The following is a 57,671-nucleotide window of genomic DNA, read 5'->3' on the forward strand; positions in this document are numbered from 1 at the left end:
GTCATGCTGTCATTGATCCCCAACCTGTCCCATGCGGCTGTTTTCAGCCCGCAGACAGCAACCCTGGATAACGGCATGCAGGTCGTGCTGGTGGAAAACCACCGGGCACCGGTCGTGTCACATATGGTCTGGTACAAGGTGGGCTCGGCCGATGAAGCACAGGGTGTTTCGGGCATTGCCCATTTTCTTGAACATCTGATGTTCAAGGGGACGAACGATGTTGCACCGGGCGAGTTTTCCAAGATCGTTGCGCGCAATGGCGGCAATGATAACGCGTTTACCAGCTGGGACTATACCGGTTACTTCCAGAACATCGCAGCTGATCGGCTTGATCTTGTGATGAAGATGGAAGCCGACAGGATGACCAATCTTGAACTGTCCGACGAAGTTGTTCTGCCCGAACGTGACGTGATCATTGAAGAACGTCGATCCCGGATCGACAATAATCCGGGTGCGCTTTTGGGCGAACAGATGCGGGCATCGCTTTATATGGCCCATCCTTATGGTCGTTCGATCATTGGCTGGCTGAACGAAATGGAACAGCTTTCGACCGAAGACGCGCTCGATTTCTATCGCAAATGGTATGCGCCCAATAACGCCATTCTGGTTGTTGCCGGTGATATCACGATGGATGAATTGATGCCCTTGGCCGAAAAATATTACGGCGTCATTCCGCGCGGTGATGTTCTTACCCGCAATCGGGTCAAAGAACCGGTTCAGCACGCCCCGCGTAAGGTCACCATGCATGATCCGCGTGTTGGACAGGCATCGATGTCGCGCTATTATCTTGCCCCGTCCTATCACAGCGAAAATGCCGCGGACGCCGTCCCGCTTGACGTGCTGAGCGAGATCATTGGATCAGGCACCACCAGCCGGTTGTTTAAATCCTTGGTCGTTGATCAGTCGATCGCATCAAGTGTCGGAACGTTCTACGATCCCGTCACGGTCGATCTGGCAAGCTTCGGCGTCTATGCGGTGCCGCGCGATGATGTCGAACTGGCCGATCTTGAAAAGGCGGTCGATGCCCAGATTGACGATATCATTGCCAATGGCGTGACCGAGGATGAATTGGCCCGCGCCAAGCAAAAGCTGCTTGATAGTGCGGTCTTTGCCCGTGATTCCCTATCGGCTGGCGCACGCGTTTTGGGTAAATCCCTTGCGGTTGGCTTAACGGTCGAACAGGTCGAAAGCTGGCCAGACCGGGTAACTGCTGTCACGGTCGATCAGGTCAACGAAGCCGCCAAGCGCGTCTTTAATGACAAGCAATCGGTCACCGGTTGGCTGATGCCGCCCAAAGACGGGCCTGTCTCGGGAAGCGGTCCGGCTTTGCCAATTGATACCGGCGCAGGAGTACATTGATATGAACCATCTTGTAAAACATATCGCCGGGATTGCCGTTGCTTCCTTTGCCACCGTGGGTTTGATCAATTCAGCCCAAGCCGTCGAAGTACAGGAAGTCATCTCGGATGGTGGTATTCGGGCATGGTTGATCGAAGATCATATGAACCCGCTTATGACCATGGACATTGCCTTTACCGGTGCCGGTGCGGCAACCGATCCTGATGGCAAGCTTGGTCTTGCCAATATGGTATCGGGCCTGATCGACGAAGGTGCTGGCGAAATGGACAGCCAGGCCTTCCGTAGTGAAATGGAAAACAGATCAATCAGCCTGTCCTTTGATGCCGGACGCGATGACTTTTCCGGATCGCTGACGACCCTTACCCGTGAACGCGATACCGCGATTGATCTTTTGCGCTTGGCATTGTCAGAACCGCGTTTTGATGACGAGGCAATTGAACGCATCAGATCACAGATCGTCTCGGGCCTTAAACGGGCGGAAAACGATCCGGGCGATATCGCCAGCCGGACCTTCTTTAAGTCGATCTTTGGTGATCATCCTTATGCCCGACCGGTTTCAGGCACCTTTGAAACGGTCGCTGGCTTAAATGCCAATGATTTTCGAAGCTTCACCCGCAACGCCTTTGCCAAAGACAATCTGATTGTCGGTGTTGCAGGCGATATTTCGGCCAAAGAACTCGGTCCCTTGTTGGATGAAGCATTTGGAAGCCTGCCAGACAAAAGCGAGCTTCCAGCGATTGCCGACATCACACCGACATTCGGTGCCATTGATGTGGTCGAACAAGACATTCCACAAAGTCAGGCGATCTGGGGCCAGAAAGGTATTAAACGCACGGATCCTGATTTCTATGCCGCCTATGTGATGAATTACATCTTGGGCGGCGGCGGATTCTCATCACGCCTGACCGAAGAAGTCCGTGAAAAGCGTGGTCTTGCTTATGGCGTCTATAGCTACCTTGCCGATCTTGATCATGCCGAAATGATGATGGGTGGCGTTGCGACCCGCAATGACGCGATTGGTCAAAGCCTGTCACTGATCAGTACTGAATGGACAAAGATGAAGGAGACGGGCGTATCAAAGGATGAACTCGATAACGCCAAATCCTATCTGACCGGGGCGTTTCCGTTGCGCTTTACCAGTCTAGGCAATTTGTCTGGCATGCTGGTCGGGATGCAAAAAGAAGACCTTGGTATGGACTTCCTTGATCGTCGCAACAGTCTGGTTGACGCGGTCACGCTTGAGGATGTCAATCGGGTGGCGTCTGATCTGATGGACCCGGCCAATGTCACGGTGACAGTGGTTGGCAAGCCTGAAGGTGATCTGGCCTTTTAAGCGGGCTTTTGATCCAATCGGATTTAAATCTTCCAAAGCGCGGTGAAAGACATTTCGCCGCGCTTTGTGCTTTGATAGGTTCATGCCAATCAAGATCAACATCTAGAATATCGCGAGCATTGCCTTCATGACCCTGCGCGTCCTGCCCCAGAACCTGATCAATCAGATTGCCGCCGGTGAGGTGGTTGAACGGCCTGCGGCTGCGCTTAAGGAACTGGTGGAAAACGCCCTTGATGCCAGGGCCACCAGGGTCGATGTCAATCTGCGAGACGGTGGGCGGACATTGCTATCGATTACCGATGACGGTAAGGGCATGACACCCGAAGAACTCTCGCTGGCGGTTGAACGTCATGCGACCTCCAAACTGCCTGATGGCGATCTGTTTAACATCGGTTTCATGGGCTTTCGCGGGGAAGCATTGCCATCCATCGGGTCGGTTTCACGCATGCGCCTGACCAGTCGGGTACGCGGTGCGGAAAATGCCTGGACCCTGCTGATCGAAGGCGGGACCAAGGGTGAGCCCGAACCGGCAGCACACCCCCATGGCACCCGGGTTGAAGTGCGCGATCTTTTCTATGCGACACCGGCCCGGTTGAAGTTTTTAAAAACCGCACGGACCGAGCAGATGTATGCCCGTGAAATCATGGACCGTCTGGCGATGGCGCGGCCTGATGTCGGTTTTACCCTGACGGGCGATAACAACAAATCAATCCTGAACTATCCGGCCTGCGAAGGGGATTTCTTTGACGCGCGGCTGAAACGCCTTGGTGCTGTTATGGGCCGGGAATTTCAGGAAAACGCCCTGCAGATCGAAGCCGAACGCGAAGGCATTCGCCTGACCGGCTATGCCGGGGTTCCGACACTTAACCGTGGCAATGCGCAGATGCAGTTCCTGTTCGTCAATGGCCGTCCGGTCAAAGACCGGTTGTTGCAAGGGGCGGTGCGTGGGGCCTATCAGGATTTCCTTGCCCGGGACCGTCATCCGTTACTCGCCCTGTTCTTTGAACTCTCCCCGCGCGATGTCGATGTCAACGTCCATCCCGGCAAAACCGAAGTCCGCTTCCGCGATCCGGGCATGGTCCGGGGCCTGATTGTCGGCGCGCTAAAGCATGCCTTGGCTGGTGCGGGGCACCGGGCATCAACCACGGTTGCCGATATGGCGCTGGGTGCTGTGCGCCGCGAAGGCGAAGGACCGTCTTTGCCTTATGGCGGAGGGTCGCGGTCGGGCGGCGGCAGCGGTTTTAACATCGGCCAGTATCAGCCAAATACGCCAAGCCACGCGGCAATCGAACGCAATTACGCAGCACAGGCCCCCGGTGGGTCGCAGGCGGGATATGGCGGGTTGTTTGATCGCGGGCGTGAGTTTGGCGGAACTCCATCTGGCACTGCTGGCGATGGCGGGTTTGCTGCCGCCGCGGCTGCGGCCCTGTCGGGCGGCTATGATGCCGCTGCCCCGTCGGCGCGCATTGACATGACCGATGATGCCAAATTTGTTGATCATCCGCTCGGTGCTGCGCGTGGTCAGGTGCATGCCAATTACATCATTGCCCAGACCCGTGATGGTCTGGTGATTGTTGATCAGCATGCCGCCCATGAACGCATTGTCTATGAACGCATGAAGGCCGATCTTGCGCAAAGTGGTGTCAAACGCCAAGGTTTGCTGTTGCCCGAAGTGGTCGAACTTGACGAAGCATCGGCGGATCGCATTGGCGATCGCGCCGATGAATTCGCTGAATTGGGCTTGGTGATTGAACCGTTTGGTCCGGGGGCGATTGTTGTCCGCGAAGTGCCGGCCATGCTGGGGAAGGTCGATGTCGCATCGCTTATTCGTGACATGGCCGATGAAATTGCCGAATTGGGGCAGGGCATGGCGCTAAAAGATCGGCTGATGTATGTCTGCGCAACCATGGCCTGCCATGGATCGGTTCGATCCGGGCGGAAACTGAATGCCGATGAGATGAATGCATTGCTGCGCCAGATGGAAGCAACCCCGCATTCCGGCCAGTGCAATCATGGCCGCCCGACCTATGTCGAGCTTAAACTCCATGACATCGAAAAGATGTTTGGCCGCCGATAGGAACAGCGATGGACGACATCACCCTGCATATTGCGACACTTGATGATGCAGATGCGGTCAGCGCATTGTTTGAACGTTCTTATTCAAGGCTGCTGGTTGATGACTATGCCCCCGAAATCCTGAACCGCGCCATGCCGTTTCTATCCCACGCCAACCCGGATCTTTTGGCATCGGGCACATATTATCTGGCAAAGAACATTACGGGGGATGTCATTGGTGCAGGCGGCTGGACGGCCACGCGGCCGGGCAGCGTTGATAAGGATGTCCAAACAGGCCTGGCCCATGTAAGGCATTTTGCCGTTGATCCCGATCATGCCCGCAAGGGGATCGGGGCCATGCTGTTTAACCGCTGTCTTGTGGATGCCAGAAAGCGTGAAAATGTCAGGCGCTTTGAATGCTACTCAACGCTTTCGGCCCGACGGTTTTACGAAACATGTGGATTTCGCGTGATCGGGAATTTCGACGCCCCATTTGCCCCGGACTTCACCTTTCCCAGCTTGCATATGCTGCGCGATCAGATTGCTGATTAATCGCGGAGTTTCAGACCGTGCGGCAGGCGGGTATTGGCGTTCACACGGGCACGCTGGATTTGTTCGGCAAACAGGCCGCGTGTTCCTGAAAGATCGGCATCGCGAAAATCCGTCCCGGCAAGATTGGTCCCGCTGAGATCACAATTCACCAGCTGCTGTCCCCGAAAACTTGCGTTGGACAGGTCAGAACCAAGAAAAACAGTATTGCGCAGCATCGCATCGTTGAACCGCGCCCCGGCAAGGCGACTGGCGGCAAGATTGGTATTTGCCAGATTGCTTTCGACAAAATCAGCTGCAATCAGATTACATCGGCGGAGCACCGCATCCTTGCAATTGGCTCGTTTGAAACTGGCAAACGGTAATCCACAGCGGCTAAGGTCAATACCTTCAAGTTCGGCTTCGCGAAGATCGGCATGTTCAATCGACATGACCGCACCTTCCTTGCCACCGGTATCCACCCAAAGCTTGTGACTGATCAGGGCTTCTTGCAGATCAATCTCGACCAGCGCGTCGGTATCAACATCTGCGTCGGTATCAAGTTCTTCTTGTGGTTTGGCGGCGGGCTCTTCGGGGGCAGGGACCGGCGTTGGTGCAATAATCTCGCGCGCGGACTTGACGGCTTCGATATTTTGCGCCCGGCTGTCTTTTGCGCGCGCTGTCGGAACACCGACCAATTCACCATCGTCAAATGTTTGGCCCGCACCGTTCAAACGCGGCTTGATGGCAGCCAGATCAAGATTCTCAGCAACACCCTTGATCGGTGATTTCTGAGCGACTTTTGGCGCAGCAGACGCCGCCGGGGTTGGCTTTCGCGTACTTGCAGCAGTGGGGGCAGGGCGTGCCGGTGACGCTGCCCGCGCGGTTGGGGCAGAGGGTGCCGCCGATGCAGACGATGCAGACGGTGCCGCGGTCATATGATCACGTCGGCGGCGGCCCGGGTTTTCCGTCGCGGCCTCGTGATCCTTAGAAGACGTATTTTCCGATGCGTCGGTGGCGTCAGTTTGATCCAACTCAGGCGAAGACATCCCCATTTTGGCAAGGTCTTCCGGGCGGGCCGGACCGAAATAGTTTTCTTCAAGGACAAAGCGCCGTGGTTTCGCCAGAACGGTTTCAATGATCTTGCGCAGCCTTTTGGGATCAATTGGCTGACGAAAAACGCCCTCGATCCCGGCATCAACTGCATCGCGCATGGCGCGGCGGTCAAGTTTTGGCGCACCCAGCAGGACCGGTACATCACGGGCATGGCTGTCATGGTTTGATGCACTATCTCGAATGGCGCGAATGGTCGATATGCCGCGCATGCCATCAAGATACAATCCGACCAAAATCAGGTCGGGCTTAATCTCGTGAACAAGTTCAACTGTTCGCTCACGGTCATCGGAATGGACGAGTTGCGCAAAGCCCATCGGTTCAATTGCGGAATTGGCGGCAAGCATGTTTCGCTCGCTGTAATCGGCATACAGGATCGTCTTTTTATTGTTTTCGTTCATCGCCATGATGCGCGACTTTCCTCGGTTCGCAGTCAATTTGGGTCGATATACCGCGTGGACAGTCTGTTATTGCGCGCTCGGGATGCTGAATGTCCGCCGTCTGTCCGGTACAGCGCCCTCATTTTGGCTGTTTACATCGGTTTCGTCAGCACCTTTCGCATCACCGGCGTCATTTGGGGCATCGTCGCTGGTTGCGCCAGCTTCATCTCTTGTGGTGGCACCATCATCAGCACTGCCGGAACCGGTTGATCCTGCGCCATCCAGGCTGTTGCTTTCAACCATTTCGATGGTGATCTCAACCCGGCGGTTTTGGGAACGGCCTTCCGGGGTGTCATTGGTTGTGATTGGTCGGCTGTCGCCAAAGCCCTGAATGACCATGCGGGTCGGGTCGATTCCGTTTTGATCAATCATGAAATGCAGAACCGATGTCGCACGTGCGGCAGACAAATCCCAGTTCGATATATAGGGAGAAGACGACGATACCGGAATGTTATCGGTATGGCCGGCAACCTGAACTTCGCCCTCGGTCTGGTTGATCACGGGGGTGACACGGTTCAGTACGGCGGCAAATTCTTCGGTCATGCCAGATGAACCGGATGGAAAGGCCAGCTCGTTGGGAAAGCTGATGACAACTTCGCCGTCAATACGTTCCAGCCCGACCTGATCTTCAATCCCCATATTTTCCAGAACAGCGGAGAGCGTTTCTTCCAACGCCTCGGCTTTTTGTTCCTTGGTGTCTGATTGCTGACTTTCGACCTTGGGCGTTTCCGCCTGCGGGATCTCTGACACCACACGCGGGCTATCAGGTGTCGGCGCCTTAAGGGATTTTCCGACGATTGAACCATCAAGTTCAATGACACCGGAAAGCTGATCTTCCTTGGAGAAACCAAATGCCGCTTTGACCGATCCCGCGATCTGTTTGTATCGGATGACATCCATCTCGGCGAATGTCAGCAAAAGCACAAACAGAACAAGCAGCAAAGACATAAGATCAGCGAATGTCGCCATCCATGCCGGTGCGCCTGCTGCGGGTTTCTTTGCCATGGGCTTAGCTCACGACCGAAATGACAGATACGATCATGGTTACTCTCCGCCGCCTTCTTCATCTTTGGGCACGCCGCCCGGAAGATACGGCCCAAGGATTTCTTTCATGACCATCGGGCTCTGGCTGCCCTGAATTTGAACAACCGATTCAATAATCAACTGTTTGGTGTTCTTTAAACGATCAACCTTAAGCGCAAGCTTGTCAGCAATCGGAAGGGCAATCAGGTTGGCCAGAACAGCACCATAGAATGTCGTCAGCATCGCAATTGCCATGGCCGGACCAATTGCATCAGGATCAGACAGGTTGGCAAGCATCTGAACCAGACCCACCAACGTCCCGATCATACCAAAGGCCGGGGCCGTATCGCCAATGCCGCGAAACATCAATTCACCCAGCTCGTCATTCTGGATGGATTTTTCCACCTCGCTGGAGATCGAGCTTCGAATAACTTCGCCGCTGTGACCATCCACACACATGCGAATGCCGCGCGCCATGATTTCGTTGTCGATTTCGACACTTTCAAGACCCAGAAGACCGTTCTTGCGGACAAGTCCACCAAGCTCGATGGCTTTTTCATAAATCGAAAGCGGATCTTCTTTCGGGTTTTTAAAAGCGATGCCGACCCCGATCTTGAGCGACTTGATAACGTCGCGCATGGGGAACTTGATCAAAGTTGCCGCCGCCGTACCGCCAAACACAACCATGATAGAAGGAACATCGACAAAGGCGCCAAGGTTGCCACCGATAAGAATGGCACCCACGATAACGCCCGATCCGGCGAGAATCCCGATTAGTGTCGCTATATCCATGTTGGTTCTTGGTATCCGGCGTTAAAACGTGGTCAGCTTTGCGTGGTTTGACCGAAGATCAAAAACGGCACGCGGCGGGAGATCGGGCTACAGGTTGTCACAAGGCGAAACGCAAAACGTGCGACAGTCTTAAAATCTGCATTTGGAACTATGTATTTCACTACACTTCACAAAATTGGGTTTCCGCAGCCTGTTTTCCAGCACCTGATGACAACTTCCTGCATTAAGGTTTCGAATAGTTCGACCAAAAAGATGCATCAGGTTGTAAAACTAAGGCATTGGTGTAGGCGACGCTATACCTTTGACGTTAGGCCAGAACCCATTTCAAGCATTCAATTGGGTTCAAACCCTATGTGTTTGTTGCCAGAATTATCAACGTTTCTCAACCCCGTCGTAAGGATAAGGTCCTGTTATCCGGGCAAATGGTCTTAGCCCAGCTCGAAGGACGAGATGCCAAAAGTCATATCAAGGTTAAGCGACGGAATAGGTCCCTTATACATGCGCGCAGTTTCAAACTCCGCCGTCATTTTGTGGTTCTTGACCAACTCAAGGGCCGCCTGATTGGGTTCAGGAACATCAAGATACACCTTGCCGCTCTGATCTTTGCGGCTTTGCAAAAGGGCAGAAAACAGGGTCTGTGCATCTTCGCTATTCGCCGCAAACAGCGGGCCGACTTTGTGGCCGTCTTCACACGGGCGAATAACACCATATCCGCGAAGACCCATCGGGCCTTTAAGTGCGAGGGCCGTATGGTTCTCATTGCCAATCCAGCCGCGCAGGAACTCTATCCGGCTTTCGGCAAACAGATTGCAGGTCTGCTCAAACGCATCGACCACGGCAATATCATCAATCAGCAGGGTGAAAAGATCATCAGGGGCCGGACTGTTGGCCTCAACAACGCCGCCGAAACGGATATTGCGATGGACAAACTCAAAGCCGGATTTGCGGTAATTATCCTGTTGATCGATAACGCCGTCCAGACCGATGGTTTTACCAACACTGTTTTCCAATGCTGTTTGCCAAAGTTTGTAGCCAAGACCCGTGCCGCGACGATCTTTGCGGCAAATGTAAAAACCGACAAACCCGAAATCCGAGCTGTACTGCACTGACGAAATCACCGCAGCCATACCTTGCTTGTCAAAAGTGCCCCAGAAACCGTCGGTGTCCGTATTGAAAAACACATCGGCATCATCCTTGCCGGGATTCCAGCCTTCAAGGGCGGCCCATTCAACGGCAAGTGGGAACTCATCGGATTTCAAACGTCGGATTTTGTCAGCCATGGCAGTGTCTCTTTTAACGTCAAAAGGGTCGATCAAAGTGGGGAGGCCAAAGACGGGAAGCCCGCCTCGGTCACATGTGTCTGATATTCAGCCCAACATCTAGCACGCAGAGGGCAAATTCCTGATAAATATTATTGAGAATGCCTATCATTTTTATTATCAATGCGGGCACAAGGTTTAAAACCATCCGCATCCTTCCGAGGGCCCCAATGCCAACACCGATCCTGACAGCCAGAACCCGCATCGCACTTCCCGAAAGTGCCGCACTGATCAAACAGGCAGTGGACTATTATAAAAGTCATGACTGCGACGTGCAGGACGATAACGGGGCAACACGAATTTCGGTCTCAATCGGCCATATCCATCTGACCAGCGCGACCGACGGGCTGGATGTCGAAGTCGGTGCTACGACAGAAGTCGGCGTGGTGCAGATGAAGGCCGCAATCATATCCCTGCTCCAGGGTGCCGCCCCGGACGCCGACTTTGATTGCCGATGGAAGGGGGCTGGCAAAAGCAATGGCAAGCTGCCGAATTTCCGCGAACTTTCGGTAGGTACGGTGACCGATCTTTCACCGCATTTGCGCCGCGTGCGGTTGCACGGCGCTGATCTGGATGCTTATGACAATGACAGTATCCATATAAGGCTTTTGATCCCGCCACGCGATCAGGAAAATCCGAAATGGCCCACGTTGGCCGAAAATGGCATGCCGGTCTGGCCAGGTGGCGATGACACCGTTGAGCAGCGTGTCTACACAATCCGCGATATTGATGCCAACGCCGGTTGGATCGATATTGATTTCGTCATCCATGGCGATAACGGTCCAGGCTCATCCTTTGCCCTGCATGCCAAGCAAGGCGATCTTGTCGCCATGACAGGTCCGCTGGGTAATCCATTGCCAGATGATGCGAACTGGGTCCTGTTTGCCGGGGATGAAACGGCCTTGCCGGCCATCGGGCGCTATTTGAATGCGCTTGCGGATCACGTTATCGGCCATGCCGTGATTGAAGTCGGCAGTGAAGCTGACGTCATTGATATTGCCACCAACAGTCAGGTCAAGGTCACCTGGCTATTCCGCGATGGGCAAAACAATGGGAATACAGTTAAAGACAGCCTGCTTCAGGATGCCATCCGCGCAATTGACGTGCCCAAGGATACCCACAAAGTCTTTTGCTGGGCCGGGGTGGAGCAAGGCGACTATAAACCTATCCACACTTACTGGCGCAAGGAACTTGGACTTGCCCGTGATGACTGCACGGCCATGACATTTTGGCGCAACTCCGAACGCGGCTGATGGGGACTGCGCCCTAATTTCCCTGTCGCGTGGCAACGGCGCCATGCAGTTTCGGGGCAAATTGCACAACCGCGTTATCAAGTGACATCATGATTTCAATGATCAGCGGGTCATTGGTGCCAAGCTTGCCGTTTTCAGCATCTTCGCGCAGTTCCGTAATCGCACGGATCAGTTCAAGATTGGTCGGGTTGATGCCAACCGCGATGTCCTTGGCCTGTTTGGTTACCAACTGCCGGGCGCTTAAAAATGCTGCGACTTCTTGTTTGGCCGAGAGTGCCGGGCGCGATTGCGGTGTTTCCAATGCGTATTTCACCGACAACCCTGTCATATGGCTACGGTCGGCAAACAGGGTGGCTGTGATTATGCGAAAAGCAATGATGTCAGATGCCAGTTGGCTTTTGTTTTCCGGTGTCGCCAGTTCGTTAAACGCAAATAGATCCGCTTCAATCTCGTCGTGATGGTTTTGCGTATCATCGCCGCCATAATGATCCGGCTTGCAATGGCGGACCTCATGATAGATCAGCCAGCGATAGGTCAGATCCGCAGTGCTTTGATAACGAAGCTTCTGCCCAAACCAGCCATGCATCAATTGGGCGAATATTTCTTGGCCCTGTTCCGGGGTGATATTGGCGGGCACAAAAATCTGACAGGTCGGGATTTGCGCACCGTTTTGCTGGCCGGTGACAGTAAAAGGCGATCGCGGCAGTTTGGCAAAGGTCGTTTCAGGGCTTTGAATGTTTTCAAGCCCCAGCGTCTGATCCATCCGGCTTAGAAACGCAGCCCGATCGGCAAAAACAAACAAATCAACTTCGCCCAACTGACTGATTTCTGATGCCAGCTGGTCTGTAACCTGCACATTTTCCGATTGTTGGGCATGCAAATATTGGCCGCCCGTAATGCACAGCATCACAGAAAGTAAAAGCGAGAAAAAAGGTACGCGAAGATTGATCATGACCGGAGTATGGCCTGTCTGACCGGCACGCGCGATATAAAACAAATGGGTATTTAGACCACGTGTTAAGCTTCGGCGCGTTGGCCCGTGCGTTTGCGCTCCGGCCCAAAGACGCAAGTCAGGATCAGGATAATGCCCGAAATGGTCGCGATCATGCCCGCCGCACTCACCGCATAAGGTGACCCAAACCAGCCCGGACCATATCCGGCAAAGACATATCCCAGAATGGCCGAAATGGTGGCAAAGGCGACTGACCAGCCAACCTGACGCCCAAGCTGATTGGTCATCAATCGCGCACTTGCCGGTGGGCAGACAAACATCGCGATCACAATGATCGACCCGACCGCATCAAAGGCGGCAACGGCGGCAATCGCCGTGGTGACAACCAATGCAAAGCTTAAGATTTTGGTGCGAATGCCAATCGCCTCGGCAAAGGACATATCAAAGGTCGAGATTTTAAGTTCTTTCCAGAACAGCACGATAAACAACCCGATCCCGACAAGGACAATCGCCAGACGCGGCAATTGCGGCGGCAAGGTCGACAGCGCGACCGGATCAATCAGCGATCCCCAACCTTGCGCATCAAACCAGATCAGGCTTTCAAGATTGCCCAGCAACGCATGCTGAACATCAATATGCACCGAACTGGTATCGGTGATCTCAAGGAACAAAACCCCGGCGGCAAAAAGGGTTGTGAAAACCAGTCCCATGGCCGCACCGGGTTCAACCTTGCCAAGCCGTTTGACGATTTCAATCATGACCACGGCAACGATTGCTGCCGCCCCGGCACCCAGCATCATTGGAACTGCGCTGATGGTGCCAGTGACAAGAAAGGCCGCAACAATGCCGGGCAAAACCACATGGCTGATGGCATCGCCAATCAGGGCCTGACGGCGCAGCAATAAGAAGTTCCCCGGCAGGGCACAGGCAACGGCGGCCAGAATACCAATGATAATCGGGGTCAGGCTCAGCTGAACAAACTCGGGCCCCATTGCCGTGATCAGATCGTCGATCATGCTTTGGCTCCTTGCTTGTCCATGATCATGCGATCAATCTCGGCGATCTGATCAGATGTCATCATGCGTTCAATCGGGGTCAGGCCATCGTAATGTTCAATCGCCGAATCTTCGGGCAGCATCCGCCGCGCAATCGCCCAGCGGGCCTCATCACGGGCCGCCTTGGCGGCGGCAAGCTGACCCCGTGCGGTGGCAACCCCGTCGCGCCGGATCATGCCTGACCGGCGGAGGATACGAAGGGTCAAGCCATCATAGATCGGTTCGCGCCGCGACAGGGACAGCAACCCTTGCCGACGATGGACACGGCGCTGGAACCGCTGATGACGCAGGGCCGATGCCAATCCGCCACGTAACGGTGAAAACAGGGCCGAAATCAGGAAAAAGCCAAAGGCGACCAGAACAATGATCGGTCCGGTCGGAATGGATGCCTCGGCGGCAGATAGAACCGCACCGATATATCCCGAAAGCCCGCCAACGACGGCTGAAATGCCGATCATTTTACCGACCTGATTGGTCCAGAACCGTGCGGTGACCGGCGGAATGATTAAAAGCGCAACAATCAGGATCAATCCGACAATCTTAAGCCCGATCACGGTGACAATCAGGGCCAGTCCCATCATCGCCAGATCAATGTTGCGGACATTGACGCCGGTCGTGGCGGCATATTCCGGATCGAATGCCACCAAGGTCATTGGGCGGCGCAAGATAAAGACAAACAAGGCGGCCAATGCCCCGGCAACCGCGATTGTCGTTGCTTCGGAAATCAACATGCCCGCTGTCGATCCCAGCAGGAAGTTCTCAAGCCCGGCCTGACGCCCTGATGACATGGTCTGGATGATCGTCAACAGAACAATGCCAAAGCCAAAGAAGACAGAGAGAACCGCACCAATCGCGGCATCTTCGGTCAGGCGGGTTTTGCGCGTGATCCATTCAACCATCAACAGACCGATGGCCGATGACACAGCCGATCCAATGATCAGGCCCGGCAACCAACGCCCGTCACTGCCAAAGGCCACCATGATCATAAAGGCAAGCCCAACACCGGGCAGGGTGGCGTGACTGATGGCATCCGATACAAGCGCGCGTTTGCGCAGGAAAATAAACGCACCGGCACTGCCGGCCGACAGGCCAAGCAGCCCGGCACCAACCGCGACAAGGGCGCTGTTATATCCGGCCTGCAAAAACAGGGCGCTTATGAAGTAATCCAGAAAACTCATCTCAGATTCTCTGCTTTGCCGCGGTGGAAGTCTGCCGTGCTGCGATCAGGCCAGTTGCAATTCGTCGATATGGGTTGCCGCAAGCCGCCCGCCATAGGTTTCCTGAAGGTTCTCGGCGGTAAAGGTCGTCTCGACCGGACCTTCGGCGATGCGGCGCACATTGATCAGCAAGACGCGATCAAAATATTCCGGAACCGTCGACAGGTCATGATGAACGCACACAACCGTGCGGCCTTCGGATTTAAGGTCTTTGAGGACCGCGACAATGGCGCGTTCGGTGGCGGCATCAACACCGGCAAAGGGCTCATCAAGCAAATAAAACTCGGCATTCTGAGCCAGTGCACGGGCAAGGAATACGCGCTGCTGCTGCCCACCTGAAAGCTGCCCGATCTGCCGGTCTGCGAAATCGGCCATGCCTACACGCTCCAGACATTCCATGGCCTGATCGCGGTGGCGCGAACGCCAAAAGCGAAACAGTCCAACCGATCCATAAAGACCCATCAGAACCACATCAATCACCCGTGCCGGGAAATCCCAGTCAACACTGGCACGTTGTGGAACGTAAGCCACCCGGTCGCGGGCCTCGGAAAACAGTTTTCCGAAAATCCGAACTTCCCCCGACAGGCGCGGCACGACACCAAGTGCGCCTTTAAGGAAGGTCGATTTACCCGCCCCGTTGGGGCCAATGATCGCGGTCATTGATCCGGCCGGGATTGAGGCATCAACGGAAAAAACAGCCGGCTTGTTGCCATAGGAAACGGTTAACCCCCGCACGGTCAGCGGCGCATCCTTGGCTGCGACATCCAATATCTTGCCAGCTTCAGCAATCAGTTTGGCGTTGCTCATGGGGGTTTCCTTGTTTCCTTGATCGTAGCGTGTGTCGGCTGTCTTTATGTATTGTCTATCAATCAGGAGCCAGCAGTAAGTTTACCCTGAAAACCACCTTCGGGGGCAACCCCGCCCAAGGCACGGGTGATCAGGGTGACGTTATGATCGATCATGCCGATATAAGTACCTTCATAGGTGCCCGGTTCACCCATGGCATCGGAAAACAGCGTCCCGCCAATAACGACGTCCTGCCCCCGTGCACCGGCACCTTCGATTAACGCACGGACATTACGTTCAGGGACGGAGCTTTCAACAAACACGGCTGAAATGTTGCGATCGACAATGGTGTTGACCAGTTCTTCGACCCGACGAAGACCGGCTTCGGATTCTGTTGAAATGCCTTGAATGCCCAGCACATCGAAATCATAGCCACGGCCAAAATAACTAAAGGCATCATGGGCGGTTAACAAGACGCGGCTTTTTTCCGGCACGGTCACGGCAACCGTCTTCATGTACTCGATCAGCTTATCGATCTCGGCCACATGCTTATCGGCATTGGTGCGATAGGATGCTTCGCCGTCCGGATCGGTTTTGATCAGCGCATCACGCACCGCATAGACAACAGATTCCCAAAGTTGCGGGTCCATCCAGACATGCGGGTCATAGCGACCGTTATATTCCGCATGGCTGAGCAATTTGTCCTTATCAATGGCTTCACCAACTGCAACCACGTTGCGGCGTTTTGCCAGATCAAGGAAGAATTCTTCAAGCTGTGCCTCAAGATACAGCCCGTGCCACAAAACAAGATCAGCACGCGCCATGGCGGCAATGTCGCTTCGGGTTTGGCGATAGGAATGTGGATCAACCCCCGGGCCCATCAGGGCGGTGACATCTGCCCGGTCGCCGGCGACCTGACGGGCGGCATCGGCGATCATGGATGTTGTGGCAACGACATTTAGCGGTTTGGCCTGCGCCACGCTGGCATTGTAAAACAACGCCGAAACCATCAAGGTCGCAGACAGGGCAAAGGCACGTGCATTGTTGGAAAAGCGCATCAGGGCATCCCGAAAGCAAGTTGAAATCATTCTAGCGAATACCCACTATTTATGTGCGGACTTTTAAAGTTAGTCAAGGCTAAATTGCTATTTGCAAGCTTAGTTGTTATGAAGGCTGTGGGGATACAAATTGGAGAGTTCGATGGGCGAAGATGCCGCACTTAACCCGCGCCATAACAAGGCAGAAGTTTTTGCACGTTTGCGTGACGCACACGCCCGCGAAGTCACCGAAGATTACGTTGAAATGATTGGCGATTTAATCAATGAGGAAGGCGAAGCCCGATCTGTCGCCCTGGCGGAGCGCTTTGGCGTAACGGCGGCGACGGTCAACAATACGATCAAGCGCCTTGAACGCGACGGTTTTGTCACATCCCGCCCATACCGCTCGATCTTCCTGACAGAAAAAGGCGAAACCCTCGCCAAAAAATGTCGCGAACGCCACCAGATCGTCTATAACTTCCTCGTCTCCATCGGTGTCGATCCCGAAACCGCAGAATTCGACGCGGAAGGGATAGAGCATCATGTGAGTGAGGAGACTTTGAGGGTGTTTGCGGCAGCGGCGGGTTCATAATCAGCCGCTTGAATGCATTGCGGGCTGATGTAATTTGAGGCTGCTGTCCAAAGCGGAGCGCTAAACACGCGTGGCTTGGAAGATATGCTGTAAAGTCCGAAACGGAAAATGGCGGAGAGGGTGGGATTCGAACCCACGGTACTATTGCTAGTACAACGGTTTTCGAGACCGCCCCGTTCGACCACTCCGGCACCTCTCCGCATGTGTGGTCTTGGCGTTCGACGCGGTGTTTAACGGTCCTTGTGGGTTTTTGCAAGAGGGAAATCGTAAAAGCCGTGACTCTTTTGCGCTTTGGGCACTGTTATTAGGTATTGCCGGTTGTCACGGGTTGAAGCCGCCTTGCGCAGATTGTCCTCATGCGTTGATACGCGCGCGTCAAAGCCATGCAGTTCACGCACGGCATGCATCTGCCGGTGCGGGCGGTGAATATGGGGCTTTGCATCGCTTTGCAGTTGACTCACGGAGCCAAAAACGGTAATTGACCCGTTCTTCGCAGCGGTTCGGTATCTGTTAGCAGCGGCACCGAGCTGCGCGTTTGTGTTTCCAGAATGTTTTTCAGGAACTTTTAGATGTACGCAATCATCAAAACTGGCGGCAAACAGTATAAAGTTGCTGCCAACGACGTTATCAAAGTCGAAAAGATCGCTGCCCAGGCCGGTGACACTGTGAAACTTGAAGAAGTTCTCATGGTTGCTGGCGATGGCGCACCAAAAGTCGGTGCTCCGTTGCTCAAAGGTGCTTCTGTTACCGCAGAAGTTCTCGAACAGGCCAAGGGCGACAAGGTGATCGTTTTCAAGAAAAAGCGTCGGCATAACTACCGTCGTAAAAATGGTCATCGCCAGAACCTGACTGTTCTGCGCATCAAGGACATCAAAGCCTAATTCATTAGGTTGAGATGCAGTTTTAGGAGAGTTTCATGGCTCATAAGAAAGCTGGTGGTAGTTCGCGCAACGGTCGTGACTCCGAAGGTCGCCGTCTCGGCGTTAAAAAATTCGGTGGTCAGGTAGTTGTTGCAGGCAACATCCTCGTTCGTCAGCGTGGCACCAAGTTCCACCCGGGCGACAATGTTGGCCTCGCCAAAGACCACACCCTGTTTGCGACTGTGGACGGTGCTGTCCTGTTCAAGTCGGGCTACAAGGGTCGTACTTACGTAAACATCGTTCCGGCAGAGGCGTAAGCCTCCCGTCGGCTGCGCGTTACGTAGCAAGATTTTCAAGGGAGGAATGAGCAATCATTCCTCCCTTATTTTATATGTTATATGAACTTTATCCCGTTGATGCGCGGTGCTCGCGCGCCGGGATTAAACGCCAAAAGAACGGGCATCGCCCAAAGGACCGGTTATGAAGTTTCTCGACGAAGCCAAAATTCATGCGCGCAGTGGCCGCGGCGGTGCCGGTTCGGTCAGTTTCCGGCGCGAAAAATATATCGAATATGGCGGGCCGGACGGGGGCGACGGTGGCCGTGGTGGCGACGTTATTCTTGAGGCCGTCGAAAACCTCAACACCCTGATCGATTTCCGCTATCAGCAGCATTTCAAGGCCGAAGTCGGCATGCATGGCATGGGCCGCAACCGTACCGGTCGCTCGGGCAATTCCATCACGATCAAGGTCCCGGTCGGAACCCAGGTTCTCGAAGAAGACCGCGAAACCCTGATTGTCGATATGGTCCGTCCCGGGCAAATCCATATGCTGTGCTTTGGCGGTGATGGTGGCCGTGGCAACACGCATTTCAAATCCTCCACCAATCAGGCCCCGCGCCGTGCCGAAGAAGGCTGGCCGGCAGAAGAAAAATCTGTCTGGCTGCGTCTGAAACTGATTGCCGATGCGGGTCTGGTGGGCCTGCCCAATGCCGGGAAATCAACCTTCCTTGCCGCATCCTCGCATGCGCGCCCGAAAATCGCCGATTACCCGTTCACAACCTTGCACCCGCAACTCGGTGTCGTCAGCATCGATGACAAGGAATTTGTCCTTGCCGATATTCCCGGCCTGATCGAAGGCGCATCAGAAGGCAAAGGCATCGGTACGCGGTTCCTGGGTCATATAGAGCGCTGTGAGGTGCTTTTGCATCTGATTGACTGTGCCGAGGAAGATCCGGTCAAAACCTATCACACGGTCCGCGAAGAGCTTGAGAACTATGCAGAGATCCTGATCGACAAGCCTGAGATCGTTATTCTGTCGAAATCCGATCAGCTCCTGCCCGAAATGGTCGAAGAGCAACGCGAGATCCTTGAAAAAGGGATCGGCAAAAAAGTCTATATCGTCTCTGGCGTAACCCAGAGCGGCATCAAGGACATTCACCGTGAAGTCCGCGCCCATATCGATGGCGAACGCGAACGCCGCGCCATGGAAGGTCGCGAGGATGAGGGCTACCAACCGTGAGCCACAAGGCGCCTGCTTTAACCGATGCAAAACGTCTGATCATCAAGGTCGGCTCGGCCCTGTTGGTCGATGAAAATACCGGCAAGCTGCGCCGTGCCTGGCTCGAAGCCCTGGCCGACGATATCGCGTTCATGCGTGAACGCGGCGTAGAGGTCATCGTCGTCTCTAGCGGCGCGATTGCCATGGGTCGTCGTTTGCTTGGCCTTGATCACCGCACCATCAGTCTGGCCGACAAACAGGCCGCCGCCGCCACCGGCCAAATCAGCCTGTCACAAGTCTGGCAGGAGGCATTGGGCCGCAATGGCCTGACAATGGCACAGGTTCTGGTCACGTTAGAGGACATGGAAGGCCGCCGTCGTTACCTCAACGCCCGCGGGACGCTCAATGCCCTTCTGGCCCATGGCGCGGTGCCCCTGATCAATGAAAACGATACGGTCGCGACCGAAGAAATCCGCTTTGGCGATAATGATCGTCTGGGGGCCAAAGTCGCCCATATGATTTCGGCCGATACCCTTGTGTTGCTTTCTGACATTGATGGTCTGTATACCGCCGATCCGCGTAAAAATCCTGATGCTGTGCTGATCCCGGAAGTCCGCGAACTGACGCAGGAAATCTTTGAAATGGCCGGTGTCGCACCGACAATGTATAGCTCCGGCGGGATGGTGACCAAACTTCAGGCAGCTGAAATCGCGATGAAGGCCGGCTGTCGCATGATCATTGCACGCGGCACCATTTATCATCCGCTCAAAGCCCAGCTTGAGGGTGCACCCAATACCGTCTTCCTGCCAAGTGAAAGCCCTCTGGCCGCACGTCGCCACTGGATTGCGACCTCGCTAAAGGCACATGGTGCGATCATCGTTGATGCCGGTGCGGCAAAGGCGATGCGTACGGGCAAGAACCTGCTTGCGGCCGGTATTACGGCGGTCGATGGCCGGTTCAAGCACGGCGATGCTGTGCGTGTTCTGGATGGCGACGGGGGCGAGATTGCCCGTGGCATTACATCCTATGGCGCGGATGAAACCCGTCTTCTGATCGGGCACGCATCGGCCGACATCGAAGCCACCCTTGGATTCTCACGCGGCAATGCCGTCATCCATTCCGACGATCTGGTTATGATCGACGATTAACCGGTTACACATAGAGAGCGTACTTCCTCTAGTATAGCTTGAGAGGTGTTTTTGAGCTTCTCAGCTGCTCGCTGTAACTCGGCTAGATCTGATTCTTCTTTATTCGTCGCATGTACAGACAGGGAAAGTCGTATGCTCAAATTTTGCTTCTGGTTTTCTATGTTTAAAAGCTTTGTGTAGATCGGAAGAGGGATTGTGTTGTCCATTAGTGCTGTCATGCTTAGAAGCGGTGAATTGTTTGGAAAGCTATCTAGGTTTTGAGGGCCGTTGGCGATTTCAGCAGCTACTGCGCTGATTGCATTTAGCTCAGGAATTATCGCACACGAAAACTCTTCCAAGAAGTTCTGTGTGTCTTGATGGCGGACGAAATATGTGGACAGAGTGCTCCCGATTGCTGCGGTTATTACAGACAGAGCTGCCCCAATTAGAAGAATGCTGGTGTCAGACTTCTTCATATCTACTCTAATCCTTTCTGAAGTTTAATTTCTCTTTCGTCTCTTGTTCCATCTTATGATAGGAAACGCACAAAAAAAAAGACTGCCCGAAGACAGTCTTTTCTTAAGCGGCGCGGAAGTCCGGTATGTCGGACTTAGGCAGCCTGATCAGCAAGAGCACGTGCCATTTGGCTCAGTGCTTCTTGGTGTTTTTCATGCTTGATGCTGGCAAAGTTACGGGCCAGTTCAAGGCACATGCGCTGACGTGCGTTAAGCTCGGAAGCCTGGTTGCCGTCAAGGCCTTCATAGAAGTAGCTTACCGGAACACCCAGCACCTGGGAGATTTCATACAGGCGACCGGCAGAGATACGGTTGATACCGCGCTCATACTTGTGTGCCTGCTGGTAGGTAACGCCAATCAAATCCGCCATCTGCTGCTGGGAAAAGCCCAGCATGATGCGGCGTTCGCGAATACGCTGACCAACATAACGGTCAGTGTCAGTAGCGCGGTTTGCGCGCTTCGGTTCTTCGATAGCTGCAATCTCAGTCATGTTATTTTCCGTTATCAACCGCCAGTTATAGATCCCCACTTTGGAAGCTGTTGGGCTTATTTGATTTTGCCCCATAAACACCTAATCGCAGCACCGTATCCGGGCTGCGATTTGATGATATGTACCTGAACATTGGTCAGGTAATGTTTACAGCAATCCGCCAGAAGCTAGCTATATAGGTCAATTGAGCTGTCTTTGTCTAGTGCATAAGGTGAAAAAAAGACGTTGGTTTCTACGCTGTAGGGTGTGGAATGCCGTGCATAGCTGGCATGCGCTTCTTGAATGACCGGCGGTTGCAAAAGGTTTTCCTGAGGTAATATCTGCCCCAAAAGCTGTGTCCAGAATGCTGCGCTGCCCACAAGATCATGGGGTTGCAGCCACGCGCCACCATTCTGCGCAATTTCCCGTACAGGCGAAATCGGCGCGGTTGTATCTATCCCGATCCCGGCAGGACCATCCATTCCGGTACGCGCAGAGTCAGGCCTGCGGGCCGGGGGCATGGGAATCGATGTAATCGCGGTCATGTTTTTCGGCGTCGTTGGTTAAAATTACCTGTCTGGTTCGAGACTCCGTCCGTTTTTGGCATTAGCCCGGCAAAAAGTGCCGCCTTTCGGCGTCGCCGGGCGGGGGTAAATGGTTAACAAAAAGTTTATGCACGATTGGTGCCGGTGATGGCCCGCGCCTGAGGTGTGCCGAGTCACATATTGGTGATGGGCGGTTTTGACGCGTTGGAATGGGGGGCTGTCTGCTTGGCAAACGCCAGATCACGGTGCGATGCAGGCATAAAAAAAGGTGGAGCCCCGTACCGGGAAACTCCACCTTTCGAAATTCTGTCATTTGGGATCAGATCAGACCCCGATTAGACCCCGATCAGCGCCAAGGCCCTATTTTGTGGTCTTGCCACCTGCCAGACTGTTGAGCTGTGCCTGCATGGCTTCAAGCTGACTTTTAAGCTCGTTGAGCGACGCATCGGGCTTTGCGGCCCCGGGGGCGGTTGGCTGTGCCGGATTGCTGCCATCCTGCTGGCCGGCTTCCGTGCCATGCGGGAACGGCGAGAACATCTTCATCGTCTGTTCGAACAGCGCGATGTTCTGTTTGTTCATTTCTTCAAACTGACCAAACGGGAAAATGCCGTGCATGCTGCCTTGCATATATTCGCGCATCTGTTCCTGATTATGGCCAAAGGCGCTCATGGCCTGTTCAAGGTAGCTTGGGACCAGACCCTGAAGGCTGTCGCCGTAAAAGCCGATCAACTGGCGCAGGAAGTTAATCGGCAAAAGGTTTTGTCCCTTGTTTTCTTCTTCGACAATGATCTGGGTCAGAACCGGGCGGGTGATGTCTTCGCCCGATTTCGCATCATAGACGACAAAGTCGGTATTCTCTTTGACCATCTGTGAAAGGTGATCAAGCGTCACATACGAACTGGTCGCCGTATTATACAGGCGTCGGTTCGCATATTTCTTGATAACGATGCGGTCTTGATCATCTGATTTCTTGGAGGTCATGACGTTTTTCCTGCTTCCCTGTTTCCCGGACGTTTCTCTGACGAATGCGTTTGACGGTATTGATCCGACTGCTTTGCGCATGCACAAATAACGATGTTGCGCAGCATTTTCGATTTTGCATTCGCTCAGAAGATTATGACAGTGCCGCGAATTTGCCAATGTGTCCAGTATTCAACGCGAAGTGCGGTGCGAAAAACAACTGCAGATACGACTTGTTGCTGCGCAGCACGGGAATTCGTTTTCCCCTGTGTCACAACAATCTATAGTGTTGTGCAACAAACGTGCTTCTCATCAGGGAAGGATACAAGGGAAGGATAAAGGTGTCGCCTATGACCAACGACACGAACGGCCCGAACCCATCAGTCCACGATACGTCGTCACTTGATGATGATGAAAAACTCGAACAGCTTGCCACCCGCTTTCTCGCCTTATGGCGTGAACAGGTTGCCGCTACGGCTGACGGCGCACAGGCCGCCAGTGCGATTGGTCGTCTTTATGCATCCCTCGGTGCCGACACCACCCGCATGGGCGAAGGCTTCGAAGCATGGGGCAATCTGATCGGTCAGATGGCAATGGGGCAGCAACTTGGTGCCGGGGGGGCGAATATTGGCAATCCCTTGGCGGGCGCGATCCCTGCTGCCAACCCTGTTCTGGCGATGATGGAACAAATGACCAAGGCTGCACAGAATTTGCCAACCGCACCTTTTGCTGGTCCCGTTCCCGGTGCCATGCCATTCCCGCCGAACATGGCCGCGATGGCCGGTATGATGGGCATGGGCATGGGCGATGCTGCGGCGAAGGCGGCGACCTCGACCGCCAAATCTGACAGCGAACAGAATGCGCCTGCGGATGCAACGGCAAAACCGGCGGGTGCGACAGCAAAGCCTGCGAAAACGACAGCCAGGAAAAAGACTGCTGCAAAACAAGCTGCACAAGAAGCTGCAAAAGGGCAGGGGAAAAATGATCAGTCCAGAGAGACAAAAGACGCTCCCACCCAAAAGGGAAAGCCAAAAGCGGGCCGGGCCACGGCCGCTGCCGATGCACATGGCAGTCGAGATGACGAGCTGGCTCAGCTCGCGCGCCGCATTGCCGATCTTTCTGAAACAATTGCTGCCCTGGAAGGCGGAACTGAAGGATCAGGCGGCAAGCCTCCTGAAGGAAGCTGAAGCTTACCACCCCGATGACCTGGCACAGGCGCTTGATCGGGTGGCCTTTGATCGGCATGCCGGTTTTCATGACGGGGTGCGCGCCTATCAACGCCATCCCTATCGCCGCCCCAAGGATGATGAACGCAAAGACATCCCCGTCATCTGGGAAGATGGCTCGACACGGGTCTATGATTATGGACCAACCGCCCCCAAAAAAGGCACGCATCCCGGCGGGATCGTTCTGCTGGTGCCCTCCCTTGTTAATCGGGGCTATATCCTTGATCTGAATGAAAAACGCAGTTTTGCACGTTATCTGGCGAAATGCGGCTATCGGCCCTTGCTGGTGGAATGGGGCTATCCCGGGCTTGATGAAGCCAGTTTCGGCTTGGATGATTATATTGCCGGTCGCTTGGTTACGGTGCTGCAAGACGTTGCCGATTTGAATGGCGGGCCGGTGCCGGTGGTCGGCTATTGCATGGGCGGCGTACTGGCCCTTGCCGCAACCCTTTTGGACCCGGCGCAGGTTTCCAGACTGGTCTTGCTGGCAACCCCGTGGGACTTCATGGTTGCCGGTCCGACGCAATCACGCATTGCTGCGGCCTTTGCACCCTCCTTGCCCCATATGCTGGCAATTCATGACACTTTGCCGGTCGATGTCTTGCAAAGCCTGTTTGCCAGCTTGGACCCGTTCATGATTGGCGAAAAATTCCGGCGCTTTGAAAAAATGGCAACCGATTCGGCCAAGGCCCATGATTTTGTCGGGCTGGAAGATTGGCTCAATGACGGGGTGCCGCTACCGCGCCGTGTTGCGGTCGATTGCCTGATCGGGTGGTATGTTGAAAACAGACCGGCAAAAGGCCAATGGCAGATCGACGGCATCGATATCAATCCGGCTGATCTGTCCTGCCCGGTCTTGGCCGTGATCCCGGAAAATGACCGGATCGTGCCGCCCGAAAGTGCCAAGGCACTGTTTGATGCCTGCCCCGAAGATGTCCGGTCTGACCTTCATCCCTCAAGCGGGCATATCGGCATGATGGTCGGATCGCGCGCGGAAAAATCCACATGGGTTCCGGTTGTCGAGTGGCTTGGAAAAGCCTAACCACCTAATCCTTAGCTGGCTGTATCACTTGCCAACTGATCGGGTTTCCGGTCCCAACCCCGTGTGGCCCGCGCCAACAGGGCGATAATGATCAGGGTCAGGATCACCCGCCCGACCAGCACCACCCAGATATCCGCACCTAGGGCCAGCATGATCGCGGTATCCTCGATCAATGAATGCGAAAGCGATAACCAGCTCAGCGACAGGAAAAGCGTGCGCGGCGGGTAATTGTTTTTGCGTGCCTCATCAATGATCAGTGCGCCGCCAAAGGTCAGGCCCAGCAACACGCCAATCGTTGTAACCGGTGCAACGTCACGCGACAGTCCCGATACCCGCAGGATCGGCAAAATGGCAAGGGTAAAGCGATCCGTCAGGCCGGTGACTTTCATGCCATCAAGGATCATTAAAAGCCCGGTAATCACGCAAAAACTGACAATCAGCGACTTGATGGTCTGAATGCTCCAGTCCCACCATCCGGCAAGACCGGTTGCGGCCTGGGTAACATCCCCGCCTGCCATCCATGAAAAATCAACCGGCTCGGACAACCAGCCGGTCTGGTTGCTGATCCATGTCACCAGCGCGCCATAGCCAATCGCCGCCCCGATGCGCAGCGCAGTGGTGGCAATCAGGCTGGCCCCGGCCCGTTTGACAATCGCCTGCTCCACCGGAAGCCCATGGGCAAACAACATCATTGCGCACAGCGCACTTAGTTGTGCAGCCGTCATATCAAGATGTGCCGAAAGACCGATAAACGCCCCGACCGCGCCATACATGCTGACCAACGCACAGGTCGCCCAGATCAATCCCGCTTCGGGCGGAAGGCCGATCAACGCCATCACCGGGGTCAAAAGGTCGGATGCAACTTCGATGGCACCGAATTCTTCGGCAATGCGGACAATGATCATGACCGGCAGCATCACCTTCATCAAGGTGACGAACAGTTTCTGACTGCGATTGATCAGATCAAAGACATAACGGTGCAGGGCGCGGGGCAGGATGCTGGACATCGGGGCGTTCTATCCATTTGGTGGTTGGGCGTTCGGGGCTTGGCTTCGGGCGGGCATCTGTGGGCAGATGCGACGCCAATATCTATCAGACTCTATGTGATGCGGTTACCTGATTTTCGCCGGTGGGCGAGGGTGGTTTAACGCCGCAGATAATGCCATGGCTCAAACTTCGTTGGGCGGAGAATTTGCGCAAATTGTCGGGGTTCAACGATGTTGAGAACACTACTAATTGAGCCCCTTTTCGCACAAACTTTGAGCCGTTTTCGCACTATCTCTGACACATTGTCACTTATCGCTTAGTTAGTTCATTTTTTCCGTAATGTCACAAGTTGTTTCAGGGCAGTTACCCATGTTGATGCACGCAGTCTCATTAAACTCCATGAGAAAACGTTCGATTTCTCGTAGATCTTTTTCTGAAAATGTTTTGGTTTCGTAATGAGTAGAAGGATCGGTTACGCCAGAGTTTCAACAGCAGAGCAATCAACAGAGGCTCAAATAGAGGCATTGTACAATGCGGGCTGTGAACTTGTCTTCTCTGAGAATGTATCTGGAGCAAAAAAGGATAGGGTTCGCCTGAGAGAGGCAATCGCTCATGTTGGCCAAGGAGACCAGCTTGTTGTTGTTAAGATAGATCGTCTCGCTCGATCTCTCACAGATCTATTGCAGATCGTGTCTAAGCTGCTTAGCAATGGGGGGCACTTCGCCAGTTTATCAGATCCGATAGATACATCTTCGGCACAAGGTACACTAATGCTGCAGATTTTGGGTTCATTTGCTGAGTTTGAAAGATCCTTGGTAAGTGAGCGAACTAAGTTGGGGCTGCAAAAAGCGCGTAAGGCAGGAAGAGTAGGCGGCAATCCAAAGCTAAAGTCCCGGAACCCTAAAGCTATTGCTCTCGTATCTGCGCAAAGAAAGCAGAGTTACTTTGACGAGCTTAATTCTTCAGCTCATGTTTGGGTTCCAATTGTTAGAAAATATCGTCCCCGGTACCCTTGGGACGTTGTGGCTGGCATCGTTAATGGGGGTGATGGAAACCGCACGTGGACAGGTGAGAGGTTGAGACGCGCCGCTAAGTGTTTTGTGAAGGATGGGCTCCTTAATGCAAATGTGCTGGCTAGATCTGCAAGGGCTAGACTGGAACCAACTAAGGCTACGATGCAAATCGCCGGCATGCTCAGTATCCAGCCATCCCTTACTCTCAAAGAAATTGTAGAAAAGTTGGACCGTGGTAAATTGACGCCTCCACGTAGCTTAGGAGGTTGGTCTCAGTCCTCTGTACGTTCTGAGATACTTAAGGCGATCGAAATTGGATTGATCGAAGGATGGAAGCAATAACATCCTTTGGTTATGCTCAATTCAAAGAGGCATTCTGCGTTACGGTGGTCGACAGTTTGTCTCGCACTCGATTTAGCAATCTGAAAGCTATCTTCAATTGGCGTTTGGTATCTTGGCTAAGGTCTGACGGGAAATTGCCTGATGACAGCTGTTTCTCTATCTCTTCGATGGCTTGACACTGTATTACGGTGTTTGTCTTTGGCGAAAACGTTGTTTTAGATTGCTGCCTTTTAGGGCTTTTGTACCAAAATCCTTTTGGCCATCTGATATAAATTATCAGTGCCAATGTGCTCTCATTTATTCCGTTTTTCGTAAGGTATTGGAATAGATCATCAGTTTCTGGGTCGCCGAGGTGCTGCATTGGATTGTTTTGCATTTCTGGGAATGCAAAGTGTCGAGTAACCAGCTCCATGATCTTGCTTCTGATCATAATGTTGCAGTCACCAAAAGTCAGGTCATTCACTGATCCAAGATATTGGAAGAGTTTAGATTTTTTCTTTTCTTTAATGAATTCTTTGTCTTCGGGAAGAGAAAGCGACAAGCCCCAAAGATTGATAAAATCTTGGAGTGTGTACTGAATTTGATAAGAGTTGCCTGGCCCACCTAGTTTTTCAGGAAGTCTATTTTTCTGTATGGCTTCGATCAGTGCCTCTTCGACGCCATGAGTAGTCAAAATTTCGTCCTTGTATTGCTCTGTCGGGTGTTCACAGCAAAGCTTCTTGCAGAGACTGCAGCCAAATTTCGTTGCGTAATCCCCCTTCCTTTGCGTGAGTGCTTCAACTTTCTGGAACGGCGATGCTGGGTAGCATTCTGGTAGAGCCGGACAAGTGTCATACAGGTACACTTTGTGGTGACGGCATTTCGTTATTAGTGAGAGCGCCCAGTCGATCTTTAGATAGTTTTCGCCGGATTGTTGAATCTGCTCACTCAAGCAGATTGGGCAGTAAGTGGGGCATGATTCAATTATGTAATCGTTTCGGTGGGGTGACTTATTTATGTATTTGATTCCGAGAAACATGAAGTCCCGTAATCGGGGGTACTTCGCCCTGAGGGTTTGTTCACGCAAATACGTTGAGGAATATCCTGTTAATCGACTGATGCATTCAAGCATTTGATCATTTGGATTAACATCCATTAAATTGATAGGTCTGCTAGATCTCTCGCAGTACCTTGCTATGTATTCATCCGTAATTGGTCGAAGCTGATTCGATATAAAATCCGGAGCATAGTAGTATCTTTCTATTCTTTTGAGCCAAGATGACAATAATTCACCATCATATTTCTCAGGAAGATACGGGACGGGGCTCATAACTAATTTACACCCCCATAGAAGCGAGGGGCGTAATTTTAGAGTTTCTTATATCTTTAAGTAAAATTTGCTCGGTTCCGTTCAGAATGGCCTGGCAAGCTAAATCTTCTATAAAACGAAATATGCGAACTGTTATACCACCCGTACGCTCAAGTATCAGCTGTCTTGCTTGTGCCAGCCCGAGGTCCGATGGTTTTCGCAACGGTAAGGTCGAACTGATTGTATCGATCAAGTCCATAAAATCCTCACCGTCATACCAAGTCGGAAGTTCTAAAGCCTCAAATCTGTCCGCAAGTTGTTGGTCGCGGCATAAGGCGGAGAGAGCCTCACGGGTTCCAGCGCAAACAATCGGAACTCGGAGGTCGTTTGTCAGATACCTAATGGTGTTAAAGATCAACATCTGTTGGCGAGGTGTCCCTGCCAAAACAGCATGAATTTCATCAATGAGGATGATCTTAGTGCCTCTATCGACCAGAATCTTGCGAGCCAAGGATACCAATGTGTTGGTTGTACCATAAATAGGGTGTGGAGCTTCTAGTGCTGAGAGGAGCTGCCTGTAGAACCGTTTTTCTTCTGGCACTACCGGCATCTGAAAGCTCACCACAGGGTTCGGCGGCGGGGGTTCGTTTGGGATAGTTTTGGCGTGGCTCTTGAGGAATTTCGTTAAGATCTGTGTTTTACCCATCCCCGGCTTACCGTAGAGAAGTAAGCACGGCATCCGACTTCTGACTGGGTAATTTATTAGGTTTTCCAGTTTGCTGAGTGCAAATTCTGCGTGTGGATAAGATATAAATTTCTCTGTTTGTATTCGATGAATTCTTACTGAGTTGGGTTCGTCCACCAGACATTGATAAAGTGGGTGTACGTGGGTGTATGCTGTGTGAGCATTAGTCATCTCACCATTCCTCCACGTCGAGTAGATTTATAGGTCTTGGCTGTTCCGAGCATAGATCTGGTTGCTCGTTGTTCGACGTTGATTGTTCGGCTTTGGGTTGATATCGACCCAGTTGGTCTTGTCGGACTCCTAACTTAGCGGCCTTGACGCGCATAGACTTTGTTAGTTTTGATGCTTTGCTCAGAAGTTCGGTTTGTTCTTCAATCGCCCGATAAATTGTTACTTCGTCAATCTGTTTCAATCCTTTTTTCTTTAGTGCTTCGAGCGTCGCCTTATGTTCGAAAAGTGAGATTTTTGGGCGACCTGAATGTACGCGCGGTATGTCATGAATTTCACCATCAGGAGATACATAATACAGTTTAGATATGTCTCGGGGGTCATATCTAACCATTATCTCTGAACCAATAGGTGTTCGTGGAGAGTAGAGGGCATCAGACCTGTAAAAAGTTTTGAATATCTCAATGCCTTCCCTTCGGAGGGTTCTGCTTTCATAAGGAAGAAATGAGACAAAGAATTTAAAATGGTCTTTTGGTACATTTCGAAGTGTTTCCTTTGAACTATCGTGTTCGAGAAACTTTGATATTGGGGGCTGCGAAATTGATCTATGAATTTTGTTGTTGTAGATAATTATTTGCAAGACGAGCCATTTCTCAAACTCATCGAAGCTTAGGGTTGCCCTAGCTTCAGAAGGGTATTCACCCCTATCTTGTACGTTAGAAAAAGTTGTTCCGGGTAGTAGGTGAACTTCACCCATCATTGTACCTATTAGGCGTTCAATGTGACCACCGAAATGGGGTTTCCCGCGTGGTCGGAATATCAAATTTATTCCATTCTGAACGCAGCCTAGCTTGAGTGCCTTGCCTCTGAATTCCTTGGCATTGTCGTGGTGGCCGTCCATGTAACGTCCATGACAGGGCCAAGTGAGCTCTTGATCGATACCCAATCTGGAAAGGGTATCCTGCTTTGGTAGTACAGTATTGGCAACTGCCATTGCTACAGTAGTGGAAGACGGTGAGTCTAGACCTGCGTAGTAACCAACAATACAACGACTATAGATATCAATAGCGAGTGTTATCCAAGGTCTTATCAAGGCAGATCGGTCAAAGTTATCTACTATGAATACATCACAAAGCGTGTGATCAAACTGGACGATTTGCATTGGATAATCGGCGCTGTACGGCTTCTTAACCGGTGTGCTGAGGTGTTTCCCCTTTTTAGGGCCGTGCTTCAGTTTGTTTTTAAGCTCTAGGCTGATCGCTTTAGCTCTTCTCGTGATTGTAGCTTTTGATGGAACTGGAGATATTCCCCTCCTTCTGCATTTGTCGCAGATTTTTCCATACAGTTTGCTGAATTTTATGTTTGGGTGCTCAGTGTAGTAGGTCCTTATTACCTCGCTGACGATGTCTTCAGCTTCTGGTTCTAGGCGAGGACTTCCTAGAGCGGGCCCCCTCCGTTTCGGCAGAAGTGTCTTGACTTCTGGTTGCTTTGTGTATGCCGCTATCCAGCGATAAATCATCGCTGTAGATACATCTTGTTCGCTTGCTGCTTGCTCTACATGAGGTCGCATAGGGCGCGGGCGACGAATGACGCTCTCAACGATTTTCGCCCGACGAGAGGCAATTTCCCAATCTCGGATTTCCTGATCAATCTTATCAACAGGGTCCTGTGTCATAGTAGTGAACTCCGCAATCCTCACCCAAGTAATTTTTATTTATAGGTTGATTTGGGTTGGTAAAAATTAACTTAACGGATCGTTGCGACTGAGTGTTGGAGCATGAGTTGGAATGTCACAGCTACTAACGAGCAATACTCTATGATTTTACATTTGGTTTTGCTCACTGCTCTCGCTCGTGGGCTAAATGAACAAGTTCCTAGTGTCAGCGAAAATTCTCTGTCTTCGGAAAGACGCGGTTCTTTTTTTGGGGGGAGTCTTCTCTGCACCTGTCTTCTCTGTACTACAAAGAGAGAGATGGATTTCTAGGCTGGTAGTGCGTATTCGCGCTTAGCGTCCTAGAAAATCGTCAAGCGTGATCGGTGGATCGGTATCTTTGGTGACAAGAGTTTGAGACCATAAGATAGAAGTTTGCTTTGTGCTCAGGCACTCGATACCGTTTTCTCCCACAAACCAGTGAGTGACCTCGGGCATTAGCGCAAAGGGCATAGGATGTTTAGCGAAAGGATTATGGAATACCTCCATTTCTGCGCACCAAGGCTCATAGCCATGTTCCCACAGTGATCGGTATTCTTCAGAAGTAATATCCATGCAGAAGGGAATGCCTTCCAAGGCGCTAGGCGTGCGGTCAAAAAAGTTTCCCATGCGCGTGTAGCGAAATCCGATTGGTGACCCCATGCCTGAAATAGGGACGCGATAGAGTTTTGAGATTGTACATGCATTGGTAAAGATGACAGCGGATAACTCGGCTGCTTCGTCATTTGCGAAAAGACCGGCCGGGAAACCCGAAGGGCCTAAAAGCGTGTTAGCGGAAATGGACCGGCCAACGGTTTGTCCGTCTTGTTTGGTTACCTCAGCTCCTGTGCCATAAAGATATCCAATCAAGCTTTCGCGGCTCCAAAGCATCGATCCGGGTTCTTGGAAATCTGCGATCGCCAGTGCAAATGGTTTGCCGCTGACATGTGGTAATTTTTCGTATTTCTTGGCTCGTTTGTTTCCAATCGTTTTTGCAAAGCGAAGAGCGCCCCTTCCGAAAAAAACTTCAGGTCGGTTATCTGGCGGGGCTGACGGCTTGGCAAATAGGTGGTTGTATTGGGCGCTCGGATTAGCGGTGACAGCCTCAATCCATACTTCTTGTCCAAGTCGGTTTTGAACTCGGAAATCCGGAGATTCATGAGGCTGTGTGACCAAAAGGCCTTGCTCACGAAGAGAAGCCAGTAGTTGTGCTTCCCAGAGGCGCGTATGAAAATTGGTCGTTTGGAAATCGCTCGCCCAGTTCCGATCTGGTTTGGGAAGTGCGAGATACAGTTCTTTAATTGCCCATAATGCGGGCTGGTGAGAAGGTTCGACAAGCAAACGAAAGACATCGTTCGGTTTTCGGTCGCCAAAGTCAAAAAGAGCCGGTCGAACAATGTCCCCGGATGGGACAGGTGCAACTGGCAAAACACTCTCAAGAAAAGGTGCGAGTTTTTCTTCAGCGCTGGAGCGAGTAGGGAGGCCGTGCGTTTCTTTAACTATTGTCCAGACAGCGTCTTCGCGCCGACACATAGCGATGTAACCGAATTTGCTGGTCGCCTCGTCATGGATGATGATGCCCAAGGCAAGTCCATCATCACTAATCAAGGCGCCGATTGGCGGAGTGCTGCTGAACCCATGCCCCCATGGAAAAGACAAAGCATACACATCAAATTCACATTGAGGCAGTGTGCGCATGTAAAAGCGATAACCTCATCTCTGCATATCCGAAGCGCTGGTGGTAGTTGAGCTAAGCTAAAAAGGCAGTAGTTGGCAGGTTATGTGGAAACAACTCGTCGGGAAGCAGATGTGGTTGAGGGCCATCATCTTCCCATATGCTTGGAATATTATCGCAAGGCATTGGGGTTTAAAAAAAAGCTTCCGATCGCGGGATCTCAACCAATAGTGACATCATGGTCATAGGCTTCCAAGATGCATCCCTAACACGTAATCATCTTAGGCTCGCTGGGCCTTGCTGTCATACCGCTTGGTCCGCCGTGTTTTTGACGGGGAAAGTCTCTTTGCTCTCGACCGGTCTTTCCTGGAATACTCTTCCTTGATCTAAACAACCTTACGAAATGCGAGCGAGAGTGATGACCTCCAGCCAATCCAGCGTCATTGATCGCAATTTGACTATCGATGCTGCCTATTTGAAGTAACCAACATAGCTGGTTGCAGTCTAGTCAGCGGCAAAGGGTATAGTCGAAACTGGATCAGGCCCCTTTTGGGACCAACTTTTAAGCGGCTGCGCTGACGGCAGTTCACCGAACGTCGTACTTGAATACGGACTATATCCTGCGACGGCAGCCATAACTAGCAACCGAATATGATTCAAGTTTCAAACCAATAGCAGCTAAGGATCGCCTTGCCTTACGGGTGATAAAGTGGAATGAAGTAAGAACCACAGGTTTGTTCTGTAAGCTTTTTGATTAAGCGATCTCTTTGAGCGCATTGCTCGGAATTGTCATCACGCAAATTCCACATTCAACGTACTAATCTATGTATGAGAACAATTCCGACTAATCATACTGAAGGCGGTTAATAGGACAGAAATTAAAGGAACTGCTTAATTGTCCTGCCAAAGCATTATTAGATACCTGTATTGACCGCAGAAATTTGTGGATTCTTGCCGGCACTTGAGTGCTGCGACCACTCGACCCCTTCGCGACCAACGCCTAATAAATTCAAAGTAGTGCAAGGGACTTTGCGGGAGCGGAATTTTCTCCTGAGGAATTCAGCTTGACCGATATCATGAGTAGATAGAATAATTTGGTACCCTTCTTCTTTTGCCAAATTACCCATCATATCCGCAAAAGCGGCTGAATGTATGGAGTCGTTGTGCTGAAGAGGGTCGTCAAGGATGAGAGCTTTCCATTTTGACCACTGGAAAGTAAGACTTGCTGCACAAAGCATACTCACGGCCAACGCGGCCAACTGTCCTTCGCTATGAATTAGCTTTGGATCAACGCTTTCGGAAATGAGTTTTCCTTTCACAGCTCGTTGATTGATTCGTCTTCCTTTCACTTCCAAATCAATACCAACATCACGATCACACAATATCGTTTGATTTATTTTGGTCATTAATTCGCTTAATGGAAGAATATAATCTTTGCTAAACTTTGACAGTTCTTTGGTGATCTGTTGACTGGCCGACTTGGCAATTTCTTTCACAGAGTTCGTTGAATCTATATATTCATTTAGTTCTTGAAGGTGATTTTTTGCGAAAATCACCGTCTCTTCTCTCTTAGCTTCTGCCGAGAGGCCGACAGTCTTACGGATGCCTTGCAAAATTGTTTCGTGGGTAATTCGCCAGTCCAGAACATTTTCATTTTCACGTAAACGTTCAAGACGCAGTTTTACTTCGTCAATGACTTGAATAATCTCGGCAACTTGATTGCTCCTCTCGCGCAACGAGTTACTATCGGCTTTCAAACCGTAAACATGAAGCCCGTGCCAAACAGTTTCAATCTCTTGTAGTGCTATCTCATACTCTTTCTGACTGTTTTGGATCGTTTTCAGCCTGGTTTCAAAAGCAGCTTGTTCTTCCAAGTATCTACTCAATTGAATACGTGCATTGGAGAGCACCTGATTCGCTGCTTTCAGTTCCTCTTGAGCCAAAGAAAATTCGAAATCTGCGTTCTGCCACAAAGTATCAAGATCTAAATGAGAAGACTTTTTCTCATCATATTCAAGAACTTGGCAAGCACGTTCATAGCGGCTGTATGCTTGATTGCATTCTTCTGTAGCTTGTTCCAGATCACGATTTGATCTATCGAGATCGCCTTCAGTTTGTTGAAGCTGATCTCTCAATATGTTGATGCTGATTTCACCAGAAAAGCCGGTTCTTAGCACTGTTAGCCAGTGCTTTTTCCTTTTCAATTTTTCCGCTAGACGGGCTGAGTTTTCAGCAAGACCACTTTTTATTTCTAAGAGCATCTCGATAGACGCTTTCTCTGTCAAATCGGTTTGAATCAGTAATTCATCAAGCCTGCTTTGCTGAGTTTTCAATTGCTCATGTGCCGACGCGAGTTCACTCGAAACCCTTTCCAAATGTGCAACCTCAGAGCAACAATTATCATACTCCTCGATCATTGTTGCTAACAGCTCCTCTTCATTTACAAGGGTAGGAGCCAATCGTTCGACGGCGTTGTCAATACGCTCTCGCAATCCGGAGGCGTTCTTAAAATGCGTTGCGCAAAGCGGACATTCGCATGCGTCAGCGGGCAACTCGATTGCTAATGTGGCAATTGCCTGTGACATTGCGTCAACCGTTCCACGCATGTTCTCCACGACTTCTGTTTTTTGGTCAACTTCGCCAGCTATGTTCTTAAGTGCGTTTCTCGTCTCAAGAAGTCGTTGCTCTGTAGCGGGATTGGACTGAAGCAAACTTGTATAGTTTTCAGAACACGCTTCGACACCCTCCATGCAAGCGGTAGCCTCGGAGAGAAGAGATATACGTGTCTGAGCTTTCGTGATCTCGAGACTGTATTCTTCTATATTCATCGATAGACGACGAATAATCTCCATCCGACGAGTGGCGCGAAGATAATTCGCCTTAACTTTATCACGGCTTTCTCCAGCAGTAGAAACTCGAACCTGCATGAAGTTCACAGCTGCTAAAAGACGTGAATATTCGTTTGAGCTTCTCCGTACGGTATCTATTCGTTCGGATTTTGTTTGCGCAATTTGCATCTTTTTAGCGAGTTGCTTCACTTGCAACTCGCTTGAGCTTACGTCGCTCTGACTGGCGTTGAGAATCCCGTTGAAAGAAGCGAGTGTTTTCTCGACTTGATTACCGGAAGCAACAAGCTCTTCAATCTTTGCAACTGCGTGCTGCTGCTGGTCAATCATAGCTTCGCCAATTTGTATTTGATGCCGGACGTCGACGCACCGGAATTCCAATTGGTTTAATGCATTCTCTAAAACCTCTCTTGATAAATTGCCATTTCTGAGTTCAGCGTGTTCGTATGAAAATAGTTTTCCAAAACACTGCTTTAATGTATCGGCAATCTCCCCAAGTTCTTTGTCAACGAAACTCTCGTCTAACCCCCCGAAGCGGCCGATGTCATTCCAATAACGTTGTTCTTGTTTGATGAGAGACTCCAGCGGGCCTTTCTTAGCCTGAATCCGATCGATCTCGGCTCTATAGGCGCGTATAACGCTATCGTTACCTCTCCCATAAAGATTATCAGCTATGGCTTGAATAGATGCACTTTGGGCTGCTTCGTGTAGAATTTTAAAACCACGCTTAGGATCCTGATTTGTTGATCTTGACATGGTGGTCTGGCCAAGGAAATGGGTCAGAAGTAAATAAGATCCAATATCGGAAATTTTGCTCTGCCATTCTGGGGCACGCAAGAACTCAACGATGTCAGTCACTTCTCCAGAGAGCACCGATTTGTTATTGCCGCGAGCTATCAATTCTCTCTCAATAATTTTACGCTCGTGTCCATCTGAGAAGGTCAAGGCGACACTAGTTGCTTCAGTACTGTCGTTCTCCCGTCGACAAAGATATCTCTCCGGCTTATCTGCGCCAGCGACGCTTTCGAATTGATCAATACTTCCCGCCAAATTCCACTCTAAAGCGTTAAAGAGCGATGATTTCCCTATTCCGTTGCTGCCATGAACGATTAAAACTCCCGGTTCAGGCGGCAGGTCTATATTGAGATGTGAAAAGCTCCTAAACTGTTGGAGGCGGATGTTTTGAAGGTATAATGATGTCACTTCCCTTTCCTCCATGCTTCAACAAGTTTAGGGATCATAATGAGCGGCTCGTCATTAAACTTTCGGGCGTACTCAATCCATTGTTTCGCTGTTTTTGCAGGTAAGCCCTTCCCGATTAGGACCCGTTCAACCAAGTTTTGATTGTGGTCTAGAGGCGCGTTATTGACCATGTCATTCTTCCGCCAAGGGCGGGCTAAAAACGTGCGTGAAATCAGTTCTGCGCAAGAAAATTCCTCTTTGTCGCCAGCCTTCCAGACCAATTTTCGGCAAACTGCCTCATCTCGCTCGATCAGATTAATTAAGACATGCCAATCCGTGGCTTCGTCAACGACCGTGCTACGCAGTATGAGGTGGGTGTTAATGACTTGACTCGCTTCCATATAAGAACGAGCGATAACGACTTGATTGTGAAATTGTTTGATTGCTTGCCTTACTTGGTCTGTGTCATGCAAATCTATTTCACCAGCAAGCACAGGGTAGTCTCCGAGCTGAAGGCCTACTACCTTCTCGGGAAGCGCGACATCTGCGGTACCCTCTCGACCTTTAAATTGTTTACTGGCGTAACCTGGCATCAGCTTAGCTTCCCACTCGAGATCTCGAGATGTACAGATCAGCTCATTACAGAACTTTTCAAGACTCATCTACTCACCTCCTTAAGGGCATTATCCTGGCGCTCGTGATACTTCTTGAACTCGCGCTCTATTGCCAAAGTCCATTCCTTCACATCCTGCTGTAATTTTTTACGCCACATCAGGTTGTTGAGAATGGTGACCGGATGCACGCGCTGCGGGCTTTCAAGCGTGTCAAATGCCATTCCACCATCTTGGATCTTTCCGTGCTCATCTGGTCTTGCCAATTCTGAAGTACCTGACAGTATCAAAGCATCAGCAGTCCAATCATCGGGCAAATAGCTATCTGCCAGCTGCAATTTCCCAATCGTCCGACAGCCAGATCCAAGAGCTCTCGAGCTTTGATTAAACGCCAAATTGCCGTACTCCTTATCGTCAATCGGAGTGAGATTCTGTCCAAGGCTCGTACCAAGCATCAGGAGAAGAGCATCAACAAAATCTCCTATTCTCTCACGGTCACCTTCCCATGGTGACTGGTGGAGGTCGACACTGTTGAGCCACCGCAGAAAGCTTGACCGCAACTGAAGGTCAGTTTGCAGCGCATTATTCCAGCTTGTCCAAATTGGCGAAATCTGAGCGATGATCGACGGATCGATTTTGCCGAGCGCAGTCCAGTTACTATTTTGTAAAACGTCTGTTATCCGCCCATTAAGTAGTCGCAGAAGACATTGATCAATGGCGCCCGAGAGACCAGAGGTGTCGAGCGGTTGAGCAGGAAAATAACAAAAAACGTCATTGTGCAATGTGGTCGCGTTGTGTTGCTCCCTCCATTGCTCATATACCGCCTCAACGGCGTACAATTTGATCCGTTCATGACTGGCCTTAATCATGCGGATAATGTTTAATCTATCAGACACTTGGTCCGGGGGGATAGTCACAACTAGATGCACGTCCTCGGTGAGCTGATCACATCTTTGCGCAAGCCCTAGAACACGCTCTCTTCCTTGTTCAAACAACTGATGCGTTGCTAAGTCTTGACCTATGACAATCGTCGAGTGGGCACGTGCTAAACGTTCTTTCTCTGAAATTTTTGATGCCGGATCTTTCAAGTTATCAATTTCAAGTGTCTTGAAAAATTCAAAGGTTTCTTCGCCCAGTGCCGGAATCTCGTCACAACGTCCGTGATCAGTAACATGCGCTTCATAGCGTTCAAAATATTGTTCAACAGGCTTATAGCAGCCTGCTCGATCAGGTCCGTGACGCAGATAAACTCTGTCATAACTTTGCGTCAGCGCTTGCTCATCCACCTGAGGCCCTAACACTTTAAATTTGTCGTTTTCACTGCAAACGTCATCGACCTTGCCCGAACTTCTTATGATCTTAAGCTTCTTCTCCTTTGCTGCCGCAAGAACGGAAAAAGCTATGACTTGATTGAGCTGGGCAGCTTTGCCGGCGACGAACAAGGGACCGTTGCTATTGATTGTGATTTCGCGATCAGTTCTCAATCGAGGCTGAAGTTTAGTTAGAACATTGTGATTGGATAGTAACGGTGTGAGGTATGTTTCGAATGCTTGTTCTAGATCATACTCAGCTTGGCTTTGTGCGTATGCTTTCGCCGTCTCTTGCTGCAAGGTTTCATCATCAAAGTATGAGAGGAACGTTTTGGTAAAAGATAGGTGCTCGTAATTAGAAACCACCAGATTGATGAAGTCTGTAAGGCCACCATCACCGTTGCCGCTCACAAAATAGTGAGCGGGGCTGTGTTTTTCTGCTGCCGTTGCGCCGGTAGAGTTATGTTTCCAATAGTTATGGTTTTTGGAGACGCCGCAAGAAATCTCATCACCAAATCCAATTGCCAAAATCACATGCTTGAATAAGCGTTGGTCTTCTTTTCCCTGTGAGTCGAGGAACTCCAACTCCCACTTTGAAGTGCCTGATCTTGTGACGCATTTTAATCGATTCTGGGGAGTAAATATAAGATTATCCAACTTAGAATTAGCAGCGTCAAAGTACTTCTGGAGATCTTCCTGTACCTTCTTCCCCGTCGTCGCTTCCCATGTAAGGATAGGGAGGTTGGCATGGGACTCCAGTGACCCAATTTTAGGCCACTCATAGATATGAGGGTGAAGCATTCGAGGTGAGCTGCTTTGTAACTGAAGAACAGTCTGTGCAGTATCAAACAAGAATGCATTTGCCCCCACAAGCGCAGTTGCGACTGCTGCGGTAACACCAGCTGCGCCTGCTCCGACAATGGCTACGTCATGGCTTTCCGAGAGCCTTCCGGTCATCTTTAATGCGTGTATTAACTGCAACGCACGAACTTGCTGAGAATAGAAGGTAATTCGCCGATCAAAGGTGCCCACAAAATACAGGCCTTCGTCTTCTGGGATGCCGGCTGATTGCAGCCAATCTTCAAACGGACAGGCAGAGTTCACTTTTTATCCTGAGGCTTTGAAATGCTGATTAAAGTACCAAATGCAAAACAGGGATGAAGTTCCCATTTTAGCCATTACTTTAAATAGTATCATGCCCATTCGATGAAAATCGATCAATGGATAATAACAAGCCTTGCTAAACTTATAGGTGATTGAGATTCGAACCGCGGAAATTTCAAAACCGATATCCGATAATGGGTCTGTCCATGAAGTTAAAGAGTGCTCTCACAAGTCACTTTATTATATTCGGTGCTTTGATCTGCCAGATACACACGATGATGGTACTTCAACCAGTAAATGCGAAGGAGGACCTGTGGGTTGCAGACACGTTTCAACGTCTGGAAACCCTTGCTAATGAAAGAAAATCCTTACTGGTGATTAATGAAAACCCGTTGGATACGGAAACCTCCGGCGGATTTGTTCACCTGATTATGTCTCTTCCTGTCAAGGTAATGGGGAGGACTGTGATTGCGGGCGGTTCCAAAATAGAGTGTCAGTACGACCCTGTTCGAAATGTCCGTTACATTCCCACAACCTGTCTTCGAATTCTCACACCGGAGGGATATGACTATCGCATTATAGGCCATATTTATGATCTGAATGGCACACGCGGAATTCCCGCAGACCGTCAAAAAAAGAATGGAGCGCTGCAAGCCGATCTTGCGAAAGAGCTGCAGCTTGTGATCGAACAAGTCACCGCAGTCGGATTTCCCTCGCGATTATGGCCGCGTCCAACCCCGAACAAGGAATGATCGCACCGCTGATAAACTCACTTTGTCCGGAAACCTCAATTAACGGACAAATTCACAGCCGAAACGATCGCCATCCACAGCGCTCGCTGAGCTCTCGCGGGATCAGAAACAAAATGCAGTAGGCAGCACTACTATTCCCGTCTCATCATCACATTCAGTACTTGACTTGAAGCTGCAGCTTCTCGAAGAAGGAAGCTATCTCAGAGGACAGTTTTCCAATGCTGCGAGTAAACGCAACATTGGTGTACCAGAGCTCGACTTCGTCTCTGTTTGCGTAATACATGATATTGCTTCTACTGCAGAATAGCTTGGGCGAACCAAACGGAACAATTGAAATCCTCCAGCGCAATACGGTGTCGCTGAAGATGTCCCACTTAATCTGCCGTAAGCATGCTCGGATCGAACTCTATTTTCATCAAATGCAACCGTGCTTACGATGTCGACGCCAGGACAAGATATGTGTCCACCAATGTTAGAAAAGCCTCCTCGGCGTCCCATTTTATCATGAGCTTCCACAACAACACCGTTAGCAATACCGTCATTTTTCCGCATATCATATGCTGCACTGTTGAACGGGCTGCCAAATTCCGCGCTGATAGGCTTCGCTAGACCGTTGCTATCATTTCCTGCCGCTGAGAAAATCACTTTATCTTCGTTGGCCGCCTTCTCTAGGATTGGTTTTACCATTGCACCTAGCATCGCGATGTCATCCCTTATGTCGGAGTTTTCGAATGCTTCCGGATTGATGCCAAAGTTTCGCTGCAGATTGAAGCCCAAACTCACGTTAAACGTCTGAACATCGTCGTTTTTGGTTACAAATTTGCTTAGTTGATCAATCACCTCCGTAAAGGACGTCATGTAACGCTTAAGCGGTGTGCTTCCCCGATTTTCGACTTCTTTCTCAGCAACTAAAGCTCGAACGAAACACTTCGGTAAAACTCCGCGCACCCCAACTTTATTTCGATGCGAAGCGCAAGCGATTCCAGCAACATGCGTACCATGGTCAGCTACACCGATTTCTTTTGGGTATCCAAAGAAAGTAAGGTCCTCATGGCGGCTGAATCCAGTGTCCACAACACCAAACAGAACACCATCTCTAGCGCCGGGAAGCTCCCAAACACGATCTGCTTGTATATCTCGAACTCCCCAATCCAATATTTCCGTTGCCTTATCTTTGGTTGAGACAAAGACTGAGTTTGGAATAACGATGTCTGGTCCTTGATCATAAAGAAGGATATCTGGTGCAGCACTTCTGATGCGCGTATCATTCATAAGTTCACGCGCGATCGAACTAATCCACTTCCATCTCTCAAGCTTTGTTGGATTTTCGGAATTCGGTTTGGGAAAATTCTCAAAACTCGAATGAATTTGAACAATCCCAATTTCAGGGAATGATCGAATTACATCGAAATCTTTCTCCTCGATTACTCCCCTGATTTCTTCCGCAGTTGCCTCCGGTCGAAACAAAATAAGCATACTGTACTTAGTCTGCTCCTCTTGCGGCACGACTGAAACAAAGCCGTTGGCAATCGAGAGATCATTCTCGAAGAAAATTTCTTCGGGCACTGAAGCCGGTTGCAATTGCTCTATTGCCTTCTGCGTTTGATAGGACGGCAACGAGGCTCGCAACGAAGGGGGCGGGGGATTAATGACCTGTTCACGTCGGCGTTGTGATGCTCTGGGACTGTAGCCTAGTTGGTAACGATCTTCTAATCCCGGCAATAAATCATTGTTTGGGCGATTATTTAGCCCTGTGTTTTGGCTGGGTAGCTTCGGTAGAACAGGTACTCCCGTTGCGTAGTCCGGTATTGTTGGCAAGTGAGGTTTAATGTCAGGTGTTTTCGGAAAGTTATGCTGAATGTCGGGAATCGTTGGGAAAGTGTGCTCAATGTCCGGCATTGTCGGCTGCATGTCGCCAATATCAGGCGTCACTACACTATTAGGAACATAACTTCGGAACGACGGGCTCAAGACCGGTGAGGAGTTTGGCCCCCCAATTGGACCAGTGTCAGGCAAAGTAGGACGATTCAAGTTGTAATCGTGAAGCCTTTGACCAAATCCATCTAGGTTATAGCTAGGGCCAACCTGGCTACGGTCAGGACTGAACACGCTATCTATCGGCGAAAAACTATTTGGAATAGGGCTTCTTGTAAAATTCGATACCGAGTTAGAATCAAATGAGCCCTGCGCCATCGCGGTTTCTAAACAAGAAAACACAAGGCCAATCGAAAATAGGGTACTGATATTTCTCAAGGACGCCTCACACCTCGCACATCAACTTACACAAAATAAACTTAAAGTTGCATACATGCCAACCCTCAACATTAGGAAAGAACGATTAAATCATCGTTCGAGAGCACGGCGTAGGTGAGTGGCGCACACGATTCCAAAATTTTAATATTAGATCGGTTCTTAAAGAACTTACTATGTCCCAGTGGAAACAATTCTATGAGTCGAATCAAAAAGATAAGATAGTAAAGTTTTACCTCATTTGTAATATTCGGCAGTGACACAAATATTACTACCTGCATCTCTCTTCACTGCTACCTTCTGCAATCCGGACCCGGCTTGGGTTCTCCATTTCATCCTCACTGTGAATCCAGTAATTCAACTCAGATCTAGGTATCCCATCTTCATAAGTGATTTCGATAAACGTGTAACATGGCGCCAATTGATCAAGCTTCATCCGGCGCAACGCCTCTCCAGGTGTGACTTCGTAGTTTTCGTCGCGCGTCATTACAGAGACACGATCAAGGAAAGCCTGATCATCAATTACCCGCTGAAATGCTCCGGTATTTGCGACACTCACAACTCTGTCGTCAAACAAATACACATCCCTTGGAACTTTGTACTTGTGAGTATGCCCGTAAACAAAGATCACCATGTCTCGATAGCTGCTCCAGCGATCAATCAAATGCTCTTTGAGCACGTGATCATCTGAAAATAGAACCCCCTGAAAAATCATTCCTAGAGTTGCATCCCAACACACCTCGCTGCTGTTTCGGATCACTAAAAGATCACATAGCGCCGACACTTCTGCATCGGAAAGGCGTTGCTCATCGCCAGCCAAGGCGTCCAATTCCTTACGTATTTCAGCGGCTTTGGCGTTGTTCGACATCAGTTGTTTTCGGAATGGGTCATTTTCGTCTAATGCCTCAACAAACAGCCGATGTCCCAGTTGGCGGCCTACTTTTATGTCAGCAATCGGCTTACCGTGTTCATCAAACTTTTGCGGGCCGAGAAAAGACACTTTCTGCGAAAGAGAAGTTTCAAAGAGGTTGAATGCCAGAAACTGGGCTATTTCCCGAGCAGTTTGTTGGAAGCCAACGTCTGAAATACGATAACGAATGGCAGAGGATTCCGGTGCAAGGTTATCGATAACGGCATAGGAAGGAGCATTATCAGATCCCGCCTCAATTTCGTTGAATATGGATTGAACGAAGTTTTCTCCCCATGGACGGATCATCCGATACACTCCAGAAGAGTCCTCGGAAACAACAATTTCTGGCCAATTTTCATAACGATTCACGTCACTGCCGATCTGGTGACCGTGCTCAATGACAATTTTTCCATCCGGCGAAACCCAGAGACCTTCCGTAACCAAGTTTACACGACCACTTGCGTCGTTCAGTGCCTGCCCTATCGGCTCCCATACATCCTGAATTAGAAATGCCGCGTCGTGGTTGCCTGGTAAGATATGTAGGCGGTTCTCTCCAGCTTGAGAAAATTCGGTTAGGTCGGCAAGTTCTTGAGAATGCGCGGCAGCGATATTACGAGCAATTTCTGTCATCTCAGCAATCGTACATCCCAGATCGTGTCCACCGTCCGTACACGTGAAAGAATGCGGCACCTGCCACATCTCAAAGAAGTCACCAACGATGATCAAATCAGCTTTATCATTCGAGTGAGAACGCACCATCTCAAGAAATGACGACAGCGCTTTTGGCCAACGAAAATCTTCAATTGGCAACCACTGCGAGTTTGCGTCTTTACCAAACCCCATATGGGTATCGCTTATTAAGAAGAGCATGCGTTCTTCTTGGTCCTGAGGCGGCACATAGCTGGACTGGGACCGCTGTGGCATTGCGTGCAAACTATATGTCCAGCAGAATCCAAGCGCTAGCACCAGAAATACCTTCAAATTTCTAATCATTGTGTCACTCCACAAAGCCTCAGTGCCGGATCTCCAAGAAGTATGTATTCGAGTGCTGTTTCTGCCTGCGCCTTTCGGGTTTGCTCCGACCCGGTCAATTTTGCAGCAGCACGATTACTGGCTTTCTCAAAAAGCTGTCTAATCGTAGGAGTTTCATGATTTTTCGTCGCCTCTTCTACAAGCTGAGTAAACGCGACCGCCATCTGAGCTCCAAACTCAGTGCCGACAGCAAATGGTGACGCGATCGCTACATCAATTTGCTTACGATTCAACTCCTCTACAAGAGAAGCACTTTGCTGTAGCCCATCTGCAGCCGAGCAAGCTGCAATCAACGCTGCACTGCCGGGGGGAAACTTACGGTGACGGTGTACCCGTCGAATACGTTCATTTTCTTCTTTTTCTTCAAACCAAAGGCCATCTTGGTCATGATGTGCCAATATCACCAGACCTTCAGTCGATTTCTGAACACTAGCGACGCCAAAATTATCCATATATCGCCTGAAGTCCGAGAGGTTCGGGTACCATTTACCCGCCCCGCTGCTGACCGTGGGCAATTCAGACAACTGAGCCTTCAGTGCTGGGTCCCTCACTCCATGAAGCGTGCGTGGCACAGCAAAATTCCAGTTCCCTATACAAGTCTCTGCAGAATCAAAATATCGTCCCCCAGGCAATGGCTGGATAACTGTAACGCGCTTCGAAAGAATAGGTTGGGAGTCCTCATCAGCGGATCTGGCGGCGAACAGCCCAAACGGAATGAAGATTGGTTTTCGATCTACATCGCTTACACTGATCGTAATGGTAGCTGGATCAGTCTCTTGGCTCGTTTCTGAAATAAGTCTCAACCTGCGTAGCGCTTCTTTCGCGGTCAATTCTAACGGGCAAGAATCGGTGCGTAAGTCGCAATCAACAAAATCGGCACCTGTAAAGATTGTCTCCATCAGGTTGATTGCTGTTCTAGCGTAGGGAGCAGGGTGCATTGAAGTTTGTGAGCGAGAAAATTTTATGTCTCTCTTTAGACCGTCAGATACGTAATCGCTCAACCTCTCTGCAGCCCGCCAAACAAGAACTATCGGCTCTTCCTCTGTTCCATCAACAAACGTTACGATTGTCGATACAGTGCCGCTCGACTGATCTGTTTCGAATATTTGGAGCACAGCATCCGGTTTGCGACTAAGGTCCCTTCCATGGTCGACTGCCGATGCAAGGATTGCCTCAGCCCCGGTTGCCAACATGTTCGACTGAATGTTCTGTAGACAATCAGCCGTGGCAACAGTTTCCATAGAACCAACCGGAACTGTCATAACCAAATGATCTATTGGAAGGAGAGTTTCTTTCTCAAGAACTGAAAATCCAATTCGGGCGCACCCAGATCTCGTGGCAGGTCTAGCACGCACATTTAATGTGAACCCAATTGCCGCAACTTCGTTAGACAGCTGCTCAATCGACCCCGAACTGTCCAGCACATCGCTATAAGCAGCATTTAAACGGTCACGTTTCGTAGTGTCAAAATCCCCGAACGCACTGAGATTAACAGTCTCGGAGAATTGTGTTTGCCCTGATAGTATGAGCTTATCGTCAATGGCGATCGCGCGTATAACGAGCGGAATCTCCTCCCCTTCATATTGAGCCAGTAACTCTTTAAGTTCATTGCTGGCAAAGTTGCTTCCAATTCCGCGATCTTCGCCAAATAGAGCTAAATAGGAGTATGGCGAGAGATCCACGTGAATTTGATGTTGCTGCTGCAGCGAAACATCCACAAAGCTCGTATCTTGCCCTCCATATGTCAGCCAACTGTTCCAAAAAACACCTTTTGGTTGAGAATTTAAGAGTATGATTTCTGGCGGCGGGGGTTCATAATTTGCAGCTTGCTGGGGAATGGATTGTGCGGAAGCATCGAGGGATAGTAACCTTAGTCCCTCATCATAATATCCTGCAATTATTTTTTGATAGTAATGATTAGCGCGACTTTTAATATATGTGACAGTATCTAAACTAATATCATAATCTTCTATCATTTTTTCAGTATATGAAAGCAACCTATAGTCATACTTTTCACTGTATGAAACAAGTTCTGAATTATTCTTTTCCTGAAATTTTTTAATTATTTCTTGGTATTCTAATATTTCCTCCGTATCTATACTTGAAATAATATATTTATTTGCAACTAGAACGCTTCCAGAATAACGGTGTGGTGGCAAGATATAAGCTTGCCGTGTCACGTTTAGTGGGGTGTTACTTTCCAAAACTTGCGCCGGATTGATCTCAAACGCGTTTACCAACCCTTGGTTAAATGCCTGACTTATCGCTGCAAGGTCAGAGTATTCTTCAAAGCCCGTATTTGAGCTTCCTAGCACCGTATGGGTAAGAAGTGCGTTAGACATGAGCACAGGGTCCAAATCTTCGAAATCCTTCAAAGACTCAATCGGCCGATCAGTGATCAATGAAACCAACCCGCGATGCAGCTGCCCGAGAACTACTAATTCTCCTAAGTACCCTTGAATTTCCGATCCAAACTTGAATTCACTTTTCAGAAGCCGATCTGCGTCTAGCAAGCGCCGAAATGGAAACAACTTCACAAAATCAATGTACGAGCTATCCCACGCCGCCACATTTTCCACCGGAACGAAGCCCATTGCCGCCGATCCGTCATAAATCGAGTCGAGAATGGCTTGACCGTCGTCTTGCGAAGTTGGGATTTCTGATATCTCGAAAACCTCGGTACCACTCGACTGCGTGTTCAATTCACGAACGAGTTCATTAATAGAGGTCAATTCTCGGTCATGACTTTGCGGTGATACAAGAATCTTAAGATGGGTCTGTGCTGCAGAAACAGTAGCAGAAAACACTACAGCTACTAAAATCCCGAGAATTAAAAGCCAACGATATGAGAAGTGCAGTCGCATACGAGAACTTTCCATTTAGGCAAGCTGTAAATTACAAATTCCTGTTTAAGTTATATTAAATATTTCTTAATAAATTACAACCTCTAGATGATTAGTACGGTAACAAATCTCCTTTATTTCAGTTTTCTTCAAATTTTCAATCTCGGCTGTTAGCAGTGTTTCTCAACAGGCATCTCCCGATAGACCTCACGTAAAGCCGTCTGATCCATCAGTTTTGATTTTCTTGATCTCCCTTTACTGCGTTACACAACCTTGTTTTGTACAGCCGTCGATGTTTCAATTAAGCTCATGTAGATGTTCCCTTAAAAAGAGGCTCAGGATGTCAATTGTTCCAGAAACGCATGGGCGCGGTTTGCGAGACGTCAAACGCATCGATCAGACACGTCACAGCGCACTTGGCCTGAAAGCGTTTCACCACATTACAAACACTTGAGAACTCACCGTGCGTGATCGCTGCATCCTGCTTGGTGATCCGTCGGATCAAACTTATCGGCATTAGATGCGTAATGCGTCCACTCGAATTCCGGTCACATTGTCAAAGGACACATTGATCAGAATTTCAACTGTGCTTGGAATTCATAATGTCGGGTGACAAAGAAGTTGTCGTTTTTGCCAAAGAAGTTGTCGAGATTGACGCAAAAGTTGTCGTGGATAGCCGACAAATCACATCGCTAAATTTTCTGCCGATGTTTTCTCGCAGGTTGTAATCTTCGCAAATGCATCCAATCCGATACTGCGGTTCGCATCGCACTTGCAGTTTCTGGTAGTGGTTATCCGATCACATTACTTTTGCAGATATGCGTCTTCGTAGAGTTCAATTGTTCAGCTCATTGTTCTAAAGGATGCTGCAGTTACTTTTCAAAGCATAGTGGCTTGCTGAACTTCGACTCGATTTTGCAGAATACACCATTTCCAACTCTTTCAATCGCCAGTTTTGACTGTAGAACTGCGAATATTTTTTGGAGTATTTGATGCTACTTATGGTGGTGTTTATGTGAATTGATTGACGAGCTTTTCAGACGTTTCCCAATTCATCTGCTTCGTGTGTAAATGTGTCCGAGGCATTTAAATCCACAGATTCACCAAGTTTGCACATAACATACAGCAAAGATTCACCAATTATGTGAATCATTTGTGCATGAAATGTGATTCTATTTTTGGTTGTTCTTCTCGTTTCCGGCCATTGACCTGTCAATGTCTCTCAAGAAAGATGTTTCCGTCATATAACAACCAAAGAGGTCCAAAACGTAAAAACCGCCCCAGAGTGTCTGAAGCGGTTGGATACGTCGCATAAGCGAGGGTATGTTGCAATTCTCTCCTTAGCACGTTTCCCCGAGGCAGGCAAGTATTGCGTGGAAAGCACGCCACAGGCGAGCTATGCCCAATTTCAGCTTTTGGAGAGAAAGATGAACAGTCTTGCTCGGCGGGTAGTAACCCGCAGCAAAGGCCGCGTCGTCGGCCATTTTTTCAGTTATCGTAACCAGCAGCACCTGCAATGGGAGCCTCAACTTGAACGCGATTGTATGCGTGTGTTGGATGTCCTGCCAGACGTTGGGAGCTTTTCAGAGCAACCTTTTCCCCTGCGCTATATGTGTTCAGGAAAAGAAATGACCTATTACCCGGATCTGCTTGTTACGCGAGCAGGTCGGCAAACCGTAATAGAGGTAAAGCCCTACGAAAAGGCGATTACCCCTGAGGCTATTGAGAAGTTCAACAACATTGAAAGTGCCCTGGCAGAGCTTGGTATCTCGTTTGAAGTCTGGACGGAGAAAGAAATCAGAAGTGAGCCGAGATGGTCGAACGTAATCCTTTTGATGTCTACCCAGCGACAACGTATCGAGCTGCCCGCAGACGACGTCTTGGTGGAGTTGTTTTCTGAATGTTCCTCACTCTCACTGCGACAGCTTTCGAAAAGGCTGCGAAAAGTGAATGCCCGAGGCCAGGCGCTGTCACTTGTTTCAGCTGGCAAGCTTGTGACGGATCTGGATCAGCCGATCACGCGTGACAGTCTTATTTGGCTTCCTGAAAGGGAGTGTGTGCAATGACCAGTCTGCATCTCCCCCTGAACACCAAAGTGCAGGTGTATGGCTCAGAGTTCAAAGTCGTATGTCATACGGTATCAAACGAATTCAACTTGGCAAACATTGAAACAGGAAAACCCCTGTTAATTGAGGAGCCTACGCTAACTTCGCTCATTATGAAGGGCGAAGCCGAGATCGAGAGTTTCCGACAATACGGTGCTGGTAAAAACAAATCCCACATCAAGCGTAGCTTTGAAAGCTTTAGCTCCGACAATCAGGAAGAGGCCAGGCGTCGCCTTAAGTTTGTGAAGGCGGTTCATCAGAGGATCTCCGATGGTTCGTTAAGTTCCGCTGTTTGTGACGTGTTGAAATTCTTCGCTCAAGTTCCCGAAGAGTGTCTGCCGAGCCAAAGAACAGTTGAGAGGTGGTATCGTGCTTGGTGTGACGGAGGGCATGATCTCCGAGCCTTGTTGCCTGCAGATTTTCTGAAAGGCAGGCGCACAAAAATCATATCAGGCGCAGTGGCCGAAATTCTTGATGAGGTGATTGAGGACTTCTACCTCATTGCAACGCCTTACAAAGTGAACCAACTGTTCCAAATTCTGCGAGGTCGTATTGAGAAGCAGAACTTGGGATTGCCGGGTAAGGCACAGTTAAAAGTTCCAAACATTCGTAGTGTCTATCGATATGTCAGAAGGTTAGAACCTTTCGATGTTGCCGCTGCTCAGCATGGTGTACGTGCAGCGAAGGCGAAGTACGATGCGGTCGGAGCTGGGATAACAGCAAGACGCCCCTTGGAGATAGTGCAGGTAGATCATCACTTGGTTGACCTGCAGCTGATCCTGCGCGGCGGAACGATTTTGGGACGTCCTTGGTTAACGCTTGCTATTGACCTCTATTCAAGGATGGTTGTCGGCTTTTATCTGAGTTTTGATGCGCCAAGTTACATCTCGGTGATGCGTTGTCTGAGGCATGCAATTGCACCAAAGGAGATGTATCTCCAGCAGGTCGCTGAGCAACTGGAGCAGCATTCCGATACATCGTATAAGCCAGAATTCGCGTCAAATTGGCCCTGTTTCGGTCTAATAGATACGTTGGTTCTCGACAACGGCCCAGAGTTTCACTCACAGCATTTACTAGACGGTATGGCTCAGTTGGGCACATCGGTCGAGTATAATCCGTCTTACTCGCCTCACTACAAAGGGGTCGTTGAGAGATGGTTTGGGACATTAAATACCAAACTTGTTCACACCTTGCCGGGGACTACTTTTTCCAATCCAGATAAACGGGGAAACTATCCTTCAGAGAAGGAAGCTTGTCTGACAATTGAAGAGTTTGAGTTCCTGCTGACAAAATTCATCGTCGATGATTACGCCAACTATCAGCATAGCCGTCTAAAATATACTCCGGCTCAGAAATGGCGCGAAGGTACGCGCAAGCATCCAGTCCACTTCATTTCTTCTCAGCAAGATCTGAACGTCCTTCTGTTTAAGATTGAAACACGGACTCTTGGACGGGGCGGGATCGCTATCGCAGGCCTCTCATATCAATCGGAGGCAATTCAACTCCTTCGGAGGAGGTTGATAGGCAATAGTTCATTGGGGCCAAAAAACCCTAGAGTTAGGGTGAAAGTTGACCCCGAGGACCTCTCAACAATCTATGTTGAGGATCAGGAAAACCGCGTCTTTCTTCCTGCAAGCTGCATTTACGAGACCTATGCGCTCCGACTGTCTATGTGGCGACACAAAGTCATCAGAAACCTGATCCAAGACGCTGGCTCAAACCCCGATAAGTCGTCGGAACGTGAGTTGTTGGATCGTCGCCTCTCTGTGTTTGAAGCCTCACGTCAGATCATCACTGATGCTCAAAAAACCAAACGAAAACAAGCCTACCGCTATCAGAACGAAGAGTTGCGATCTCAGTCGGGAATAGAAGCTAGTGCTCAAGTTGGCAGAGCCATAAGTGCTCCTTCAGAGATTGAGCCTGAAGATTATGAAGCACCGTTCTGTTCGAATGAAGAAATAGAGGCCGAGTTGGTTGAGAGAGGCTGGCATGCTTCCCGGGCTGGGGATGGTTCCAGCCTTACGGGAGAGGATGGTGATCATGACCTCTCGTAAAAGACCGTTTCTCGTCGACCATCAAGCAAAGGCACTCGCAGCTTTCCGAGATGTACGGATCGTACATGACAAGTTCCAAGACGCAATGGCACGGATATCCAACTTTCATCAGACGGGGCGGTATTCAGACTCGCCTGGGGTTATGAGTCTGATTGGGCACACGGGCTCTGGAAAGACTTCAATAATTCGGGAGTACTGCCGCACACGTAATGTGCCGGGAGAATTCAAGAAGGTCTTGTCCATTGTCGTTCCAGAAAACTGCACCGTTAAAAACCTAGCTTCTCGAATTCTAAGTGCGATCGGCGATCCGAAACCGACATTCGGCACGCGAGAGGATATGGAAAACCGGATCAAATACTACGCGGATCGTACAAATGTCGAGCTCATCGTTCTTGATGAATTTCAACACATTTCTGTTCGAGGAAGTTCAACCAGACAGTATGACGCTGCGGACTGGATCAAGACGCAGGTAGAAGTCCTGAGAAAACCGATACTTTTCTCAGGACTGCCAGAGGTGGACAATATTTTCGTTGTGAACCCACAACTTGAAACCCGTCGGAAAGCGAAGATTGAGCTCTATCCACTGCGGCTGAATTCTCGAGAGGCGAAGCAGGCAGCTCACTTGTTCTTCTACTCCGTCAATCAGTGTCTTCCACTGCCTCGACCAGAGCTCTCTGCCTTACACGATCCGCTATCGATCAATCTACTGGTAACAACATCGCATGGGTTACTTGGCTACATGATGCGTGTCGTGCATCTGGCAACTGAATTGGCGATGTTGGAGCAAGCAGAGACATTGCGCCATGCTCACATTACTGAGGCATTGCTCGAATTAGGACCGGTTGATTTCTCACTTGATAAGGGGGCCATGAGGCCCGCTGCATTCAAGTCGGCACTGCCGCCGGTACCACAAAAGCCGGCGAAGCGTAAGAAAAGGGGGCGACCAAATGGCTGAGCTCCGAAAGCTGTTGTTTAGCGTCGCCCCTCATCCTGCCGAAAGTCTCCTGAGCTATCTTTACCGGCTCGCGGAAGAAAACCGATATACACGAGCTTCTTGGATTTCAAGCCTCGCACGGTTTTCAATTTCGGAGGATTCACTCAATCGAGTTCACTCAAACTTTCGCAAGTTGGCAATAGTAGCAAATGTTGGTGTCGATGAGTTGACCCCGTTGCTTAACTATTCTGATCGTAACGGCAATCACACTCATGTTTCTTTGCCGACCCGAGAGATACTTTCTCGAAAGTTCTTGGATTGGCCGTCACCTCGGATGTGCTTTTATTGTACATTCGAGAATGGCTTCATATCTCGCCTGTGGGATTTCAGGTGTGTATCCCACTGCCCTGTGCATGGTACCGAAGTCACAAATGTATGCCCCAGTTGCGGGGAGATCGCCACCATTGATCGGGGGGCTTTAATGCCCTGTATTCCCGGATGCAAGCCTCGATCGACTGGTAGGACATGTTCTCCGGAAACGCTTGGGTTGATGCGACTACTGTCAAACAAGATCGTTGGCACGAACTACCCCACGCTACGATACAAGTTTCCAAACGATTTCCTAACGGGTGGTGTTTCGGAAATATTGCAGACAATTTCTCTTCTAGGACAGCTTATTGTGTATGCGCGCTCATCCGGACAGGAAGCATCGAGCAACATTGATTGGAGGGCATTTTCGCAGATAGTTGACCAGATTTCATACTCTTTGGCGTATTGGCCGCGAAGACTTAATCAGACCCTTCAGACTGTGATGCCTGATAATGGACGTGGTTCTGATTCGGTCAGTGTGGCCAGAGACTTTGGTTATCTGTACCGCGGAGTGATAGCGAATAGAGAAAGCTTGCAATTCGTGTTTGATGCGCTTCTCCAGCACATAAACGATCCAGTCCAAGAGCGCGTTCTGACAGGCCGTGGAAGTCCAGTCATTCTCGCTGGTGAAGATCGTCGAGATTACATCCCAGGGCAGCAGGCTAGGCGCAAGCTAAGTGTTGGTCGGGCAAAGCTCAAGCATTTGTATGATTGGGGTTACATTCAGGGAAAGTACTTTCGAACTGAGTATGGTGAAACGCTATGGATCAACCGTGAGAGCCTTGAGCTCTATGCTGATCAAAAGCAGCATCTCGTTGGCGCTATGCAGCTGGTCGCTATACTCGGTGTTTGCCAAAACACGATCCGATCACTTCGAAATACTGGCGTTATCCCGAGTGTTCACGGCCCAGGAAAGGATGGCTGGATTGGTTGGCGATACGATAGGCGTGTTGTTGAGGGCTTAATTTCAACCTTGCAAGAGAAGGCCTGTAAATTGACGTCCAACAATGGGTTTCTTAGCTTTAAGGAGGCTGTCGCCAAATTTAACAAGCAAGGCTTGAGCTACGGCAAATTACTGGCGGCAATAATGGACGATGTGTTGAGCGTGTACGTTAAAGCAAAGCCGAGTGAGCAAGGGTTGGCGAAGTTCAGAGTGCGCGAAAAACAATTAGTTCGATGGTATGGAAAGCCAGATCCTGTCGAGGATGCTGAAACTGAAGATAACTTCGAGCAAGGTGAGGAGCCATTTTCAGTGTTTGTGGAGGTGCCAGATGTCCGGTGAATTGATACTTGAAAGTCATCAAATCCATAGTGACGAGGAACGGCGCCGATTGAGTGGACCTGGCCTGAGAACCTTCCTGGTTATTTCAGGAAGGTTGGGTTTGAACGCGTCTCAGCGAATTACTGTGTTAGGAGCGCCGTCTGCTTCAACGTATTATCGATGGATAAGGAAGGCTCAGCGAAAAGAGGAGCTTACTTTGTCCGTTGATAGGCTAATGAGAGTTTCTGCTTTCCTTGGAATTTACAAGGCTATGGTGACATTGTTCCCGATTGAGAGTGAAGCTCTCGATTGGTTGCATGGACCTCATAAGAACCTACCGTTCAATGGGAGGTCGCCGCTTAATCTTATGCAAGATAGCGGCTTTGAAGGCATTAAGTCCGTTCGGACATATTTGGATGCATGGAGCAGTGGATCATTTTAAGTCAATGAGGAGCTCATTGGTCTTGACCTGGCTCGAAAAATATCTAATTTGTGCAGCCGCATCGGGTTTCTAGGACTTAAAAGTTTACTCATGCAGGGCCTGTAGCTCAATTTGGTTAGAGCCGACCGCTCATAACGGTCTGGTTGCGAGTTCAAGTCTCGCCGGGCCCACCACTTTCCCAACTCCTTCAGTCTTCCGGTATCAGTCGTGTCGAGATTCTGCTGGGGTCGAAGTACTTGTTCTTTGGCGGGATGTCGAATGGCTAAACTACAATGGCTTGGCTCAGCTCAGCGCAAGAGAGCATGATCCGCAATATGGCGACTAAAATCGAACTCTCACTGGACGCGAATTGCCTCTGGAAAATATGGAGATATGCGGTCGGCCTCAGCCTGATCATTCATCAATCTTACGCAAACCAAGTTCTTTTTTGTCCGCGAGGCGGCCACGTATAAAAGCTTCCTCGACGCGATATCTCTTTTCGTGGATGGTTTCTCAGCCGTAAAACAATTCAGAAAATCGTATTCTGTAGTCCAGCCATACTCGTCTATCACAAGAAGCACGTTTTCTATTCCGGTTCCCTTCGTCTTATGCATTGTGGCGAAGCCGACATCATTTTCCTCATAGTCATAGAAATACAATATTTCGGCAAAGCGGAGTTTGTCTGAAAACAATGCGTCAAAGAATATTTTTTGCTTGAGTTCATTGGCTCTGTCTTCGTATTCCGATTCAATTAGGTTCGCATCGAGATCCTCTCTCGGCGCGACCCCAATTTCCTTGAGCATCTGCACTTTGGTTCGATAGCCATTTGCGTGAAGAGCTTCAAAAGCTGCGAAGACGGGATCATCCTTCAGTCTTGCCAAGAGCTCTTCTCGTCGAGCTAGAAAAGCCTTGTGACTCTCTGAAACTTTAATCAACCCAGCTTCCGCGGCGAATTCGATTGCTTTGTACGCGGAAAGAGGTTCGGCAGTGAATGTGCGCAGCATCCCGTCAAGCTTGGTTTTGTCAGAAACCGAGGAAATCGAGAACCCCCGCTTCCGAAGGCTAGTGATCAAGCGATTGTATGCACGCCTATCCCCAGGCAAGCTGCGATACAGTGTAATCAAATCGAATATTTCATCAAACTGCAAGGGATCGAGCGTTTTTCGCATTCGGTCTCGGGGTTCAGAGTACCGATCAGCAAATATCTGATAGAGCTGTCCAAAACCCGCATCATTGGCAATCGATTTGTTCGTTAGCTTCAGTTGGACATAGCCCGGAAAATCTTGACTAACCCTTCCAACGAGCTCATCGAGCGCTTCGCGAAACGACGCGGCATTAGTTTTCCGATCTTGTGTTTTGTTACCCGTGTCTACTTTATCTGGAGCAAAATCGTAAAGCAGCTTTACGCTACCTTTTCGGCTCTCAAGGGTTTCAATCGTGCCGTCATCGAGCCTTCTTAGCGCTACATCTTGCTCTAATCCGTCTGTGCGAAATTTATTGGCGAAGGTTATGACCTCTGGGGAGCAACGGTAATTGTCATCTTTTTCAACAAGAACGACTTCCGCTGCATCAATGTGCTCTTGAGCACTCCCAATACCGTCTGAGTAAATTGCCTGCTCAGAATCTCCAAACAAACCTATGACTGTTCTTGATGCTTCAGGTAGGCAGCGGAGCAAAACGCGAATAACATCCGGGTTGGTATCCTGATACTCATCAATGAAGATGCAATCATGCCGGTTCGAAACAATTTTCCCCAGTATTGGGAACTCATCGAACATTTTGCAGGCGATAGCTATCAAGCCGTCATGCCCGAATGATGATTCATTGAAACTATCGAATTTTGTTTCATTGTATAAAAAGTCATCAGAATTTCGATCTGCCAGTTTTGTACGGACTTCTTCGTTCAGTGCATCGATCAGTTTGTTCATCTGCGCGATGTACGCCTCAGGGTCCTTATCGTAATCGCGCTTGCCGATCACCTTCGGAGTTACATCGCCTAAGACAGTTTGGCGGCGTTTCTCCAATTTTTCATAGGCCTTTTTGTAACGTTTATGTTCTTCAGACTTCCTGAGTATTTCGTTTCCACCGTAGTGCTCATCACCCCAGCCTTCAAAAGGGGGAAGTTCGAACAGCATCGGGAAAACCTGTTGAATGTTCCGCTTGAATGGTGAGATTATCCCGGCCAGAAACGAGTGGATGGTTGAGACCTTTATGTCAGCCGAAATACGGTCGGCAATCTCATCAGCGGCTTTGTTTGTATGGGTTATGCACGCTATTTTGAGGCTCTGATCGGCAGAGAGCACTTTCTCCACAACTATTTTCAGGCTTTCGGTTTTACCGCTCCCTGCACCGCCCTGAAGGAGGAAGTTCTCACCTTTGAAAACGAGCTCCGCAATCCGATCTACCGGATTCAATTTCTGTGAATCCATTTCAGACCATCCATTATATATTTGGGCGTTTCCCAAGTTTCGCCATCAACCAGCGCCGCATAAAGAATTGACCCAGCAAAATCAGATTTTTTGCTTAGAACATTCTCCGTTAGGCCGTAGTAGTCATTCCCGTCAAAATTATCGAATTCCTGAGTATTTTTTTTGAGCCCGTCCAAATCATCTATCTTAATCTTTAGTTTTTCAAAGTTCTTTGCAATGAAAGCGTCTTCGAAGCTTCTTGCGTGATAGCCATT

Annotated in this window: 45 protein-coding genes, 2 tRNA genes and 2 pseudogenes (2 of these 49 running past the window's edge); 21 read left to right on the forward strand and 28 right to left on the reverse strand. The window is 50.1% G+C overall.

Annotation, left to right across the window (positions count from 1 at the left end; genetic code table 11):
• The 4 genes from RIC05_RS09635 to RIC05_RS09650 form a co-directional block, all read left to right on the forward strand.
• Positions 1-1,359, forward strand: partial view of a M16 family metallopeptidase gene (locus tag RIC05_RS09635; protein ID WP_350046896.1) — the 3' portion only. 66 nt of this gene lie to the left of the window's left edge; the window shows 1,359 of its 1,425 coding nt (coding positions 67-1,425); its start codon lies off the left edge, out of view; it ends in the stop codon at positions 1,357-1,359.
• A 1-nt stretch (position 1,360) separates the two neighbouring features.
• The gene (locus RIC05_RS09640; protein ID WP_350046897.1) at positions 1,361-2,692 is read left to right on the forward strand and encodes a M16 family metallopeptidase; all 1,332 of its coding nucleotides are present in this window, start codon (positions 1,361-1,363) and stop codon (positions 2,690-2,692) included.
• Between the two features lie 127 nt (positions 2,693-2,819).
• The gene (gene mutL, locus RIC05_RS09645) at positions 2,820-4,769 is read left to right on the forward strand and encodes a DNA mismatch repair endonuclease MutL (protein ID WP_350046898.1); all 1,950 of its coding nucleotides are present in this window, start codon (positions 2,820-2,822) and stop codon (positions 4,767-4,769) included.
• An 8-nt stretch (positions 4,770-4,777) separates the two neighbouring features.
• Complete coding sequence (locus RIC05_RS09650; RefSeq protein ID WP_350046899.1) at positions 4,778-5,299, forward strand: GNAT family N-acetyltransferase; 522 nt, start codon at positions 4,778-4,780, stop codon at positions 5,297-5,299.
• On the opposite strand, the gene RIC05_RS09655 is transcribed toward RIC05_RS09650, so the two are convergent.
• From RIC05_RS09655 to RIC05_RS09670, 4 genes are all read right to left on the reverse strand, one after another.
• On the reverse strand, positions 5,296-6,795 hold the full coding sequence (locus tag RIC05_RS09655) for a pentapeptide repeat-containing protein (protein ID WP_350046900.1): 1,500 nt from the start codon (positions 6,793-6,795) through the stop codon (positions 5,296-5,298). The genes RIC05_RS09650 and RIC05_RS09655 overlap by 4 nt on opposite strands.
• A 60-nt stretch (positions 6,796-6,855) precedes the next feature.
• Positions 6,856-7,833, reverse strand: coding sequence for an OmpA family protein (locus RIC05_RS09660; protein ID WP_350046901.1), 978 nt, complete (start codon positions 7,831-7,833; stop codon positions 6,856-6,858).
• A gap of 39 nt (positions 7,834-7,872) precedes the next feature.
• Positions 7,873-8,643 carry a motility protein A gene (locus RIC05_RS09665; protein ID WP_350046902.1) on the reverse strand — a complete coding sequence of 257 codons (771 nt, stop codon included), beginning with the start codon at positions 8,641-8,643 and terminating at the stop codon, positions 7,873-7,875.
• A 428-nt stretch (positions 8,644-9,071) separates the two neighbouring features.
• Positions 9,072-9,923 (reverse strand): N-acetyltransferase, encoded by an 852-nt coding sequence (locus RIC05_RS09670; protein WP_350046903.1) that lies wholly within the window; start codon positions 9,921-9,923, stop codon positions 9,072-9,074.
• Between the two features lie 209 nt (positions 9,924-10,132).
• Here RIC05_RS09670 and RIC05_RS09675 point away from each other — a divergent pair, with 209 nt between their 5' ends.
• Positions 10,133-11,215: a siderophore-interacting protein gene (locus RIC05_RS09675; RefSeq protein ID WP_350046904.1), complete on the forward strand. Its 1,083-nt coding sequence runs from the start codon at positions 10,133-10,135 to the stop codon at positions 11,213-11,215.
• A 13-nt stretch (positions 11,216-11,228) separates the two neighbouring features.
• Here the strand turns inward: RIC05_RS09675 and RIC05_RS09680 are convergent, their stop codons facing one another.
• The 5 genes from RIC05_RS09680 to RIC05_RS09700 all read right to left on the reverse strand — a co-directional run bounded on the left by RIC05_RS09680 (position 11,229) and on the right by RIC05_RS09700 (position 16,283).
• Positions 11,229-12,167 (reverse strand): hypothetical protein, encoded by a 939-nt coding sequence (locus RIC05_RS09680; RefSeq protein WP_350046905.1) that lies wholly within the window; start codon positions 12,165-12,167, stop codon positions 11,229-11,231.
• A gap of 65 nt (positions 12,168-12,232) precedes the next feature.
• A complete protein-coding gene (locus RIC05_RS09685) occupies positions 12,233-13,183 on the reverse strand; it encodes a metal ABC transporter permease (protein WP_350046906.1) in 951 nt (316 codons plus the stop codon).
• Positions 13,180-14,400 (reverse strand): metal ABC transporter permease, encoded by a 1,221-nt coding sequence (locus RIC05_RS09690; protein WP_350041973.1) that lies wholly within the window; start codon positions 14,398-14,400, stop codon positions 13,180-13,182. Before RIC05_RS09690 ends, RIC05_RS09685 begins: the two co-directional genes overlap by 4 nt.
• A gap of 45 nt (positions 14,401-14,445) precedes the next feature.
• Positions 14,446-15,246 (reverse strand): metal ABC transporter ATP-binding protein, encoded by an 801-nt coding sequence (locus RIC05_RS09695; protein ID WP_350041972.1) that lies wholly within the window; start codon positions 15,244-15,246, stop codon positions 14,446-14,448.
• A 62-nt stretch (positions 15,247-15,308) separates the two neighbouring features.
• The gene (locus RIC05_RS09700; RefSeq protein WP_350046907.1) at positions 15,309-16,283 is read right to left on the reverse strand and encodes a metal ABC transporter solute-binding protein, Zn/Mn family; all 975 of its coding nucleotides are present in this window, start codon (positions 16,281-16,283) and stop codon (positions 15,309-15,311) included.
• A 142-nt stretch (positions 16,284-16,425) separates the two neighbouring features.
• Between RIC05_RS09700 and mntR the strand changes: the two genes are divergently transcribed.
• Positions 16,426-16,854, forward strand: coding sequence for a manganese-binding transcriptional regulator MntR (mntR, locus tag RIC05_RS09705; RefSeq protein ID WP_350046908.1), 429 nt, complete (start codon positions 16,426-16,428; stop codon positions 16,852-16,854).
• A 109-nt stretch (positions 16,855-16,963) separates the two neighbouring features.
• On the opposite strand, the gene RIC05_RS09710 is transcribed toward mntR, so the two are convergent.
• Positions 16,964-17,053, reverse strand: a tRNA-Ser gene (locus RIC05_RS09710).
• A 370-nt stretch (positions 17,054-17,423) separates the two neighbouring features.
• Between RIC05_RS09710 and rplU the strand changes: the two genes are divergently transcribed.
• The 4 genes from rplU to proB all read left to right on the forward strand — a co-directional run bounded on the left by rplU (position 17,424) and on the right by proB (position 20,359).
• Entirely contained in the window at positions 17,424-17,735 is a 312-nt protein-coding gene (rplU, locus tag RIC05_RS09715; protein ID WP_350041699.1) for a 50S ribosomal protein L21, read from the forward strand.
• 35 nt (positions 17,736-17,770) lie between these two features.
• Positions 17,771-18,031 (forward strand): 50S ribosomal protein L27, encoded by a 261-nt coding sequence (gene rpmA / locus RIC05_RS09720; protein ID WP_350041700.1) that lies wholly within the window; start codon positions 17,771-17,773, stop codon positions 18,029-18,031.
• A gap of 163 nt (positions 18,032-18,194) precedes the next feature.
• Positions 18,195-19,232, forward strand: coding sequence for a GTPase ObgE (obgE, locus tag RIC05_RS09725; RefSeq protein WP_350041701.1), 1,038 nt, complete (start codon positions 18,195-18,197; stop codon positions 19,230-19,232).
• Entirely contained in the window at positions 19,229-20,359 is a 1,131-nt protein-coding gene (gene proB / locus RIC05_RS09730; RefSeq protein WP_350046909.1) for a glutamate 5-kinase, read from the forward strand. The genes obgE and proB overlap by 4 nt, the downstream gene beginning before the upstream one ends.
• On the opposite strand, the gene RIC05_RS09735 is transcribed toward proB, so the two are convergent.
• From RIC05_RS09735 to phaR, 4 genes are all read right to left on the reverse strand, one after another.
• Entirely contained in the window at positions 20,356-20,814 is a 459-nt protein-coding gene (locus tag RIC05_RS09735) for a hypothetical protein (protein ID WP_350046910.1), read from the reverse strand. The genes proB and RIC05_RS09735 overlap by 4 nt on opposite strands.
• A gap of 134 nt (positions 20,815-20,948) precedes the next feature.
• Positions 20,949-21,344: a helix-turn-helix domain-containing protein gene (locus RIC05_RS09740; RefSeq protein ID WP_350041704.1), complete on the reverse strand. Its 396-nt coding sequence runs from the start codon at positions 21,342-21,344 to the stop codon at positions 20,949-20,951.
• Between the two features lie 167 nt (positions 21,345-21,511).
• The gene (locus tag RIC05_RS09745) at positions 21,512-21,868 is read right to left on the reverse strand and encodes a hypothetical protein (RefSeq protein ID WP_350046911.1); all 357 of its coding nucleotides are present in this window, start codon (positions 21,866-21,868) and stop codon (positions 21,512-21,514) included.
• 360 nt (positions 21,869-22,228) lie between these two features.
• Entirely contained in the window at positions 22,229-22,849 is a 621-nt protein-coding gene (gene phaR, locus RIC05_RS09750) for a polyhydroxyalkanoate synthesis repressor PhaR (protein WP_350046912.1), read from the reverse strand.
• Between the two features lie 329 nt (positions 22,850-23,178).
• Between phaR and RIC05_RS09755 the strand changes: the two genes are divergently transcribed.
• Complete coding sequence (locus RIC05_RS09755) at positions 23,179-24,015, forward strand: hypothetical protein (protein WP_350046913.1); 837 nt, start codon at positions 23,179-23,181, stop codon at positions 24,013-24,015.
• Positions 23,906-25,096 (forward strand): alpha/beta fold hydrolase, encoded by a 1,191-nt coding sequence (locus tag RIC05_RS09760; RefSeq protein WP_350046914.1) that lies wholly within the window; start codon positions 23,906-23,908, stop codon positions 25,094-25,096. The genes RIC05_RS09755 and RIC05_RS09760 overlap by 110 nt, the downstream gene beginning before the upstream one ends.
• Positions 25,097-25,107: 11 nt before the next feature.
• Here the strand turns inward: RIC05_RS09760 and RIC05_RS09765 are convergent, their stop codons facing one another.
• Positions 25,108-26,103, reverse strand: a complete 996-nt coding sequence (locus tag RIC05_RS09765; RefSeq protein ID WP_350046915.1) for a nucleoside recognition domain-containing protein — start codon at positions 26,101-26,103, stop codon at positions 25,108-25,110.
• Between the two features lie 435 nt (positions 26,104-26,538).
• Here RIC05_RS09765 and RIC05_RS09770 point away from each other — a divergent pair, with 435 nt between their 5' ends.
• Positions 26,539-27,438 carry a recombinase family protein gene (locus tag RIC05_RS09770; protein WP_350046916.1) on the forward strand — a complete coding sequence of 300 codons (900 nt, stop codon included), beginning with the start codon at positions 26,539-26,541 and terminating at the stop codon, positions 27,436-27,438.
• A gap of 16 nt (positions 27,439-27,454) precedes the next feature.
• Here the strand turns inward: RIC05_RS09770 and RIC05_RS09775 are convergent, their stop codons facing one another.
• The 8 genes and pseudogenes from RIC05_RS09775 to RIC05_RS09810 all read right to left on the reverse strand — a co-directional run bounded on the left by RIC05_RS09775 (position 27,455) and on the right by RIC05_RS09810 (position 40,057).
• Entirely contained in the window at positions 27,455-28,111 is a 657-nt protein-coding gene (locus RIC05_RS09775; protein WP_350047038.1) for a hypothetical protein, read from the reverse strand.
• 174 nt (positions 28,112-28,285) lie between these two features.
• Positions 28,286-28,747 (reverse strand): annotated as a pseudogene (locus tag RIC05_RS09780) (TniQ family protein); the annotation flags it as partial.
• Positions 28,748-28,754: 7 nt separating this feature from the next.
• Complete coding sequence (locus RIC05_RS09785; protein ID WP_350046917.1) at positions 28,755-29,642, reverse strand: TniB family NTP-binding protein; 888 nt, start codon at positions 29,640-29,642, stop codon at positions 28,755-28,757.
• 1 nt (position 29,643) lies between these two features.
• Positions 29,644-31,314, reverse strand: a complete 1,671-nt coding sequence (locus RIC05_RS09790; RefSeq protein WP_350046918.1) for a TnsB C-terminal domain-containing protein — start codon at positions 31,312-31,314, stop codon at positions 29,644-29,646.
• A gap of 330 nt (positions 31,315-31,644) precedes the next feature.
• Positions 31,645-33,027: a hypothetical protein gene (locus RIC05_RS09795; protein WP_350046919.1), complete on the reverse strand. Its 1,383-nt coding sequence runs from the start codon at positions 33,025-33,027 to the stop codon at positions 31,645-31,647.
• Between the two features lie 891 nt (positions 33,028-33,918).
• Positions 33,919-37,053 (reverse strand): AAA family ATPase, encoded by a 3,135-nt coding sequence (locus RIC05_RS09800; RefSeq protein ID WP_350046920.1) that lies wholly within the window; start codon positions 37,051-37,053, stop codon positions 33,919-33,921.
• Positions 37,050-37,694 carry an ABC-three component system middle component 1 gene (locus RIC05_RS09805; protein WP_350046921.1) on the reverse strand — a complete coding sequence of 215 codons (645 nt, stop codon included), beginning with the start codon at positions 37,692-37,694 and terminating at the stop codon, positions 37,050-37,052. The genes RIC05_RS09800 and RIC05_RS09805 overlap by 4 nt, the downstream gene beginning before the upstream one ends.
• On the reverse strand, positions 37,691-40,057 hold the full coding sequence (locus tag RIC05_RS09810; RefSeq protein ID WP_350046922.1) for an ABC-three component system protein: 2,367 nt from the start codon (positions 40,055-40,057) through the stop codon (positions 37,691-37,693). Before RIC05_RS09810 ends, RIC05_RS09805 begins: the two co-directional genes overlap by 4 nt.
• Before the next feature lie 275 nt (positions 40,058-40,332).
• On the opposite strand from RIC05_RS09810, the gene RIC05_RS09815 reads away from it, so the two are divergent.
• Complete coding sequence (locus tag RIC05_RS09815) at positions 40,333-40,809, forward strand: hypothetical protein (RefSeq protein ID WP_350046923.1); 477 nt, start codon at positions 40,333-40,335, stop codon at positions 40,807-40,809.
• 195 nt (positions 40,810-41,004) lie between these two features.
• Here RIC05_RS09815 and RIC05_RS09820 read toward each other — a convergent pair whose 3' ends face one another.
• The 3 genes from RIC05_RS09820 to RIC05_RS09830 all read right to left on the reverse strand — a co-directional run bounded on the left by RIC05_RS09820 (position 41,005) and on the right by RIC05_RS09830 (position 47,880).
• The gene (locus RIC05_RS09820; RefSeq protein WP_350046925.1) at positions 41,005-43,062 is read right to left on the reverse strand and encodes a S8 family peptidase; all 2,058 of its coding nucleotides are present in this window, start codon (positions 43,060-43,062) and stop codon (positions 41,005-41,007) included.
• A 268-nt stretch (positions 43,063-43,330) separates the two neighbouring features.
• A complete protein-coding gene (locus RIC05_RS09825; protein ID WP_350046926.1) occupies positions 43,331-44,962 on the reverse strand; it encodes a metallophosphoesterase in 1,632 nt (543 codons plus the stop codon).
• Positions 44,959-47,880 carry a hypothetical protein gene (locus RIC05_RS09830; RefSeq protein ID WP_350046927.1) on the reverse strand — a complete coding sequence of 974 codons (2,922 nt, stop codon included), beginning with the start codon at positions 47,878-47,880 and terminating at the stop codon, positions 44,959-44,961. The genes RIC05_RS09825 and RIC05_RS09830 overlap by 4 nt, the downstream gene beginning before the upstream one ends.
• Positions 47,881-49,271: 1,391 nt before the next feature.
• Between RIC05_RS09830 and RIC05_RS09835 the strand changes: the two genes are divergently transcribed.
• The 7 genes and pseudogenes from RIC05_RS09835 to RIC05_RS09865 all read left to right on the forward strand — a co-directional run bounded on the left by RIC05_RS09835 (position 49,272) and on the right by RIC05_RS09865 (position 55,182).
• Positions 49,272-49,910 carry a TnsA endonuclease N-terminal domain-containing protein gene (locus tag RIC05_RS09835; protein ID WP_350046928.1) on the forward strand — a complete coding sequence of 213 codons (639 nt, stop codon included), beginning with the start codon at positions 49,272-49,274 and terminating at the stop codon, positions 49,908-49,910.
• A complete protein-coding gene (locus RIC05_RS09840) occupies positions 49,907-52,003 on the forward strand; it encodes a TnsB C-terminal domain-containing protein (protein WP_350046929.1) in 2,097 nt (698 codons plus the stop codon). The genes RIC05_RS09835 and RIC05_RS09840 overlap by 4 nt, the downstream gene beginning before the upstream one ends.
• A complete protein-coding gene (locus RIC05_RS09845; RefSeq protein ID WP_350046930.1) occupies positions 51,990-52,958 on the forward strand; it encodes a TniB family NTP-binding protein in 969 nt (322 codons plus the stop codon). Before RIC05_RS09840 ends, RIC05_RS09845 begins: the two co-directional genes overlap by 14 nt.
• Positions 52,951-53,346, forward strand: a pseudogene (locus RIC05_RS09850) (TniQ family protein); the annotation flags it as partial. The gene RIC05_RS09845 and the pseudogene RIC05_RS09850, both read left to right, overlap by 8 nt.
• 141 nt (positions 53,347-53,487) lie before the next feature.
• Complete coding sequence (locus RIC05_RS09855; RefSeq protein ID WP_350047039.1) at positions 53,488-54,588, forward strand: hypothetical protein; 1,101 nt, start codon at positions 53,488-53,490, stop codon at positions 54,586-54,588.
• Positions 54,578-55,009 (forward strand): antitoxin Xre/MbcA/ParS toxin-binding domain-containing protein, encoded by a 432-nt coding sequence (locus tag RIC05_RS20715; protein WP_502989547.1) that lies wholly within the window; start codon positions 54,578-54,580, stop codon positions 55,007-55,009. Before RIC05_RS09855 ends, RIC05_RS20715 begins: the two co-directional genes overlap by 11 nt.
• A gap of 95 nt (positions 55,010-55,104) precedes the next feature.
• A tRNA-Ile gene (locus RIC05_RS09865) sits at positions 55,105-55,182 on the forward strand.
• A gap of 162 nt (positions 55,183-55,344) precedes the next feature.
• On the opposite strand, the gene RIC05_RS09870 is transcribed toward RIC05_RS09865, so the two are convergent.
• Both RIC05_RS09870 and RIC05_RS09875 read right to left on the reverse strand, forming a co-directional pair.
• Positions 55,345-57,417, reverse strand: coding sequence for a UvrD-helicase domain-containing protein (locus RIC05_RS09870; RefSeq protein ID WP_350046931.1), 2,073 nt, complete (start codon positions 57,415-57,417; stop codon positions 55,345-55,347).
• A protein-coding gene (locus RIC05_RS09875) for an ATP-dependent nuclease (RefSeq protein WP_350046932.1) crosses the window boundary here: on the reverse strand, positions 57,399-57,671 show its 3' portion. Its footprint extends 1,779 nt past the window's final position; the window shows 273 of its 2,052 coding nt (coding positions 1,780-2,052); its start codon lies off the right edge, out of view — the gene reads right to left on this strand; it ends in the stop codon at positions 57,399-57,401. Before RIC05_RS09875 ends, RIC05_RS09870 begins: the two co-directional genes overlap by 19 nt.

The sequence above is a fragment of the Thalassospira sp. genome, assembly GCF_040218635.1.
Lineage (GTDB): Bacteria > Pseudomonadota > Alphaproteobacteria > Rhodospirillales > Thalassospiraceae > Thalassospira.

Excerpts from the sequence above, each read along its gene's own strand:
- RIC05_RS09770 (WP_350046916.1), top strand. The coding sequence starts at position 26,539 with ATGAGTAGAAGGATCGGTTACGCCAGAGTTTCAACAGCAGAGCAATCA.
- RIC05_RS09805 (WP_350046921.1), bottom strand. The coding sequence starts at position 37,694 with ATGAGTCTTGAAAAGTTCTGTAATGAGCTGATCTGTACATCTCGAGAT.
- RIC05_RS09855 (WP_350047039.1), top strand. The coding sequence starts at position 53,488 with ATGCGACTACTGTCAAACAAGATCGTTGGCACGAACTACCCCACGCTA.
- RIC05_RS09665 (WP_350046902.1), bottom strand. The coding sequence starts at position 8,643 with ATGGATATAGCGACACTAATCGGGATTCTCGCCGGATCGGGCGTTATC.
- rplU (WP_350041699.1), top strand. The coding sequence starts at position 17,424 with ATGTACGCAATCATCAAAACTGGCGGCAAACAGTATAAAGTTGCTGCC.
- obgE (WP_350041701.1), top strand. The coding sequence starts at position 18,195 with ATGAAGTTTCTCGACGAAGCCAAAATTCATGCGCGCAGTGGCCGCGGC.
- mutL (WP_350046898.1), top strand. The coding sequence starts at position 2,820 with ATGACCCTGCGCGTCCTGCCCCAGAACCTGATCAATCAGATTGCCGCC.
- RIC05_RS09825 (WP_350046926.1), bottom strand. The coding sequence starts at position 44,962 with ATGATTAGAAATTTGAAGGTATTTCTGGTGCTAGCGCTTGGATTCTGC.
- RIC05_RS09870 (WP_350046931.1), bottom strand. The coding sequence starts at position 57,417 with ATGGATTCACAGAAATTGAATCCGGTAGATCGGATTGCGGAGCTCGTT.
- RIC05_RS09660 (WP_350046901.1), bottom strand. The coding sequence starts at position 7,833 with ATGGCAAAGAAACCCGCAGCAGGCGCACCGGCATGGATGGCGACATTC.
- RIC05_RS09685 (WP_350046906.1), bottom strand. The coding sequence starts at position 13,183 with ATGATCGACGATCTGATCACGGCAATGGGGCCCGAGTTTGTTCAGCTG.
- phaR (WP_350046912.1), bottom strand. The coding sequence starts at position 22,849 with ATGACCTCCAAGAAATCAGATGATCAAGACCGCATCGTTATCAAGAAA.
- RIC05_RS09845 (WP_350046930.1), top strand. The coding sequence starts at position 51,990 with ATGACCTCTCGTAAAAGACCGTTTCTCGTCGACCATCAAGCAAAGGCA.
- RIC05_RS09700 (WP_350046907.1), bottom strand. The coding sequence starts at position 16,283 with ATGCGCTTTTCCAACAATGCACGTGCCTTTGCCCTGTCTGCGACCTTG.
- RIC05_RS09795 (WP_350046919.1), bottom strand. The coding sequence starts at position 33,027 with ATGCGCACACTGCCTCAATGTGAATTTGATGTGTATGCTTTGTCTTTT.
- RIC05_RS09840 (WP_350046929.1), top strand. The coding sequence starts at position 49,907 with ATGACCAGTCTGCATCTCCCCCTGAACACCAAAGTGCAGGTGTATGGC.
- RIC05_RS09785 (WP_350046917.1), bottom strand. The coding sequence starts at position 29,642 with ATGACTAATGCTCACACAGCATACACCCACGTACACCCACTTTATCAA.
- RIC05_RS09745 (WP_350046911.1), bottom strand. The coding sequence starts at position 21,868 with ATGACCGCGATTACATCGATTCCCATGCCCCCGGCCCGCAGGCCTGAC.
- RIC05_RS09790 (WP_350046918.1), bottom strand. The coding sequence starts at position 31,314 with ATGACACAGGACCCTGTTGATAAGATTGATCAGGAAATCCGAGATTGG.
- RIC05_RS09690 (WP_350041973.1), bottom strand. The coding sequence starts at position 14,400 with ATGAGTTTTCTGGATTACTTCATAAGCGCCCTGTTTTTGCAGGCCGGA.
- RIC05_RS09765 (WP_350046915.1), bottom strand. The coding sequence starts at position 26,103 with ATGTCCAGCATCCTGCCCCGCGCCCTGCACCGTTATGTCTTTGATCTG.
- RIC05_RS09640 (WP_350046897.1), top strand. The coding sequence starts at position 1,361 with ATGAACCATCTTGTAAAACATATCGCCGGGATTGCCGTTGCTTCCTTT.
- RIC05_RS09815 (WP_350046923.1), top strand. The coding sequence starts at position 40,333 with ATGATGGTACTTCAACCAGTAAATGCGAAGGAGGACCTGTGGGTTGCA.
- RIC05_RS09695 (WP_350041972.1), bottom strand. The coding sequence starts at position 15,246 with ATGAGCAACGCCAAACTGATTGCTGAAGCTGGCAAGATATTGGATGTC.
- RIC05_RS09760 (WP_350046914.1), top strand. The coding sequence starts at position 23,906 with ATGACGAGCTGGCTCAGCTCGCGCGCCGCATTGCCGATCTTTCTGAAA.
- RIC05_RS09650 (WP_350046899.1), top strand. The coding sequence starts at position 4,778 with ATGGACGACATCACCCTGCATATTGCGACACTTGATGATGCAGATGCG.
- rpmA (WP_350041700.1), top strand. The coding sequence starts at position 17,771 with ATGGCTCATAAGAAAGCTGGTGGTAGTTCGCGCAACGGTCGTGACTCC.
- RIC05_RS09670 (WP_350046903.1), bottom strand. The coding sequence starts at position 9,923 with ATGGCTGACAAAATCCGACGTTTGAAATCCGATGAGTTCCCACTTGCC.
- RIC05_RS09835 (WP_350046928.1), top strand. The coding sequence starts at position 49,272 with ATGAACAGTCTTGCTCGGCGGGTAGTAACCCGCAGCAAAGGCCGCGTC.
- RIC05_RS09755 (WP_350046913.1), top strand. The coding sequence starts at position 23,179 with ATGACCAACGACACGAACGGCCCGAACCCATCAGTCCACGATACGTCG.
- mntR (WP_350046908.1), top strand. The coding sequence starts at position 16,426 with ATGGGCGAAGATGCCGCACTTAACCCGCGCCATAACAAGGCAGAAGTT.
- RIC05_RS09735 (WP_350046910.1), bottom strand. The coding sequence starts at position 20,814 with ATGAAGAAGTCTGACACCAGCATTCTTCTAATTGGGGCAGCTCTGTCT.
- RIC05_RS20715 (WP_502989547.1), top strand. The coding sequence starts at position 54,578 with ATGTCCGGTGAATTGATACTTGAAAGTCATCAAATCCATAGTGACGAG.
- RIC05_RS09680 (WP_350046905.1), bottom strand. The coding sequence starts at position 12,167 with ATGATCAATCTTCGCGTACCTTTTTTCTCGCTTTTACTTTCTGTGATG.
- RIC05_RS09740 (WP_350041704.1), bottom strand. The coding sequence starts at position 21,344 with ATGACTGAGATTGCAGCTATCGAAGAACCGAAGCGCGCAAACCGCGCT.
- RIC05_RS09655 (WP_350046900.1), bottom strand. The coding sequence starts at position 6,795 with ATGGCGATGAACGAAAACAATAAAAAGACGATCCTGTATGCCGATTAC.
- RIC05_RS09675 (WP_350046904.1), top strand. The coding sequence starts at position 10,133 with ATGCCAACACCGATCCTGACAGCCAGAACCCGCATCGCACTTCCCGAA.
- RIC05_RS09830 (WP_350046927.1), bottom strand. The coding sequence starts at position 47,880 with ATGGAAAGTTCTCGTATGCGACTGCACTTCTCATATCGTTGGCTTTTA.